Here is a 55864-nt window from a genome sequence, read left to right as displayed (position 1 = left end):
GCCGGCCATTGGCTGCGGCGCGGCGCGCCACTGGCTCACGCCGCAGTACATCAGGTACAGCGCGCCGACCGTCTTGACCACGCCGAAGGCCAGCGCGGACGCCACCAGCAGCGAGCCGACGCCGGCGCCGGCGATGGCGAACACCAGCAGCAGGCCGATTTGCAGGCCAAGCACGGTGGCGCTGGCCTTGCGCAGGCCGTAGGCCAGGCCGTGCGACATCGCCATCACGGCGCCGGAGCCGGGAGAAATCGCGATCAGCGTGCCGGCGAAGACGAACGTAATCCAGGTGGCAAAAGTCATGCGGGGAACAGGGAATGGGGAACTTCAGGGGGGCGGGGGACGCCGCGCGGCGCGGCAGGGCGGGCGCGCGCCGGCATGAAGCCAGCCGCGTCCGCCCGGGTGACGCTTACTTCTTCTTTGGGTTGACAGCGGCCTTCAGGGTCGCGCCAGCCGAGAATTTTGGCGACTTCGAAGCGGCGATCTTGATCGCTTCGCCGGTCGATGGATTGCGGCCCTTGCGTGCGGCGCGCTTGGCGACCGAGAACGTGCCGAAGCCGGTGATACCAACCGTGTCGCCTTTTTTCAGACGCTCGGTGATGATATCGATGACCGTGTTGATCGCGCTGTTGGCTGCGGCGCCGGACATCTCGGTGCGCTTCGCAAATTCTGCAATCAGTTCGCCTTTTTTCATAACTAACCTCCAAGTTGAAAGAGCGGGAAGATTAGCATAAATATTGCTCTGTGCAATAATTTCTCGAAGGGGCGCGCGAAAGTAAGCCCGGCTGTGACTGGATCGCCACGATTTCGACGACCTGCTCACAACACGGTTTCGACCTTTCGACGGCCTGCGACAAGCCCGGGGACTAGGCGTCCCCGTCGTTCCGGCGGACCTGACCCATTACCTCATTGCGCCTGCGCCGGGTTCGCCAGACGGGTGCGCAGCGCCGCGTTGATCAGGGTCTGATAGCCCTTGCCGCTCTGCTCGGACAGCGAACGGAACTGCGACAGCACCTCGTCGTCGAGATATATCGTGATGCGCGTCTTGCGCTTGACCTGGCGCGCAGGACGGGCGGCGGCGGTCGATGTCTGGTAGTCGGTATTCATCATGATTCCCCTGGTGGATGGGCCGCTGCCGTAACGCAGCGAGCCAGTAAGGCAACTATACGTATGTCGGCGCGCCAATTGCGCGGAAAGCGACGAGTTGCATTTTTCGGGGAATGAACGGCGGATTTCGCGGCTGGCCGGTGCACGCGGCGGCGTCGGGTAAGATGATATTTTTTTAATGGATGAGGAGCAGGGCCGATGGCTTCAGGCAGTTTGCTGGCATTGATCGACGACATCGCGGCGATCCTCGACGACGTCGCGCTGATGAGCAAGGTCGCGGCCAAGAAGACCGCCGGCGTGCTGGGCGACGACCTGGCGCTCAATGCGCAGCAGGTGTCCGGCGTCGATGCCGACCGCGAGCTGCCGGTGGTGTTCGCCGTGGCGGTCGGCTCGCTCAAGAACAAGGCGATCCTGGTGCCGGCCGCGCTGGCGATCAGCGCCTTTGCGCCGTGGGCGATCACGCCGCTGCTGATGCTGGGCGGGACCTTCCTGTGCTACGAAGGCTTCGAGAAGCTGGCCCACAAGTTCCTGCACAGCGCCGAAGAGGACCAGCAGCACCACGCCGAACTGGTGCAGGCGGTGTGCGACGACGCGGTCGACCTGGTGGCGCTGGAGAAGGACAAAATCAAGGGCGCGGTGCGCACCGATTTCATTTTGTCGGCCGAGATCATCGTGATCTCGCTCGGCACCGTGGCTGGCGCGCCGTTCGGCCAGCAGGTCGCCGTGCTGGCGGCGATCGCGGTGGTGATGACGGTCGGCGTGTACGGCCTGGTGGGCGGCATCGTCAAGCTCGACGACGCCGGACTGTACCTGGCCGGGCGTGGCAATGGCGCGCTGCGCCGCATCGGCCAGGCGCTGCTGACCGGCGCGCCGCTGCTGATGAAGGCGCTGTCGGTGCTCGGCACGGCCGCCATGTTCATGGTCGGCGGCGGCATCCTGATGCACGGGGTCCCGGCGCTGCACCACTTTGTCGACGGCGCGGCGGCCGGGGCCGGCAGCGTGGCCGGCGTGGGGCCGGTGCTCAAGTTCGTCACTCCGTCGGCGATCGACGCGGTTGCCGGGATGCTCGCCGGCGCCGCCGCGCTGGTGGTGGTGACGATCGCGACGCGGCTGTTCAAGCGCAAGGGATAGTCGCCGGCGGGGTGATTGTTATTTGCGCCGGGTTCAACGGTCGGCAAGCACGTTTGGTCTGCAGGGACGCGTGAAGGGCCGCGTCGTCGGATCCACCGATCTCGGCGGCGCGACGGCACCGAACTTTGCCGCACCTTTAGCGTTGCGCGGCCGCTTCGATGCGGCAACTGCAATCTGCCGGCATTTTGCTGCCGGACGTGCTAATCCTGGATCACCTGCGCACGGTTGATCGTGGTCAAACCGATTTTGAGCGTGCAATCCCACACTGATTGCGGCGATTCGAGGCGATTGAACGGCGCTGGCATGCATGGGCGTGAGTCCAACACCATGCTGACGTGGATCAGCACGGAATTCCTGAGCCGCCCGATGCAGGGCCAGCCCATCCTGAAAGTTGACGTTGGCGTGCGCCACGGCGTTTTCAGCTACGCCTTCGAATGAAAGGATTACGCCATGCGAGTACTCGACACGGCGGGCGAGGGCGACGATCCCGACGAGATCAGCGACATGGGCGTCGACGACGCGGTGCAGGTGGCGCTGCAGCTGCATCGGCTGGGCCAGCATGACGTGGCCGAGCAGCTGTACCGGCGCATCCTCGACGCCGAGCCAGCGCACGCCGATGCGCTGCACTTCCTCGGCGTTCTGCTGCACCAGCGCGGCCGCAGCGACCAGGCCCTGGAACTGGTGCTGCAATCGATCGCGCTCGATGCGGCACCGGCCGGTCGCTACAACAACTTGGGCAACGTGCTGCTCGAACTGGGCCAGCTGGAGCAGGCCGCGACCGCCTACCGGGAGGCGATCGAGCGCGATGCGCGCCACGCCGACGCCTGCAACAACCTGGGCGCCGTGCTGCGCGCGCTGGGCCATCTTGAGGAGGCGCGCAGTTCTTATGAGCAGGCAATCGCCATCGATCCGAGCCACGTCGAAGCCTACACGAACTTGGGCAACCTGCTGACGGCCCTCGGCCAGGGCAGCCAGGCGGTCGCCTGTTACTGCAAGGCGATCACCCTGATGCCGCACCATCCGCAAGCGAGAAAACTATTGGGCCTGGCGTACGCCACCCTGGGCCAGCCGGAGCGAGCGATCCAGGTGTACCGCGACTGGCTGCGCGAGGAGCCTGACGATCCGATCGCGCTCCACCTGCATGCCGCTTGCTCGCGCCGCGACGTTCCGGCGCGCGCGGCGGACGCCTATGTTGAACGTACCTTCGACGGCTTCGCCGCTAGCTTCGACGCCAAGCTCGGCAAGCTTCGCTACCGCGCCCCCAAACTGATAGCGGACGCACTCGAGCATGCTGCGGGAGCACCGGCGCACCGGTTCGATATCCTCGACGCCGGCTGCGGTACCGGCTGGTGCGGCCCGCTGGTAGCGCCGTACGCCGCGCGCCTGACGGGGGTCGACCTGTCGCAAGGCATGCTCGAGCGCGCCGCTCAGCGCGGCAGTTACGATGCGCTTGAGAAGGCCGAACTGCAGGCCTGGCTCGCGCGTCACGACAGGCAATTCGACGTCATCATCTCGGCCGACACCCTGTGCTATTTCGGCGCGCTCGATGGCGTGTTCGCCGCCGCGCGCCATGCGCTGCGTCCGCACGGCTTGCTGCTGTTCACGCTCGAAGCGGGCGCCGACCACGGGCCGCGTTACCGGCTCGAGCCGCATGGACGCTACTCTCATGCGCGCGGCTACGTACGGCGCGCGCTGCACCTGGCCGGCTTCGCCGTCGCCGCGCTCGAGGCGGGCGAGCTGCGGATGGAGTCCGGAAAGCCCGTAGCAGGCTGGGTCGTCACGGCGCGCGCGCGAAGCGCCGGCAAGCCGGCGGCTCTGCGACAGATCGTTCCACCCGCGCATCGGGGACTATGATTTTTTGAGGCGCATCACCAAGGCTGGCGCCGAAGTTCAGCAGCCGCTGTTGCATCGCATGCGAGCGCGCGAAGACTGTCGCCACTGAGCGAATTCGAGCTCGACCTGGTCAGCGAAAAAGCGGCCGCGCGCCGCACGACCTCCTCGGCACCGGCCTCACGATCGACGGCCATGTGACGGGCCTGGAGCAAGCCGGCACACACGGCCGCCACCACGACCTCGAGGGCGACCGCGAACCGATGAATCGCGCTAACCCGATCGCGCCGGAAAACCGCCGGGTCACCATCGTCAACCTGTCCCAGTAGCGCCGCCGGGGCGCGCAAGCTTACGCGGAACTGACGGGCCTGTTGTAAATTTTGTTATTGAACCCCTGAAATGTTGTCATGAATTGACTTTAGTAAACACGTGTAACAGCATTAATTGAACGTGTTTTCGCTATAAGAGGCCCGCTGTCCATAGAGGGCTCGTTCATTCATTTTCAACAAGGGAAAGATAACCAATGCAGAACAAGCTCGTGCCCCGGAAACAAGTACTCGCCCTCGCCATTGCATCGCTGCTCGCCAGCGGCGCCTTCGCCCAGACTGCACCAAGCGCCGACAACAGCGCCACCGTCGTCGTCACCGGCACCCGCGTGGCCAACCGTACCGCGCTCGACACCGCGGCGCCGGTTGACGTCATCTCCGCCGAATCGCTGAAGAACGCCGGCACCACCGAAATCAACCAGGCGCTGTCGGTCGCGCTGCCTTCGCTGAACTTCCCGCGCCCCGGCCTGACCGACGGCACCGATACCGTGCGCCCGGCCACCCTGCGCGGCCTCGCGCCCGACCAGACGCTGGTGCTGGTCAATTCGAAGCGGCGCCATTCGTCGGCGCTGGTCAACGTCAACGGCACCATCGGCCGCGGCTCGGCGTCGGTGGACATGAACACGATCCCGACGGCGATCGTGCGCAACATCGAGGTGCTGCGCGACGGCGCCTCGGCCCAGTACGGCTCCGACGCGATTGCCGGCGTGGTCAACGTGCGCCTGCGCACCGACCGCGACGGCGGCGCGGCGACCGTGACCTATGGCGCCCGCGTCACCGACTACGATGTGCGCGCCGATGCGCCGCCGGCCGGCGCCAACTGGGGCGCGGCGCCTGCCTCGCGCAAGCTGACCGACGGCCAGACCGCCACCGTCAGCATGTGGAAGGGCCTGCCGTGGGGCGAGAGCGGTTTCGTCACCATCGCCGCCGAATACAAGGACCAGCAGCACACCGAGCGCAGCGGCTACGACATGCGCGCCGCCTACTCCAAGGTCAATGGCGCCTTCGACCCGCGCGAGGCCACCTTCAACCGCTTCGACACCTGGTACGGCGAGCCGCAAATGAAGCAGGCCACGCTGTTCGCCAACGCCGCCAATCCGCTCGGCGGCGGCGTCACGCTGTACGGCTGGGCCAGCTATCAGGACCGCGACGCCAAGTCGGCCGCCAACATCCGGCGCGCGGTGCAGGACCAGAACATCGCCTCGATCTACCCGGACGGCTTCATCCCGTTCATCGTGCCGAACGTGCAGGACTTCGCCGCGACCGGCGGCGTGACGACCCCGATCGGCGGCTGGGACGTCGACGCCTCGGTCGGCTACGGCAAGAACAAGATGCACTTCGACCTGGAAAATACCCTGAACCGCTCGCTCGGCGCGTCCAGCCGGACCGCGTTCGACGCCGGCGGCTTCTCGTACGACCAGGTGGTGATCAACTTGTCGGCGGTGCGCTCGGTGCCGATGGACAGCCTGGCCTCGCCGGTGAACGTGGCGCTGGGCGCTGAAGTGCGGCGCGAAGGCTACCAGCTGGTGGCCGGCGAGCCCGACTCCTACCGCAACGGCGGCGTGCTGTCGGCGGCCGGCGCCCAGCTGCCCGGCGCGCAAGGCTTCCCCGGCTACCGTCCGAGCGACGAGGGCTCGTCGCACCGCACCGCGTCGGGCGTGTTTGCCGACTTCGAGGCGAACCTGACCAAGCAGCTGCTGGCCTCGTTCGCGGTGCGCGGCGAGCACTACTCCGACTACGGCAACAGCCTGGCGGGCAAGCTGGGCGGGCGTTTCGACATCAACCCGATGTTCGCGTTGCGCGGCTCGGTGCAGAACGGCTTCCGCGCGCCGTCGCCGCAGCAGCAGAACTTCTCGGCCACGTCGACCAACTTCATCAACGGCATCCCGTTCGACATCACCACCTTCCGTCCTACCGATCCGGTGGCGGCGGTGCTGGGCGCCAAGCCGCTGCACGCGGAAAAGTCGCTCAACCTGTCGCTCGGCGGCGTGATGCGCTTCGGTAAGTCCAGCCTGACGGTGGACGCCTATCGCATCAAGATCCGCGACCGCATTGTGCTGTCGGAAAACCTGATCGAATCGACCCTGCCAGGCATCAACGCCTTCCTCAAGGCGCGCGGCTTCCCGGGCTCGGGCGGCGGCCGCTTCTTCATCAACGGCGTGGACACCACCACCGACGGCGTCGACGTGGTGTTCAACGTGCCGTTCAACGCCGACACCGCGGGCAAGTTCGACCTGACCCTGGCGGCCAACGTCAACAGCACCGAAGTGACCAAGCTGCCAAGCGTCGCCGAACTGTCCGCGTTCAATCCGGCGCCGGTGCTGTTCGGCCGCGTCAACACCTTGACGTTCGAGAAGGGCACGCCGAAGAACAAGCTGTCGGCCAACCTGAACTGGAAGCTGGGCGCTTGGGGCGGCACCGCGCGCGCCACCCGCTACGGCGAGTCGCTCAGCCCCGGCACCACCGCGGCGCTCGACTTCTGGCTGTCGGCCAAGACCCTGGTCGACCTCGAGGCGCGCTATGCGTTCACGCCGAAGACCTCGCTGGCGATCGGCGCCGACAACGTGTTCGACGTCTATCCGGACGCCCTGCCGCCGAATCTCAACACGACCGGCGCGGCGATGTTCTCGAACTACTCGCCGTTCGGGCGTTCGGGACGCTTCGTGTATGCGCGACTGAATTACAACTTCTGACGCGGCCAGCCCGAGAAACAGCAAAGCCACCCTCGGGTGGCTTTTTTCATGGTTTGCCGCAGCTGCCTGAGCGGGCAGACGAAGGTGGGCTAACGTCCCGGCGGCGGCTCCCACAATTCCACGCGTGTCCCCTCGGGATCGGTCACCCAGCCGAACTTGCCCAGTTCCGATTCGTCCGTCTTCTCATCGACCTGGCAGCCCTCCGCGCGCAGCAGGGCCAGCAACGCATGCAGATCGGCGACGCGGTAATTGATCATGAAGGGCGACGGACTCTTGAAGTAATCGCTGTCCGGTTCGAAAATGCTCCACACGGTCGTGCCGGCTCCGTCCGGATTGGCGGGCGACTGCCACCGAAACACGGCGCCGCCCCATTCCTCCAGCTTCAGGCCCAGATGGCGCCGATACCATTCGCGCAGCGCTTCGGGATCCTTCGCCTTGAAAAAGATCCCGCCGATGCCGGTAACGCGCACTTGTTCATTTGTGGACATGGATTTTCCTTGTTGAGTTGACACGTAATCATATCCTCGGATCAACACAAACCCAAGCACTGTGTTATGCCGCCGATAAGGTGTCTGCAAAGCACCTCTTTTGTCTGCGCAAAATCAAAACCGGCCGCGCCAATCCTAACCACAATGCAACTGTCGTTTCCGCATGGAAACCCCTAACCGACGAGGCAAACCGACATGGACTCCCCAAAACTGCAACGCCGCTCCTTCCACGCCGCCGCGCTCGGCATGCTGCTGGGCGCGATGGCGCCTGCCGGCGCCTCGGCCATCATCTCGACGGCGCCGGCCCGGCCGAAGACTTTCGTGCTGGTGCATGGCGCGTGGTACGGCGGCTGGTGCTGGGACAAGGTGGCGCAGGCGCTGCGCGCGCAGGGTCATGTCGTCACCACGCCGACCTGCCCGGGCCTCGGCGAGCAGTCGCATTTGCTGTCGAAGGACATCTCCCTGACCACCTTCATCACCAGCATCACCAACCACATCCTGTTCGAAAACGTCCGCGACGTGATCCTGGTCGGCAGCGGCTTCGGCGGCGTGGTGATCAGCGGCGTGGCCGACCGGATTCCGCAGCTGATCAGGCAAATGGTGTTTGTCGATGCGATGGTGCTGGCGAGCGGCCTGTCGGTGTTCGAGGCGCAGCCGGCGGCGGTGACGCGCAAGCGGCTCGAGCAGGTGGCCAGCGCTGGCAAAGGCGTGGCGATCCCGGTGCCGCCGCCCTCGACCTACGGCATCAAGGACAAGGCCACGTTGGACTGGGTCAGCGCGCGCCTGACGCCGCATCCGGTCGGCACGTACGAGGAAAAGCTGGTGCTGGCCAACCCGCTGGGCAACGGGCGGCCGCTGACCTATGTGGACTGCGTTGCTTCGCCGTTCGAGCCGCTGGTGGAGGTGAAAAAAAACCTGCGCGCGCAGTCGGGGTGGAACTGGGTGGAGTTGAATACCCACCACGATCCGATGATTACGGATCCGAAAGTGCTGTCGGATTACCTGGCGACCGTCTGAGCCGCCCACGGCTCCCCGCCCCGGCACACGAGAAACACCGTACACTGGCACAACTGGCCACGACAGCCCCGTACCGGCCCATCGCCGCGTCCGGGACAGTCAGTTGATCGCCGCACCTCAAATTTTTTGCAGAACGCGCGCCCATCCGGCATCTACCGAACGGATGCGCGCGCGCAGTTGTGCTATTGAGTAGTGGGAACCTGAAATGCTACCGACTTTGGAAATTTGAAATGAGTGTTCAACGATGTGAAGTGTCACCGTGTCTGTCCGGGGGCGGCCAGGCAGGCGAAATCCTGCGCGCGCTTGACTGGTCGGCGTCGCCGCTCGGGGAGCCGGCCAGCTGGCCGCAGCCATTGTGCACGGTGGTGGCGCTCATGTTGAGCTCGAAATTTCCGATGTTCGTCGCCTGGGGACCGGAACTGGTGTTCCTCTACAACGACGCCTACGGCGAGATCCTCGGCGCCAAGCATCCGGCCGCTGCCGGCGGACGTTTCGAGGAGATCTGGCATGAGATCTGGAGCGATATTTACCCGATCGTCGCCGATGCGATGGCCGGGAAAGCGAGCTTTTTCGAGAACCTGCCGCTGACCATCCGCCGCCACGGCCAGTTCGAGGAGGCGTGGTTCACCTTCTCCTATTCGCCGGTGCTCGACCAAACGGGTTCGGTCGGCGGCATGTTCTGCGCGGTGGCGGAGACGACCGACCAGGTGCTGGGCGAGCGCCATCGCGCCGAAGAAAACCGGCGCCTGCGCCATCTGTTCCAGAAGGCGCCCGGCATCATCGCCTCGCTGGTCGGCCCCGAGCATACCTTCGAGCTGGCCAATGACGCCTACCTTGCGCTGCTGGGAAAAACCGACGTCATCGGAATGACCGTGCGGCAGGCGATCCCGGAGCTGGAAGGCCAGGGCTTCTACGAACTGCTCGACAAGGTGTATTCCAGCGGCGAGGCCTTCCTGGGCCGCGAGGTGCCGGTGATGCTGCAACGCAGCCGCGACGATGAACTGGAAGAGCGGTTCGTCAATTTCATCTACCAGCCCACCTTCGACCATCGCGGCAAGGTCACCGGCATCTTTGTCGAAGGCAGCGACGTGACCGAAGCGGTCAGGGCGCAGAACGCGGTGCGCGAAAGCGAGCAGCGCTTGCGCCAGCTGGCCAACACCATCCCGCAGCTGGCGTGGATGGCCGAGTCCGATGGCATCGTCCACTGGTACAACGACCGCTGGCTGGAATTCGCCGGCACCTCGCACGAAGAAATGATGGAGCGCGGCTGGATGTCGATCGTCCATCCCGACGACGTCGAGGCGCTGACCAGTCAATGGCGCCATTCGGCCGAAACCGGCGCGCTGTACGAGGCGACCGGCCGCCTGCGCAGCGTGAGCGGCGCGTATCACACGTTCTTCATCCGCGCCGCAGCGCTGCGCGACGAGGCCGGCGCCATCGTGCGCTGGTTCGGCACCAACACCGATGTCACGCCCCTGCATACGGCGCAAGACAAGCTGCGCGCGGCCGACCGCCGCAAGGACGAATTCCTGGCCATGCTCGCGCATGAGTTGCGCAATCCGCTGGCGCCGATCGCCACCGGCGCCGAGTTGCTCAAGCACGCTGCCGGCAACGAGGCGCTGGTGCAGAAAACCAGCCGGGTGATCGCGCGCCAGGTCGATCACATGTCCAAGCTGGTGGAAGACCTGGTGGACGTATCGCGCGTCACGCGCGGGCACATCGCGCTGCGCCACGAAAACCTGCGCATCACCGACATCCTGCGGGAAGCGATCGAACAGACCCGTCCGCTGGTGGAAACCAGGCGCCAGGTGTTCTCGGCCGACCTGCCGGGCGCCGACTACTTCGTCAACGGCGACAAGACCAGGCTGATCCAGATTTTCGCCAACATCCTGAACAACGCCGCGAAGTACACGCCCGATGGCGGAAACATCGCGCTTCGCCTGGGGGCGAACGCGGATCGCCTGGTCGTGACGGTGGAAGACAGCGGCGCGGGGATTACCGCCACGCTGCTGCCGCACATCTTCGAATTGTTCACCCAGGGAGAGCGGCTGCCGGACCGCGCGCAGGGCGGACTCGGTCTTGGCCTGTCGCTGGTCAAGCGGCTGGTCGAGCTGCACGGCGGAACGGTGGCGGCCGAGAGCGCCGGCAGGGGGCAGGGCAGCACGTTCACGGTTTCCCTGCCGCGCGCGCTGCTGGCGCCGGCGGCCGACATTGCGGAGCCGGGCGCGGTTCGCGCTTCGAAGGATCACTCGCTGCTGGTGGTGGACGACAATGTCGATGCGGCGCAGACGTTAGCGATGCTGCTGGAGTCCGAGGGCTTCAAGGTGGCGGTGGCGCACACGGCCAAGGAGGCGCTGGAAGCGGGACGGCGCCTGTCGCCGACGGTGCTGTTCCTCGATATCGGCCTGCCCGACATGGACGGGCACATGCTCGCGCGCGAAATGCGGGGGATGGCAGCAACTCGGAATTCCCGGCTGGTCGCCCTCACCGGCTACGGCCAGCCCGAGGATAGGCAGAAGGCAAAAGACGCTGGCTTCGACGAATTCATGGTGAAGCCGGCGAGCCTGTCTGGAATGCTAAGCGTGATCGCCGAGGCGACGGAAGCGGCAAATCGGTAGGCCACGGCGAGGGACTGCCCCACACCGGTCTGAGAAAGCTCTTATCGATTGGGTTTTGTAAGATGTTGTCGTCCGGTCATTGCTGATGACTGCGCGGATGCGTCCCTCGATGTAGCCGCTCCTTGGGGCACTCGTTGCTTCCAGCTTGGCCAAGCTTTTACTGTTTCGCTCGAACGATTAAGATGATCGAGAAATGCGGATTTACTTTCCATTGATTTTCTCCAATTTTTGGTTGAATTCATCAGCAACATCGGTTTCGCGCTCTATATACGAAGTGGGTAGCATCTGCATTCTTAACTTGCTGCCGTGTTCATTCCACTTGACAATTTTACCGTCGGCGCTTTTGCGAACGACCTCGTAACCACTGCCCAAACCAGTAGAAAACAAATTGAAAAAGCTTCGGGGCCCCACTCCAACAAATGGCTCAAATACAACCTTATTGTGCGGTAGGGATGCGTCGAGGGTTATCGCATCACCATGAAACTCAAGCGCCTTGCTCTTGGGATAGGGTTCCACATACACCACTCTCTTCACCCGCTGAGTGAACAGGCAAGCGAGAGGGAAGCCTGATGATGTCCATCCTAATACAGGCTTTACTGATGACCTACAGCACCTAGTATGTCACGAGTTACGAGCACGATGCTCTAAAAGCGAAGCTCGGCAAGTGGCCCCTGCCGAACTTCCTCGCGCGCTAATCCATTGTGGAGTTTGAGCGTGCATGCAAAATCCTATCGTTCTAAATAAACGCCAAGCGCTGCCCGGAGCCCTGTCAGGTACTGAAACCTGCAGCACCCAAGTCCTCATCCAGCTTGGCATCGATTACGTCGTCATGAAGCGGCGTCCTGTTTAACACCTTATCCTTCCCATATGAAGCAGCCGCCAACGATGAAAGCGGCAGGTTTTCCTGCTCGACGTAGCGGAATGCGTGCAGCACTTTCTGACCGAACTTCGCACTGTCCTCGTCTTTGACAAAACCGTAATGTCCCTGCAACACTTGTGCATGACCCAAAGCTTCATGATCGGAGATAGTCCTCTCCGCACGTTCTTGTTTGCGGAGAATCGCACGGCCGAGTGACAGGTAGACTGCATCAGCAAATGGCCCAGTAAGCGGCATTCTAACCTCCATTATATGTTGTGGATTCCACAACATATGGGCGAAGGTACCGGATTCAAGAGGCTACGATAGCCCTTCAAAGTTAGATTTTTCTCACCGTTAGGGGCAAAGATCACAGCTATATGAGCGATACCTCGAAGGTTAGGTTATCGCGGTCGAGTAATGACACTTTTCTTGCAGAATTTCCCTCAGCGGTTACGAAAGCTTGCCCATGAATTAGCTCGTCCAAGTGAACGAACACCAGCTGAGTAGCGGTATGCCTGTGCGGGAAGACCATGAATACAATGTCCCTCTCACCAGAGTCTCCCTCTTTGATAAGCCATTCCCGCAACTTCACATACTGAGCAATTTCTTTTTCTTCGAGGTAGAACTCATCGTTCGCGCATTTGTGATACTTCGCATCGAGATATACGAGCTCACCCTTGATTTCGGCACAAAAGTCAGGCCGCTTGCCGCCTAACGCAGCGAGTGAAGCCGGCTTGTCATCAATCTTTGTGTTAAGAGCGACGTAGTTCCAACCATTCTTGTCGAGCCAGATGGTGGCAGCGGACTCACCCACTTCCCTCTTCCAATCGTTGCTTGCGCTTGTAGCGGCAAACGCGGCACGTACGACCCGCCACTTTTCGGCATTCTTACTCATCATTGTTCTCTCATGGTTCACAAAATTTAGCGAAATCGTACTACGGGCCGCAAGATTCGTTATGGACGGGCTGAGGCCACAGGTGTGGTGCAGCCCGGAGCGTCATGGTGCGATCACTGCGGTCATGAAGAACCAGATCGACTGGATACCGCTTGAAATGGGCGCGATCCGGCCGAGCCAGGGACGCACACTGGCGGTGATGCAGGTCTGCGGCGGCTCGCAGTCCTTCAACGTGGTGAATACCTTGCGCCTGCTGGGCCGCTGGATGCGCATGTTCACGATCCCGAACCAGTCTTCGGTGCCGATGGCCTACAAGGAATTCGACGATGCTGGGCGCATGCGTCCGTCCGCCTACTACGACTGCGTGGTCGACGTTATGGAGGAGCTCTACAAGATGACGCTACTGATGCGCGGCCTTACCGATTACCTGACAGATCGCTACAGCGAGCGCAACTAGCGAGCTCGGAAGGCGATCGACCGACAGATCGAAAAGCTATGAAGTGACTACGGACGAAAGGATAGGCTTTACGTCCGGCCAGTGGACTACTCGTCGTGAGAGGAACCCAAGATGGCGCGATCAAGATTAAGAGTATCCACTGCGAATCCTCTTTTACAAGGCTCTACACCAATCGCTCTCGCTTCTTGATATTTTGCCTTACCCCGATACACTCTCTTGCCTGCGACGACAATTTCAATAACTAAGTCCTTGCCGTCGTCGAGGTCAAAGTACGCAACCCTTTCATTAAGTTCGATGCCTCCTGAGGGGGTTGCGGCTCCGACGAGGGCGTGCATTACGAAGGGCGTAACGTCAGAGTCATCATAAGCCGCTGACTCGGGTAGAAATGCCACGGTCACGGGAATTTTCGGTCCTTCTGGTAGCTGTCGTCGCAAGCGGAGAATTTGCTGTCCGATCAGCTGTGGGCCATGCATAGTCCACCCATGTTCGCGAACATCGAATCCCATCACCATCCAGAACTCCTTGGATGTTTCGTGCGCGCATTCGATCTCGAGCAAGGGCTCGCCCTGTTCGCGCGACATGGCCATCAGATGTTCGACAAATGCTCGGCCGATGCCCTTACCGCGGTAAGCCGGATGTATTTCGAGTACGCTGTCGTGAGTGTGAAGAGATCCCCAAAAATAGGCGATGGGCCTTTCTGTCATGGAGTCTTCCCAGACGAGCATGCCCCTCTCTTGATAAACCTTCTTGGTGAGCTTCCAATTTACCGCCAACGAGGGAACGCTCTCGTCCTTCGGTAGCCAAGCTTCTATGATCGGAATATCACTATCGCGTGCCGCACGCACATGTCCAGTATGGGAATCCACTATTCTCGATGAGTTATAGAAAATGATTTATGAGCCGGAGGTCCACTCAGCGTGGCTCTTCTTTCGTCCAGTGTTCGTCCACTGTGGTTCGGTTCTTCTAATATAAGGATCATGTAGGCAGAGCAGGCAGATCGCTTAAAACCTGCGACCCCTAGCATTCCTTTCAAATTCAGCTTCCATCATGTCAGCCTCCAAATAGAGGAGTACGAGTACCTCACCATCTTTTCCCGGAAAGCAATCTTCATAGACCTCGAAATCATCCGCATTAGAGTTTTCGAACCATACGTCGGCAGGCTGCTTACGAAGTCCGCCTGGCATTTTCCCTAACTTAAGCAGGTCATATGCAAAGCTTTCTTCATCGAGCTTACTTTCGAGCCGCCAGCGCCTCGGAATATCGCTAGAAAACTTATACCAACGCCGGCCAGAAGCCGAGTAGCAAGCCAGAGCTACAGGCAGCTGATTAACGTCTGTCAACCGCACTGAGGTTGCCAGCAAACTCGTCTCGAATTCACGTGCCACTTCGTCAAGGGCGCTAAATCCTGGCTTGATGAGTGCGTTGACACGTGGATTGAACAGCGTTGCCGGCATCAAGAGGTGCGCTGCGAAGCTATCAGCCTCTTTCTCCTCCACACGGTTGGATGCAAGGTTCTCGTCAGGACTGTCGGTCCTGCAACGAAAGGATCGTCCACGGTGCATCTCCCAATGGCCCAGCTCATGGCCAATGGAGAAGCGTTCACGCCCGCGTACGCTTGAGGGTCGCACGGTTGCGATCGCCCGGTCATCCACCCCAACTAATGTTGCATCGCAACCCTTAAGACTATCGTATTGAATTTCAACACCAGAGGCGAAAGCAATCGCTTCAATGTCAATCTCGCTTGGAGAAGAGATTCCAAAACTTGCGATAAGAGACTCTGCGCGCTGACCAGGGGTCATTCTCTTTCCCCATCAGGCTGAGTTTTTTCTCTGGTTAACTGAATATATCGTTGATAGAGGCGGCGAATATCATCATCAGACATCTCATCAAGTCCGCGAGCGGCTAACGTAAATCTCGGATCGTTACTTGCCGTGCGTAGGAATGCTCTTGCCTCTTCAATTGATCCCGAGAAAAGAAGACCTTCTTTTGGACTTTTTCTATGAGTCACCATACGATCGCGAGCCGCTGCAAGCCTTAGCTTGCCCGCTTTAGCCGTCGCTGCTTCGAGCATTTTCATACCCGCAGCCCTAACCGCAGCCGGATCATCACCATCCAGGATTTCGTCGTCCGGCGTTGCCATTAATTCGTCGAGATAAGTGTTAAGAAGCACGTCGAACGGCTCCAGTTTTTCGATAGGCAAGCTCATGTGGTTTTCCTTAGCGCCGCTAAAGGCTCAAGCTTTTTGGTCACGCGCTTGCGTGCAGCCTCGTATCGGTTCATCTCGAGCCCGGTTTCCCGCGCGGCCTCCTCGCCACGCATCCCTAAACCCCAAGCCGTCACAACCAGACTAGCATCGGCGTCATCCGCCACCAAGCTTTCGATATATTTGAGTTGGCTGCGACCATCAACAATTTCCTGAGGGGAACGGTTATCAGGCTCCAGCGCGCCCGGACAGGAGGTATCCCGGGTCTTCGTTCCGTCATCGATCATGGCGAGCCAATCGATCGCGCCTTTTGCCTTCTTTCGGGCGTCGAACGCGATGCTGAGCATTACCATTTTCAGCGTCACCAAGGGGTGTACCCCGCGGCGCCAAACACGTTCGCCCAGCAGCAGCTTGACCATCGCTTCTTGCAAAAGGTCGCCGGCATCCATCCCAGGAATGCCAGCGGCGCACATCTTCGCCAAAGAACCGGCACGTTTGAAGTCCGCCGCAGAGAGGCTGCGCAGCTGCGCACTAACCTCCTGGGGAGTCAAGTCGTCTTCGGGTGTTTCGGATAGGGGCATCAATGGATCTCCATTTCACATCATAGGACTCTCGAACTTCAGCTTGCGGATTCATACCTGAGGAAAATATTTTTTTCGGCCAGCTTCCGTGGCGGCTTGCTCAGGAGCCATACAGCTCATGCAACCGGATTTCCCGGTGCCCTTTATAAGGACCATAACCATGAGTGTCGAAAAACTCGCAACTACGACCAACGACATGGCTGACGCAGGCAGCGATCTGAATCTTGAAGGAACAATGATGACCAATGGAATTGTAGCTCAAGAAAAGGGCAAAGAGCAGCCGGGAAAAACTTACTATATCGACATTGAAGGCAGCATGCATGAGTGGCACGCCCCAACCATTACGGTGGCACAGATCATTGTGTTGGGCGGCTGGGATGCCTCGGCCGGCGTAATCGAGGTCGACCAGGACAATAACGAGCGCACGCTTGCACCCGATGAGGTGGTTGAGCTGAAGCCTGGCCACGGCTTTGCCAAGAAAATCCAGTGGAAACGTGGCGATTCGCTGTTCGAATCCCGTCTGGACGAAGAACTGGCACTCCTGCAAACGCGTTATCCAGGCAGCTCCCGCGTAGGGAACTGGTTCCACCTCCCCGCTGTGCCGCTGCCGGATATTGGCTGGGACAGGCAATCTACCGATGTCGTGCTGCGCGTGCAGCCCAGCTATCCGGGCACAGAGCCGTACGCTTTCATGGTGCCGGAAGGCATCCGCTTTAAAGGCCAGATTCCGGACAACTACTCCGAGCCGGTCGGCGAAATCGTACCGTTTCCGGGCAAGTGGGGGCAGTTCTCTTGGTTGGCCGACAATGGTCAATGGCGGCCGGCTAAGACTGTGGCGAGCGGTTCGAACTTGCTCAACTTCGCCATCGGGGTCAATGTTCGCTTCATGCAAGGCAAATAATGTCGAGCGCAACGATAACGATCCCGACGGCGATGCTCCTTGCAATGCAGGCGCACCTGTTCCCTGGGAATTCCAACATGGAACAAGGCGGCTTCTTACTCTGTAAATCCTGCGCCCAAGAATTACCCTACTCACTTGTGGTAGAGGAGTGGCTTCCGCTTATGCGCGACGATTATGTCACGCAGGCGAGCGACTACCTGGAGCTGTCAGATGCGGCGCGCGCGCGCATCATCAAGCTTGCACATGAGCGCAATGCGATCCTGTTAGAAGTGCACTGCCACCCAAGCAAGCAACCTGCGTGCTTTTCCCCGGCAGATATCCTCGGCCTTGTTGAATTTGTGCCCCATATTCGCTGGCGACTGCGAGGGAAGCCGTATGCGGCCCTTGTCGTCGGCCACAACAGTATCGATGGACTCGCATGGTTCGGTGATTCCAAAACTCCGATACCAATCGGTCACATCTATTCCGGCTCACAAATCCAGAAAACGACGTTGTTGAGCAGTAAAATCTATGGGGACGTACGCTATGGGTAAGCACGACAGGAACGAACGTTTTTTCGGCGCAGAAGGGCAGCGACTAATCGCACGAGAGCTCGTTGCGGTTGTGGGCTGCGGTGGCCTTGGCGAACATCTAATTCCGCAGCTGGCCTGTCTCGGTGTTGCTGGCATCATTGGCATCGATGACGAGGACCTAAGCGACACTAACCGCAACCGCTACATCCTAGCGCGACACGATGATGCGGTACCTGGTACGCACAAGGTAGACATCGCAGAACGCAGCGTGAAGGCTATCGATCCGACGGTGCAGTTCATTCCAGTGAAGGCATCGCTGCGCAGCCATGAGGCCCTCTCAAGCCTCAGTAAGGCCACTACCATATTCGGCTGTGTGGACAATGAAGGTAGTCGTCTCGTCTTGATGGAATTTGCGCTGACTAACCGCATTCGCTACTTCGACTTAGCCACAGACATTCCTCCAGGCGACGCACTAGATTTTGGCGGACGCGTTGTGCTAATGGACGAGCAACCGGGTTGCCTTGTCTGCCTGGACGTCTTGGACATGGACGAGGCCCGCCGGGACCTCGAAAGCCCAGCGGCGCGCGAGGATCGAGAGCGAATTTACGGTGTGGATAAGGCCAACCTCGACCAAGCAGGACCGTCAGTGGTCTCTCTGAACGGGGTAGTAGCCGCTCTCGCAGTCACTGAATTCATCATGCAGGTCACCGGCCTTCGGCCGGCGCATCGCAAATTATCCTACCGAGGGCGAACTGGCATCGTGACAAAGAGCCTACCTGCAAACACCGTTTGTGATTGCTATTACTGTACGGTAGTGAAAGGTGCCGGGGAAAAAGCTGACATAGGGCGCTACATCTAAATTTTCGTTGCCGATGTCAGAGCGAGCGAGCAGGGTACGGGGGCTGTATCTGCCTTGGTAGGGTCGTCCAAGGCAGATACAGCGCGGTGTCAAACTCTATTGTTTAGTGTCAGACTTTATTGTTCGTCCACAGGGCCGTGAAGACCCGATCGCTGACTACTCCACCGTCACCGACTTCGCCAAATTCCGCGGCTTGTCCACATCCGTCCCCCGCGCCAGCGCCGTGTGATACGCCAACAGCTGCAGCGCCGCCACGTGCAGGATCGGCGACAGCAGGCCGTAGTGCTCCGGCAGGCGAATCACGTGCAGCCCGTCGCCCGAGGTGATGCGCGAGTCGACGTCGGCGAACACATACAGCTGACCGCCGCGCGCCCGCACCTCCTGCATGTTCGACTTCAGCTTCTCCAGCAGCGCGTCGTTCGGCGCGATCGTCACCACCGGCATTTCCTCGGTCACCAGCGCCAGCGGGCCGTGCTTCAGCTCGCCGGCCGGATAGGCTTCGGCGTGGATGTAGGAGATTTCCTTAAGCTTGAGCGCGCCTTCGAGGGCGATCGGGTAGTGGATGCCGCGGCCCAGGAACAGCGCGTTTTCCTTGCGCGCGAAGTCGTCGGCCCAGGCCATGATCTGCGGCTCGAGCGCCAGCACCGCCGACAGCGCAACCGGCAAATGGCGCATCTGCTTCAGGTAAGTCGCTTCCTCGTCGTCCGTCAGGCGCCCGTTCACTTGCGCCAGCGTTAGCGTCAGCAGGAACAGCGCGGCCAGCTGGGTGGTGAAGGCCTTGGTCGACGCGACGCCCACTTCGATGCCCGCGCGGGTGATGTAAGCGAGCGCACACTCTCGCACCATGGCGCTGGTGGCAACGTTGCAGATGGTCAGGGTGTGCACCATGCCGAGGCTGCGCGCGTGCTTGAGCGCGGCCAGCGTGTCGGCCGTTTCGCCCGATTGCGTGATCGTCACGACCAGCGTATTCGGATTCGGCACGCTGTCGCGGTAGCGGTATTCGCTGGCGATCTCGACGGCAACCGGCACCTTGGCCACCGACTCGATCCAGTATTTGGCGGTCAGGCCGGCGTAGTAGCTGGTGCCGCACGCCAGGATCAGCACGCGGTCGATCTGCTTGAACACCTTGTAGGCGTTGTCGCCGAACAGCTCGGGCATGATGCCGGTGACGCCTTCGAGCGTGTCGCCGATCACGCGCGGTTGCTCGAAGATTTCTTTCTGCATGTAGTGGCGGTACGGGCCCAGCTCGGCGGCGCCGGTGTGCGCGTGCACGGTCTTGACTTCGCGCGTGACGGGACGGCCGTCGACGTCATTGATCCAGTAGCGGCCCAGCTGCAGGTCGACCACGTCGCCTTCTTCCAGGTAGATGATCTGGTCGGTCGTGCCGGCCAGCGCCATCGCGTCCGAGGCGACGAAGTTCTCGCCCTGGCCGACGCCGACGATCAGCGGCGAACCCTGGCGCGCGGCCACCACGCGGTGCGGCTCCTCGCGGCAGAATACGGCGATCGCGTAGGCGCCGTGCAGGCGCTTGACCGCCTGCTGCACGGTGTCGAACAGGTCGCCGTTGTACATCTGGTCGACCAGGTGGGCGATCACTTCGGTGTCGGTCTGGCTGGTGAAGTTGTAGCCGGCCGCGGTCAGCTCGGCGCGCAGCTCGTCGTGGTTTTCGATGATGCCGTTGTGGACGAGCGCGATGCGGGCCGATTCTTCGGCCGGCGAAAAGTGCGGGTGCGCATTGTGCGAAGCCGGCGCGCCGTGCGTGGCCCAGCGGGTGTGGGCGATGCCGGTGAAGCCTTCCAGGTGCGCGCTGGCCATCTGCGCTTCGAGCTCGGCCACGCGCGCCGTGCTGCGCGAACGCTTGAGCCGGCCGTCGACGTGCAGGGCGACGCCGCAGGAGTCGTAGCCCCGGTACTCGAGGCGCTTGAGGCCTTCGATCAGGATAGGGGTGATATTACGCTGCGCTACCGCGCCGACGATGCCGCACATGTGAGCCTCATTTGAATAATTTGCAATGGAAACATCCTAGATGAACCATCGTGAAATAAGCTTTCTAAATCAGCGAACTTTCGTTATATTATTTCACTAGACATTCTTGGTGAAATATTATTTCACCAAATAGAAAAAAACGAATGAAAACGAAATAATCGCCATGGAAAACCTTACCGCGGAGCTGGACGATGTCGATCGTCGCATCCTCAATGCGCTCCAGCTTGATGCATCGCACACCAACGCCGAGCTGGCGGAACTCGTGCACGTCTCGGCGCCCACCTGCTTGCGCCGCGTCAAGCATCTGACCGAGGCGGGGGTGATCGAACGCCAGGTCGCCATCGTGGCGCCGGCCAAGGTCGGCGCCGGCTTGTGCGCCATCGTCGAGATCTCGCTCGACATCCAGGCGGCCGAGCGGATGGAGCAATTCGAGGCGCTGGTCGCCGCCGAGTCCGCCGTGTTGCAGTGCTACCGGGTCGCGCCCGGCCCCGATTTCGTGCTGGTGATTCAGGTCGCCGACATGCCGGCCTACCATGCGCTGGCGCACCGCCTGTTCGCCGCCCACGCCAATGTGCGCAATGTGAAGACTTACTTCTCTACCTTCCGCAGCAAGTTCGAGACGCGCATCGCCGTCTGAATTCGATACCGGACGTGTCCCGCCGGCGCTGTCGATTTCTTGCTTGCGGCGCATCAATCGATTCCATGAAGAAATAGTATCTACTGGCAACTCATGCAACGAGAGGGGCCGGTGATGGAATCGACAGCGACAGGCGGCGCAGCACCAGGCGGGATCCGGCCAACGGGCGAACTGGTGCGGCTGACGGACGTGCAAAAGCGCTACGGCCGCGGCCTGGCCGGGGTGCAGGCGCTGGCCGACATCAACCTGCATGTGGCGCAGGGCGAAATGATCTCGGTGTGCGGTCCTTCCGGCCACGGCAAGACCTGCCTGCTGAACCTGATCGGCATGCTCGAGCCGGCCAGCGAAGGCAGCGTGGTGATCGCCAACCTGCAGGTGTCCAGGCTGACCGAGCCGGCCCGGGCCGACCTGCGCAGTGCGCTGGTCGGCTACGTATTCCAGGCGACCGGGCTGGTGCCCGCCCTCACGGTGCTGGAAAATGTGCTGCTGCCGCTGCACTTTCGCGGTTCCCTGCACGGCGCGGCGCTCGATGCGGCGCGCGAACGGGGCGCCGAACTGCTGGCGCGCATCGGCCTCAAGACCCAGACCCACCACCTGCCGGCGCGACTCGACGCCAGCCAGTGCCAGCGCGTTGCGATCGCGCGCGCACTGATGACCCGGCCGCGGCTGGTGGTGGCCGACGAGGCCACGTCCCGGCTCGACAGCGGCGCGATGCGCATGGTCATGGACCTGTTCGCGCTGCACCAGCACGAGGACGGCGCCGCCATCGTCATCTCGACGCGCGACCAGCGCCAGCTAAGCCGCGCGTCGCGCACGCTGCAGCTGCACGAAGGCCGCCTGCTGACCGGCGCGAACGACGGCGCGCGCCGCACCTTGCGGGTGCAGGGATGAGTCCGCAACTGCTGGCGCTGCGCACCTTGCTGCTTGGCCGGACGCGCAGCGTGGTGGCGATCATCCTGGTCGCCGCCAGCCTGTGCGCGCTGAATATTTTTGCAGGCAACATCGCCAGCGCGCACGCCCGGCTCGAATACCAGGCCGTCGTCGGCGAGCGGCTCGGCCACCTGGCGATCACGCGCGCCGGCGCCGCGTTTGAAGCCGCCGAGGCGCAACGGATCGCGCTGATGGTCGAAGGCGCGCCGGGCGTGGCGTCGGTGGCGCCGCAGATGCGCGTGGCCGGCATCGCGTCGGCCGGCCAGCGCTCGGCGCTGTTCGACGGGGAGGGCATCGGCGGCAAGCCGGGCCCCAAGGGCGTGGCCCTCAGCGGCGACAGCGCACGCGCGCTCGGGCTGCGCCAGGGCGGCAGCGTCACGCTGAGCGGCGTCGGCGGCGACGCGCCGGAGACCGCGCTGCAAACGCAGGTGGCGGAAATCTACAGCACGGTGGAATTCAACGCCAGCGCGCGCTCGCTGCTGATGCCGTTCGAGATGGCGCAGGCGGTGCGCGGCACCGGGCGCACCGAGCGCCTGGTGGTGACGCTGGCGGACCCGAAGCAGCTCGAGGCGCAGCGGACCGCGATGCGCGGGCTGCTGCGCGGCGCCGGGATCGAGGCCGAGGTGCACACCTGGCAGGAACTGTCGCCCAGCTATGTGAAGGCGCGCAGCGCCGCCGAACTGACCCAGGGCAGCGTGGCCGGCGTGGTCATTGCGGTGATCGCCGCGACCATCGCCGCCACGCTGTCGATGAACGCCTTCGAGCGGCGCAGGGAAGTGGCGACGCTGCGCGCGCTGGGCATGCGCGGCAGGGCGGTGTTCGTGATGTTCGCGGCCGAAGCGCTGTGGATGGCCGGGGGAGCGGCGGTAATCGGCGTGGTCGGCAGCGGCCTGATTGCGTGGATCGCCAACCGCGCCGGCTTGTCGTGGACCGCGCAGGCGGTGCAGAAAGAAGCGCCGATGCTGATCGAACTCGAGTTCGACCGGATGCTGATGGCGGTGGGGATGGTGCTGGTGGTGGCGCTGCTGGCGGCGCTGGCGCCGGCGATCAGGGCCGCGCGCGCCGATGTGGCGGAAGGGCTGGCGGGGTAGGGGTCGCACGCGGCGGCGACAAACCCGGGGACTCGGCGTCCCCGTCGCTCCGGCGGACCTGACCCCAGACCTTGGGCCCCGGCCGCAAAAGCACCGCATCGTCACTAATCAAATGAAAATGGGGTCAGGTCCGCAGGACCAGACCCCGATGCTGCGGATGCCGGCGGTCGATATGCCGGGTCTGGTCCTGCGGGGCGACGGGGACGCCGAGTCCCCATCTTGAACTTACTTCTTGACCTTCACCGGCCGCTGCCAGCTCTCGATCGTCATTTGCTTGGCGCGCGAGATGGTCAGCTTGCCGGCCGGCGCATCCTTGGTCAGCGTGGTGCCGGCGCCCAGCGTCGCGCCTTTCCCCACCGTCACCGGCGCCACCAGCTGCGAATCGCTGCCGATGAACGCGTCGTCCTCGATCACGGTGCGGTGCTTGTTGACCCCATCGTAATTGCAGGTGATCGTGCCCGCGCCGATATTCACGCGCGAACCCACCGTCGAATCGCCCACATACGCCAGGTGGTTGGCCTTGCTGTGCGCGGCGATGGTGCTGTTCTTCACTTCGACGAAGTTACCGATGTGGACGTCCTCGCCCAGCTCGGCGCCCGGACGCAGCCGCGCATACGGCCCGATCTGCGACTTCGGCCCCACCTGCGCGCTCTCGATGTGGCAGAACGGCTTGATCTGCGCGCCCGCCGCAATCGTCGCATTGACGATGACGCTGTGCGCGCCTACCGACACGCCGTCGGCCAGTTCCACTTTGCCTTCGAACACGCAACCGACGTCGATCGTCACGTCGCGCCCGCACACCAGGGTGCCGCGGATGTCGATGCGCGCCGGGTCCATCAGCGTCACCCCCTGTTCGAGCAGCTTCTTTGCCAGGTTCAGCTGGTGCTGGCGTTCCAGTTCGGCCAGCTGCACCTTGCTGTTCACGCCCGCCACTTCCCACTCGGCCGAGGGCTGCGCCGACACCACCGGCACGCCGTCGGCGACCGCGCGCGCGACGATGTCGGTCAGGTAGTACTCGCCCTGCGCGTTCTTGTTCTCCAGCGTGGCCAGCCACGCTTTCAGCTTGACCGTCGGCGCGACGATGATGCCGCTGTTGATCTCGCGGATCGCGCGCTCGGCTTCAGTCGCGTCTTTCTCCTCGACGATGCGCACGATCGCGCCGTTCTCACGCACGATGCGGCCCAGCCCGAACGGGTTGGCCTGTTCGACGGTGAGGATGCCCAGCTTGTCGTTGCCGGCCACCTCGACCAGCGCGCGCAGCGAGCTTGCTGAGGTGAGCGGCACGTCGCCGTACAGGATCAGGGTCGGCGCGTCGTCGTCCAGCTGCGGCGCGGCCTGCATCACGGCGTGGCCGGTGCCCAGCTGCGGTTCCTGCAGCGCGGTGTCGATCTCGGCGTGCTCGCCGCGGTTCTGCAATTTGACGTGCTCAGGCACGGCTGCGCCGCCGTGACCATAAATCACGCATAATTTGCTTGGTGAAAGTTCACGCGCGGTATCGATCACGTGTTGCAGCAGCGGCTTGCCTGCCAGGGGGTGCAAGACTTTTGGCAGGGCGGACTGCATCCGCTTGCCCATGCCGGCGGCGAGGATGACAACGTTCATGGGATAGTGTGGGAGAGTTGTATAGATGAAAAATTTTAACACGACCGACACCTTGGCACGCCGCCTGCGCCAGCTGTTTCTGATCGCGCTCATGGCGCTGGCCGCCGGTTGCAGCACGATCCGATTCACTTACAACCACGGCGACGACCTGTTGTACTGGTGGCTCAACACCTATCTCGACCTCGATTCCGACCAGTCCAGCTGGGTCAAGAAGGACATCGACAGCCTGTTCGTCTGGCACCGCAAGACCCAACTGCACGATTACGCGCAGCTGCTGGCGAACGGCCAGCGCCAGCTCGCCGGGAACATGACCGCGGCCGACCTGATGGGCGATTACAAGGACATCAAGGCGCGCTCCGAGCTGCTGGCCTACAAGGCGCTGCCCGAACTGGCCGACCTGGCGCGCTCAATCAAGCCGGAGCAGATCGCGCAGCTGGAGAGGAAGTTCGCCAAGAATAACGAGGATTTCCGCCGCAAGTTCATGCGCGGCGACCAGGAAGACCAGCAGAAGGCGCGCTTCAAGAAGTCGATGGACCAGTTCGAGCTGTGGTTCGGCCGCTTCAGCTCCGAACAGGAGGCGGCGCTGCGCAAGGCGTCCGACGCGCGCGTCCTCGATAACAATATCTGGCTCGACGAGCGGGTGCGGCGCCAGAAGCGCATCGTCGCGCTGCTGCGCAAGGTGCAGCAGGAAAAATTAAGCAAGGACGCCACCGTCAGCGAACTGCACAAGCTGGTCAAGGAACTGTTCGACCGCTTCGAGGCGCCCGAGCGCAAGGCCTTCTTCGACGCCTACACCGACCAGACCATCCAGATGATCCTGACCGCGGTGAAAATCGCCACGCCGGCGCAGAAGGCGCATGCGCAGAAACGCATGCAGGGCTGGATCGAGGACTTCGGCCACCTGGCCAACGACCCGCAAAAGTAGCGCGAATGCTATAGTGCCGCCCATGCAAAAGAAGCCCGCCAAAGTCCCGGTCCACCGGCCCCCTCCGCCCAAGCATGTCCGCATCATCGGCGGCGACTGGAAACGCACGCAGCTGCCGGTGCTCGACGCGCTCGGCCTGCGCCCGACGCCGGACCGCGTGCGCGAGACCGTCTTCAACTGGATCAGCCACCTTCGCGACAACGACTGGAGCGGCGCCAATGTGCTCGACCTGTTCGCCGGCAGCGGCGCGCTTGGCTTCGAAGCGGCCAGCCGCGGCGCGCAGTCGGTCGTCATGGTCGACACGCATTCGCCGGTGATCCGGCAGCTGGAAACGATCAAGGACAAGCTGCACGCCGACGCCGTGACCCTGCTGCGCGCCGACGCATTGGCTGCGGCGCAGTCGATGGCGCTGCGCGGCCAGCGTTTCGACCTGTTGTTCCTCGACCCGCCGTATCAGCAGTCGCTGCTGGAAAAGTCGCTGCCGCTGGTGACGAAGCTAGTGTCGCAGGACGGGCTGGTGTACGCCGAATCGGGCACGCCGCTGCCGTTTGGCGACGAGGCGCCCGAGTGGCTGGCGCCGTGGGAGCCCGTCCGCGAGGACAAGGCCGGTATCGTGTTCTTCTACCTTCTGCGCCTGCGCGCTGCCACTTAGTATGTCGTTCCTGCGAAGGCAGGAACCTATACTGAGCATGAAGCCCAGGGCGACTCGGATTCAGCATGGGTTCCTGCCTTCGCAGGAACGACACGTCTGTGGTGTCAGCGTAAAATGGAGTCAGGTCCGAAGAACAAGACCTCAAAACGGCGCCAAAACCGCCCATTGCTGGGGCTTTTGACCATTTTTCAGGCATAATGCGCGTTCTATATTGGTGCATCACGAGGGAGCCGCAATGGTTGTAGCCGTTTATCCAGGAACCTTTGACCCGCTCACGCGCGGTCATGAAGATCTGGTGCGCCGCGCGTCCGGGCTGTTCGACGGCCTGATCGTCGGTGTCGCCGACAGCAAGAACAAGCGTCCCTTCTTCTCGCTCGACGAACGCCTCGAGATCGCCAACGAAGTCCTGGGCCATTACCCGAACGTGAAGGTCGAGAGTTTCTCCGGCCTGCTCAAGGATTTCGTGCGCAAGCACGACGCCCGCGTGATCGTGCGCGGCCTGCGCGCCGTGTCCGACTTCGAATACGAGTTCCAGATGGCCGGCATGAACCGCTACCTGCTGCCGGACGTCGAAACCCTGTTCCTGACGCCGTCCGACCAGTACCAGTTCATCTCCGGCACCATCGTGCGCGAGATCGCGATCCTCGGCGGCGACGTCTCGAAGTTCGTGTTCCCGTCCGTCGAGCGCTGGCTGATGAAGAAAATCGCCGAGAACAACGCCGCGCCGGCCGCATAACAGAGCAACTGAAATGGCTTTACTGATTACCGACGACTGCATCAACTGCGACGTGTGCGAGCCCGAGTGCCCGAACGAAGCCATCTACATGGGCGCGGAGATCTACGAGATCGATCCCAACAAGTGCACCGAATGCGTCGGCCATTTCGATGAGCCGCAATGCCAGCAGGTGTGCCCGGTCAGCTGCATCCCCTTCAATCCGGACTGGCGCGAGACCAAGGAAGAACTGCTCGCCAAGTACCAGCGCCTCACCGCCGCCAAAGCCTGATCCTCCATTCGTCGTCTTTTCGACGAGCAAGTGATATATTCACCACACGGTGAATTTCACTTGATAACAACATGGAGACAAGCACGATGGCAAAGACAACATTCGGTTTCAAGGGCCTGCTCGCGGGCTTGCTGATGGCCTGCGCGTTCAGCGCATCCGCGGCGGAAGTGAGCGGCGTGAAGTTCGACGAGTCCGCCAGGGTCGCCGGCAAGGATCTGGTCCTGAACGGCGCCGGCCTGCGCACCAAGTTCATCATCAAGGTCTACGCGGCCGGCCTGTACCTGACCGAAAAGAAGAACGCCGTGCCGGAAGTACTCAAGCTCGACGGTCCGCGCCGCATGCAGCTGGTGATGATGCGCGACATCAGCTCGGACGATTTCGGCCAGGCCTTCATGACCGGGCTGGACCACAACATCGACGCGGCTGAAAAGAGCAAGTACGTCAGCCAGATCAGCAAGTTCGGCGAGCTGTTCGGCAGCATTCCCGGCGTGAAGAAGGGCGACGTGCTGCACATCGACTGGATTCCCGCTAGCGGCACCGTGATCGAACTGAACGGCAAGAAGCTGGGCGAGCCGATTCCGGATGTGGGCTTCTACAACGCGGTGCTGCGCATCTGGCTGGGCGATCGTCCGGCCGACAGCAGCCTGAAGCCGCAACTGCTTGGCGCGCGCTGATTGGGAAGTTGTAATACGCAATAAACAAAAAAGCGGCGCCCGGTTTCCCGGCGCCGCTTTTTTATTCAGGCGGGGCTGGCTTAGCCGCGCGCCATCATCGCGCGCAGTTCGGCCGCGTGGCTCGGTCCCTGCGACGAGTTGATCATCCGCTGCATCAATTTTGCATCGCGCAACTGGCGGCGGGCGATTTGTTCTTCCTTGGTCAGGCGGGGCCGCACAACCAGCACCAGCGCGCGGGCGATACCCGTCAGCAGTGGCTTGAAGAACATGGCCAGGCCGGCGAACGCCGACAGGCCGATAACGCCGCGGATCACTGGCATGACCGGGACGTTGGCGGAAGTTTGAAACAGGCTTGCGGTGAAAGACACGATATTCCAGTAAGAATTAGTTGTTGACCAGAATTATCGTGCAGCGCAACATATAAATCTAATTCCGTTTTCTGATACCGATTATATTGATCGTGAATGGATTTCAGGTATATTTGAACCTCCGAACCCATCCGCCCTACATGCCATGAGCTTCCTGACGCTAGACCTCAATCTGCTGCGCGTGTTCGACGCCGTCATGACCGAACAGAACCTGACCCGCGCCGCCGGCCACCTGGCGATGACGCAGCCGGCTGTGTCGAACGCGATCAAGCGCCTGCGCGAGAGCCTGGGCGACGACCTCTTGATCCGCACCGCCTACGGCGTCAAGCCGACGCCGCGCGCCGAACAGCTGTGGCCGGCCGTGCGCTCGGCGCTGTCCGGCCTGGAGGCGGCGGTCACGCCCGAAACCTTCGACGTCTCCAAGACCCACGCCACCTTCCGCATGGCGATGGCCGACGCCACCGCCGCATTCTGGCTGCCGTCGCTGATGCGCGCGATCGAGACCGAGGCGCCGGGCGTCAACGTGCGCATGGTGCCGCTGACCACGCGCGAACCGCGCCCGATGCTGCTGCGCGGCGACGTCGACCTCGCGGTCGGCTTCTTCCCCGGCGTGGCGGCGCAGCTGTCGTCCGATACCAGTTCGCCGATCCGCCACGAGCGGCTGTATTCCGGCCGCTACGTGTGCGTGATGCGCAAGGACCATCCGCTCGCGAAGGAAGAACTGACGCTCGACCGCTACTGCGCGGCGAACCACCTGCTGGTGAGTTTTTCGGGCAGGGCGCATGGCCTGTCCGACGAAGCGCTGGCGCAGCTGGGCCGCGAGCGGCGCATCCTGCTGACCGTGAACCAGTTCTTCACGGCCGGCCGCGTGGTAGCCAACTCGGACCTGATCACGGTGCTGCCGAAGCACCTGATCGCCTCGACCGGCAATGCCGACGCGCTCGTGTGGCGCGAGCTGCCCTACGACCTGCCGCCGGTGAACATCGACATGCTGTGGCATGAACGCGACGCGCGCAGCCCGGCCCATATCTGGCTGCGCAAGCACTTCCAGGAAATGGACCTGACCACGTCGGACGCGCACAAAGCGTGATGAGCGAACTTCTTACCGCCGCCGAACAGGTCATTGCGAAGGCGCTCGACCAAGCGCTGCTGGCCTCATGATCGTACGCGGCAAGCCATCGATCGGGTGCTGCCTGGCGCTGGTTACCCCGGTGCTGCTTGCTGCCGACATGGTATGGGAGAACACCGCGCTGAGCTGGGCCAGCGGGCCTCAGATGATCGGGTTTTCGCTCCTTCATACTGTTGGCATCATCTTATTTCCGGCCATACTCGCCTCGCTCGCCTGGATCGTCGTCAGTGTCAGCCTGCCACTCTTCAAGACAAGAACCTGGCGACTGTCGAACCTCCTCGGCGCTCTGGCGATTGTCGTGTCGCTTGGAATTGCATTTCTGCCCTACGGTTTCTGGGTAAGCACGTTTGCAGGGCGCATCGCCAAAGGTCCTCACGCAACTGAATTCCTCGTGGACATGGCTGCCAGTGGCCAGACTTCGGCGGTGCTGGCCTTGCTCGATCAGGGCGTGGACATCAATAGTCAGGGCAGGTCTGGAACTGCGCTGCATGGCGCTGCCGTGCGCGGTGAACTGGACGTGATCAGACTATTGATCGCCAGGGGCGCCGACGTCAATGCGATCAATGCCTACGGCGATTCTCCCCTGGCGAGTGCGATACACGGATGGCGTCCGGCAAGCGGGGCAAAAGAACTGCTGGAGCGGAACGGCGCAAAGCTGGTGCGCGGAAGTGAGGAACAGCGTAATCGCGTGATCGGCGAGCAGATGGAGAACGACGCGAAAAGCAGGGAAGCTAAGAACGGACGTTAAGGCGCCGCGAGAACCGGATCCGGCGCCGCCATGACAAAAGAGGGGATCGATTTGTTCAAGAAGATACTGGCGTTCTGCGACCTAGGCGCGATGTGCGCTGCTCACGCCCAAATCGTCACCGAGTTCAATACGATGAAAGTGGCGGTCGCCAGGGTCCTCGACAAAGACGCGCATTAGGGATATAAATTTGCAATATTGCTTTTTTATTCCTTTTGAGGAGAGGTGTATGCACATCGGTCGCAACTTCATGTTGGCTGGACTTGTATTTTTCATGCAGGCCATCCCGACAGCCGCGCTGGCCGAAGGCACTCCTGCCACCCCAGTTGAGAAAGCGAAGGTCGTATCCAGGCTTTACCAAGCGACTTATGGAGCGCAACTGCGCTGCGGCGCTTCGCCCGAGTGGGCGACCCATGGAAAAACCTTGGAACGATTCCGCTCCACCTATCCCGAATTGATCCAGTTAGTGGATAGCTCGCCCTATCTCCCAGCGGCGAAAGAGAGTTTCCAGGGTTTTCTGCTCGCGAATCCGCCATCGAAGGTCAGCGAGAAAAACCTGACGCTGGAATGCGAATCGCTGGAATCGATTCTCCGTTCGCTGATCGATGGACCGGGCGCGCGGGAAGCGGTGGCCGGATACGTCCAGCTGCTCAAGAGCTAACGAACGTACCGGCACTTCATGAAAAGCAGATTCACGAACCGGTCGCCTTGGCTGGGATTCGTTGCAGGGTTGCTGACGGGGATACTGCTCGCCTACGTTATCCTGATCTACGCGGCGAATCTTGACGTCCTGTTGACGGCCAATCCGCTGATCGATCATCGTCCTTCCGACGACGCCGATACCTGGGTGTGGAAGTCGATACAGGCGCTACGGTTTTTTGCCGGTATGGCCAGTGGCGCTGTCGCAGCGAAATGGTCGCCACCCCGTTCGTGGGGTGCGACCATCGCCTTGTTTTGCCTGGTCCTGGTAGTCAATATTTTTGCGCTATTTCCGGAGCACCACTCGCCTCTGCGTCTCGCCATCTGGATGCTTGCAGCGCCGCTTGGACTGATCGCGGGCAAGCTGCTTCACACCCGAATTAGTCGTGTGCTCCCCGAAGCCGTGGATCCCGCGGAACAACTCGATTGAACGCGCCACCACTCTTAACTTAGCGAATCGGCAGCTTGGTCGTGTTCTTGACCTCTTCCATCACCGCGTAGGTGTGCGTCTCGCGCACGCCTTTTTGCAGCAGCGTCTTGCCGAGGAATTCGCGGTACGCCGCCATGTCCTTCACGCGCGCCTTGACCAGGTAGTCGAAGCCGCCCGCGACCATGTGGCATTCCAGGACTTCGGGGATCAGTTGCACGCTGTTCTTGAACGCGTCGAACACTTCCGGCGTGGTGCGGTCTAACACGACTTCGATGAAGACCAGCAGCGACACGTCGAGCAGTTGGGGATTGAGCTGGGCCGTGTAGCCCATGATGTAGCCTGACTCGTGCAGCTTGCGCACCCGCTCCAGGCATGCGGCCGGCGACAGGTTGACGCGGGCGGCCAGTTCGACATTGCTGATGCGGCCGTCATTTTGCAGTTCCGCGAGGATTTTCTTGCTAATCTTGTCCAGCATGTCAGGCTATCTCCCAAGATAAATATTATTTGGTGAAATTGTCTCACCAAAAACTATCTATTGCTAGTATTCCTTATTACCAGAATTAATCCAGAAGAAATCCCACTACAATCGAATCAATTTTTCGCGCAGCCGATCGCGCCGCCCCCTGGTCCTCCAGGGGCGGCGTTTCGTGCTGCGCGGCTGTGTTTGTTAGCCATTTTCCATCAAAGAGTCATTTATGCAAACTGCCGCGTTTCCGGCCACCTCCTCCGCCCCGTTTTCCGCCCTGCTCGCCGAAGTCAAACCACAACAAACCGCGCTGCGCTCGGCCATCACCGCGGCCTACCGGCGCGACGAGACCGAGGCCGTGGAGTGGCTGCTGGCGCAGGGCGCGCGCGCCAACGCCGACGCGGCGCCGCTGGCGCACAAGCTGGTCGAGCAGGTGCGCGCGAAACGCACCCGCGCCTCGGGCGTGGACGCGCTGATGCATGAATTTTCGCTGTCGTCGGAAGAGGGCGTGGCGCTGATGTGCCTGGCCGAAGCGCTGTTGCGCATCCCCGACAGCCAGACCGCGGACCGCCTCATCGCCGACAAGATCAGCAAGGGCGACTGGCGCAAGCACCTGGGCGAGTCGCCTTCGCTGTTCGTCAACGCCGCCACCTGGGGACTGCTCATCACCGGCAAGCTGGTCGGCACCAGCAGCGAAGCGGGCCTGGCCTCGGCGATGACGCGCTTGATCGGCAAGGGCGGCGAGCCGCTGATCCGCAAGGGCGTGGACCTGGCGATGCGCATGCTGGGCAACCAGTTCGTCACCGGCCAGACCATCGACGAGGCGCTGAAAAACAGCCGCGCCAACGAAGCGCGCGGCTACCGCTATTCGTACGACATGCTGGGCGAAGCGGCGCTGACCGAGCACGATGCGCAGGCCTATTACAAGTCGTATGAGACGGCGATCCACGCGATCGGCAAGGCATCGAACGGCCGCGGCATCAACGGCGGCCCGGGCATCTCGATCAAGCTGTCGGCGCTGCACCCGCGCTACAGCCGCGCGCAGCACAAGCGCGTAATGGAAGAACTGCTGCCGCGCGTGCGCACCCTGGTGCTGCTGGCGAAGCAGTACAACATCGGCATCAACATCGACGCGGAAGAAGCCGACCGCCTCGAGATTTCGCTCGACATGATGGAGGCGATGGCCTTCGATCCCGCGCTGGCCGGCTTCGACGGCATCGGCTTCGTGGTGCAGGCCTACCAGAAGCGCTGCCCGTTCGTGATCGACTTCCTGGTCGACCTGGCCAAGCGCAGCGGCCGCAAGTTCATGGTGCGCCTGGTGAAGGGCGCGTATTGGGACGCCGAGATCAAGCGCGCGCAAGTGGACGGCATGCCCGGCTTCCCGGTCTATACCCGCAAGGTCTACACCGACGTGTCCTACCTGACCTGCGCGCGCAAGCTGCTATCGGCCGCCGACACGTTGTATCCGCAGTTCGCCACGCACAACGCGCATTCGCTGTCCGTCATCTACACCTGGGCGAAGGCCGACGGCATCACCAACTACGAGTTCCAGTGCCTGCACGGCATGGGCGAGACGCTGTACGACCAGGTGGTCGGCAAGGAAAACCTCGACAAGGCCTGCCGCATCTACGCGCCGGTGGGCTCGCACGAAACGCTGCTCGCGTATCTCGTGCGCCGCCTGCTGGAGAACGGCGCCAACTCGTCGTTCGTCAACCAGATCGTCGACCAGGACGTGTCGATCGCGTCGCTGATCGCCGATCCGTTCGACGCGGCGCGCGCGCAGGGCGCCCAGCCGCATCCGGGCATCGCGCTGCCGGTGAAATTATTCGGCGACGAGCGCAAGAATTCGTCGGGCATCGACCTGACCAATGAAGACGTGCTGGTCAAGCTGTCGGCCGTGCTGGCGCAGCCGCGCGCGTACGAAGCCGCGCCGCTGATCGACGGCGCCAGCAGCCCGTCGGCGACGCAGCCGGTGAAAAATCCCGCCAATCATCTGGATGTTGTCGGCCAGGTGCGCGAAGCCACCAGCGCCGATGTCGAAACCGCGCTGGCCGCCGCCGCCGCGTATGCGATGGACTGGCAAACGACGGCGCCGTCGCTGCGCGCCGATGCGATCGCGCGCGTCGCCGACCTGTTCGAGGAAAACTGCCAGGAGCTGATGGCGCTGGCCGTGCGCGAAGCGGGCAAGTCGCTGCCGAACGCGATCGCCGAAGTGCGCGAAGCTGTCGACTTCCTGCGCTACTACGCGCAGCAGGTGCACAGCACGCAGAACGTGCTGGCGCTCGGCCCGGTCACTTGCATCAGCCCGTGGAACTTCCCGCTGGCGATCTTCACAGGCCAGGTCGCCGCCGCGCTGGCCGCGGGTAACGTGGTGCTGGCCAAGCCGGCCGAACAAACCCCGTTGATCGCGAACCGCGCCGTCGAACTGTTCCACCAGGCTGGCATTCCGAAAGGCGCGCTGCAGTTCCTGCCGGGCCGCGGCGAAGTGGTCGGCGCCGCGCTGACCGGCGACGCCCGCGTGCGCGGCGTGATCTTCACCGGTTCGACCGAAGTGGCGCAGCTGATCAACAAGACGCTGGCGAAGCGCTCGCTGGAAGAGCACAACGAACTTCCGCTGATCGCCGAAACCGGCGGCCAGAACGCGCTGATCGTCGATTCGTCGGCGCTGCCGGAGCAGGTGGTGCAGGATGCCCTGAGCTCCGCCTTCGACAGCGCCGGCCAGCGCTGCTCGGCGCTGCGCGTGCTGTTCCTGCAGGAGGAAATCGCCGACAAGACGATCCGCATGCTCAAGGGCGCGATGCAGGAACTGCGCGTCGGCGTGCCGGACCGCCTGTCGACCGACATCGGCCCGGTGATCGACGTCGAGGCGCGCGACAACCTGCTCGCGCACATCGAGCGCACGAAGAAGAACGCCAAGTCGCACTTCGCGCTCGACCTGCCGGCCAGCCTGACCGCGCACGGCACCTTCGTGCCACCGACCGTGATGGAAATCGGCTCGCTGTCCGAACTGACGCACGAAGTGTTCGGCCCTGTGCTGCACGTCATCCGCTACAAGCGCACCGACCTGCCGGAGCTGATCGACTCGATCAACGAGAGCGGCTTCGGCCTGACGCTGGGCATCCACTCGCGCATCGACGAGACCATCGATTACATCTCGTCGCGCGCGCACGTCGGCAATATCTATGTCAACCGGAACATCGTCGGCGCGGTGGTCGGTGTGCAGCCTTTCGGCGGCGAAGGCAAGTCCGGCACTGGCCCGAAAGCGGGCGGCCCGCTGTACCTCAAGCGCCTGCAGCGCGCGGCGCCGCCGCTGCTGCGCCACGAACGCCAGGCCACCCCGGGCCTCGATTCTCTGCTGGCGTGGGCCAACACCCATGGCCAGGAGCGCGTGATGACGCTGGCCGACCAGTACATGCGCACCACGCTGACCGGCACCACGCTGGCGCTGCCGGGTCCGACCGGCGAGCGCAATACGCTGGCGTTCGCGTCGCGCGGCGTCGTGCTGTGCGCGGCCTCGTCGATCGGCGTGCTGCTTAATCAGCTGGCCGCGGTACTGGCCACCGGCAATCGCGCGGTGGTGCTGGACCGCTCGGGCAAGCTGGTTCCCGAAGGCTTGCCGGCGCCGGTGCGCGACCGCATCCAGGTGATCGGCAGCATCGACGAATGCAAGTATCCTTTCCAGGTGGCGCTCGTCGACGCGTCCACCTCGAACAGCCTGCGCCCTGTGCTGGCGGCGCGGGATGGAGCAATCATCAGCATGATCGACACCACCGAAGAGGGTGCGATCCCGTTGTGGCGTCTGGTGGCTGAACGCGCGCTGTGTGTCAACACGACCGCGGCTGGCGGTAACGCAAGCCTGATGACGCTGGGTTTGTAATGATGGAGATGTCCGTTGTACAACTTGGAGGAAGACATGATTGTAGGAGTTCCGAAAGAGATTAAAAACAACGAGTTCCGCGTGGGCCTCACGCCGCCGAGTGTCAGGGAACTGACCTCGCGCGGCCACCAGGTGCTCGTGCAGAAGGGCGCCGGCCTTGAAATCGGCCTGCCCGACGAACAGTACGTGGCGGCCGGCGCGGCCATCGTGGACAGCGCGAAGGAAGTCTTTGCGCGCGCCGAGATGGTCGTGAAGGTCAAGGAACCGCAGCCGGAGGAATGCGCCATGCTGCGGCCGGGCCAGATTCTCTACACCTACCTGCACCTGGCGCCGGACCCTGAACAGACCGCGGCGCTGGTGCGTTCGGGCGCCGTCTGCATCGCCTACGAAACCATCACCGGAGCCGGCGGCGGGCTGCCGCTGCTCGCGCCGATGAGCGAAGTGGCCGGGCGCATGGCGATCCAGGCAGGCGCCGCGCACCTCGAGAAATCGAAGGGCGGCATGGGATTGCTGCTGGGCGGCGTGCCTGGCGTTGCGGCCGGCCATGTCGTCATCATCGGCGCCGGCGTGGTCGGCACCAACGCGCTGCAGATGGCGGTGGGAACCGGCGCGCGCGTGACTGTGCTCGACAAGAGCATGGAGCGCCTGCGCCAGCTCGACCTCATTTTCGGCAATCGCATCTCGACGCAGTATTCCAACGCGCATTCGATCGAGGAAGCGGTGCTGTCGGCCGACCTGGTGATCGGCGGCGTGCTGGTGCCGGGCGCCGCGGCGCCGAAGCTGGTCACGCGCGACATGATTTCGAAGATGAAGCCGGGCGCGGTGGTGGTCGACGTCGCGATCGACCAGGGCGGCTGTTTCGAAACCTCGCATGCGACGACGCACGCCGACCCGACCTTCGTTCTCGATGGCGTGGTGCACTACTGCGTCGCGAACATGCCGGGCGCGGTGGCGCGCACGTCGACCTTCGCGCTGAACAACGCCACCATCGGTCACGCCGTTGCGTTGGCAAGCAAAGGCTGGCGCCAGGCGATGCGCGACGATCCGCACCTGAAGAACGGTCTGAATGTGTGCGAAGGAAAAGTCACTTACCAAGCGGTGGCAGAGGCACTGAAGTACGACTACGTGCCAGCGGAGTCGATGCTGGGCTGATTCTGTTGGCAAAATGGTGAAGCGGCGACCGGTTTCATGAAACCCATGAAGTCGTGTCGCCGCTCCTCGCAAGAGTGCGCCCATGCTGGGCGCACGCAACAAAAAAGGCACCCTCGGGTGCCTTTTATTTGGAATGCGCAGGGTCAGCGCAGGAGCGCAGCGACGAGCAGAATAGTAGAAACAATGCCGGCACCGACGACGCTGAAGAGGCCCAAGTCCTTCATCATTTGGTCCCGGCCTGCAGGTTGCGATACGTATTTGATAATCTTTGCCATGATACTGCTCCTCTTCAATCAGTATAGCACTTTAGCCAGCCCAGACATGCGTCGCGGTGAACGATACTGCAGTAGCTAGTGACATCCATATGGAGACCACCATGATGCGCGGCGCCTGCGCCGTACCGCTCGCCGCGATGACGCTTGCCTCATGCACTTCTTCATCGGCTGCATCCATTGTACCCAACAAGACTAGTACCGAAGAAATCACAACGATTACCATGTGCCAAAGGATCGCTGTCCAGGCAACGGTAGTTCCGAGCGATATTTCGCTGAAAGTACCTTTCAATTCGCCCAAGTGCACAGCTGCCTCGTAAGAGGCTGCGGCACACATAGCAATGACGGTCCAGAACAGCTGCCCTTCCTGAAGCGAGCGCATTATGAGTTCTCGAACTCTCCCTCTGTGCTTCTTACCTAATCCCAGCAGCGGCAAAAGTGCAATCGGGGCCAGCAAAGGTACAGCGACGTTCAAGAGCAGCCAGCCTACAAGTCTACTTGCATCCATACGGTACACCCACCTGTCACCTTGTTGTTAGGGAGCAGCAATAGTAATAAGTTTCACCATCCCCCAGTAGTTAATTCCATCGAACAAGGATAAGTCATGCGAGAAAAGCCCCCTTGCTTTCCATTGAACGGCTGCCAAACGGGTTAGTTCATGGGTGACCCACTATCGGGTCATAATGCTTTAACGGCAAGGTTTGGGTGAGGTTGCTGGCAAAACCGTCTGACGATGTGAAACGCATACCGAGCCGCGACTGATTTCACGAAACGCATGAAGTCATGGGCCGCGTCTTCGTTGGCGTTATCTGAAATCGTGCGGATCACGGCAAACGGCACGCCCAGCTCGAAACATACCTGGGCCACCGCCGCCCCCTCCATCTCCACGGCCAGCAACCCTGGATGGTTTGTGCCCAAACGTCCGATATGGTCACGGCAGCTGACAAACTGATCGCCGCTGGCAATCAGGCCGCGGTGCACGCTTGGCTGCTGCAAGCGGAAAACCCGCCGTTCATCCGCTTCGATCACATCCAGGAAGTCGCCGGCAACGAAATCGTGCGCAGCGCCGGCCAGGTGCGTCGACAAGCTCGCATCGGATGTAAAGTGCGCCAGACCGGTCAATGGCACTTCAAATCGCGGGAACAGGGGGCTGGCGTCCATATCGTGCTGAACCAGGGACTCGGCCACCACAATGTCTCCAACGGCCACAGAAGGGCCTCCAGAGCCCGCTACGCCGGTAAACAGGATGTGGGTAACTCCGAACTTCTCCACAAGCATGGTGGCGGTCATCGCTGCCGCGACCTTGCCAATACGCGACAGGACGCACACAGCGTCGATTCCCCAGAGTCTGCCGACGGCGTAGTCACGCATGCCGTGCGTGACCGTGGCGAGCCCTTCCATGGCCTGTACGAGCCCTTCCTGTTCCTCATGAAGGGCGCTGATGATGCCTAAGCGCTTAATTTTGTGGTGATTCATGCTTCCTGGAAGACGGTTTTTCGGGTTGTCCCCGCTGTTCGCGCCGGTTTACTGTTTTATATAAAGGTATGTATACAAATATAGTAGTAGATAGTAAACGTCGATTTTTTTGTGGATAAGTCGGATTTTATCAACAGGCTCAACGGTTTACAGCGTTTACAACTGGCCTGAAAACGATTGTATCCAGTTGGGATCGTTGTGGGATAAAAATTTGGCTGTGGAGAAACAGATCGGTTCTGCACAAACGATGCTGTGGATATCCAACAGCTTATCCACAAGTGATGCATTTTGCTTGCACACCAGGCTGACATTTCTGCAACGTTTTTTGCATGTTGGCGTAAACCAATTTTTTTGAAAAACCAACAAGCTTGCAAAAATTTGGGTTTTCGACGCCTTCTATTTTTTTCAACCGACGTCGGTTTTCGGGGTTCTTCGGCGCGCGAATTTTCGTTTGCTTGTTTACTTAAAAAGTATGTATACAAGGTTAGTAGTAGTTGTTAACAGGTCCTGTTTTCTGTGGATAAACCACAAAAATTCAACGTAAACAGCAACTTGCGGGCTGTACAAGCTTGTTAACGGTTCTGTATGCGGCTGGTAGCAATTCTGGACAAAAAACAGGGTGTGAATAAAACAGCGTTTATCCACAAATGGTACCTGTGGATATTCATAGACTTATCCACACCTGGTCGTCGTTCGCTGCGCTCAAGGTTGGCTTGGATACGCTTTTCTGGACGATCTTGCAGACGAGCGACTGTTTGGAGGTTGGTCACGACCCAGCGGGCCGATCCGCGACAGGATGTTCGGCACCGTGAAAAAGCTTGCCGGCAGCGGACTGGGGGTCAGGATGAGCCGAAGCCGGATGCCCACCATCGATCGATCGGTCGCTGCCGGTCGGCAGTTCAGCAAGTCGCGTTGTTTGCCCAGGCGGTGAAAATTTTCAATCGAGGTCAGGAAAGCACGCGGCGTTAGCGCCAGGTCGTCGATATTTCGAAAATGTCAGGTAACGCAGTCCGGGAATTCGCCGAATTTGTTTACTTAACAAAGGTATGTATACAAGGTTAGTAGTAGTTGTTGACAGTCCCTATTTTCTGTGGACAACCCACAAAATCCGCGTGTAAACAGACACTTGCGCGCTGTACAAAGTTGTTAACGATCCTGTATGCGGCTGGTAGCAATTCTGGACAAAAATTGACGTGTGAATAAAATGGCTTTTATCCACAAATGGTACCTGTGGATATTCATAGACTTATCCACAGGAGGCTGTATGGATGTGTTGTCGCTGATGGAATTTCCGATCATCCAGGGCCCGATGGCAGGTGGCGCATGCACGCCGGCGCTGGTGGCGGGCGTCTCGAATGCCGGCGGATTGGGCAGTTTTCCCGGCTCCCTGCTGGCGCCCGCCGCCATCCGCGAGCAGGTCGGCCAGATCCGCGGCCTCACCGACCGTCCGTTCCAGATGAATTTCTTCGTCCAGCCGACGCCGCATCCCTCCGAGGCCGAGGTCCAGCGTGGAATCGAACTGCTGCGCCCGGTCTGGCAAAGCCTGGGCTGGTCCGAGCTGGCGCTGCCCAAGCAGTGGTGCCAGGATTTCGACGCCCAGTTCGACGAATTGGTGGCGCTCAAGCCCGCCGCCGCCAGTTTTACCTTCGGCATCCTCACCGAAACCCAGGTCGAGCGCCTCCACTCCGCAGGCATCGCCGTCATCGGCACCGTCACCACCGTCGACGAAGCGCTGGCCTGGGAAGCGGTGGGCGCCGATGCGGTGGTGGCGTCGGGCGTGGAGGCGGGCGGCCATCGCGGAACTTTCCTCGGCCCGCAGGAAGATGCAACGCTTTCGGCCCGCGAGTTGTGGTCGTGGGTCTCGGATGCAGTGCAGATTCCCGTCATCGCCGCCGGCGGCATCATGACCGGCGTCGATATCCGCGATGCACTCGCGCTGGGCGCCAGCGCGGTTCAGATGGGCACCGCCTTTCTTGTCACGGACGAATCCGGCATCCATCCGGCCTACAAACAGCATCTGTTGTCGGGAACCCACTTGCGCACGCGGCTGACCCGCGCCTTCTCCGGCCGCCTGGCCCGCGGCGTCGAAAATCGTTTCATGGAACAAATGAGGAGTGTAGAAACGCAAGTTCCGGCGTATCCTGTTCAAAATGCATTAACCGGCGGCATCCGTGCAGCAGCCGCCGAACGCGGCGACATCGAGCTGATGTCGATGTGGGCCGGCGCCGAAGTGGGCCGGTCGCGCGCTCTGTCGGTGGCGCAACTGATGCAGACGCTGGTGGCGGAGATGCGTCCAACCTGAAAGGAGCCTTGATTGGAATCGGCAGGAGAATACGACTACATCATCGTGGGGGCGGGCACATCCGGCTGCCTGCTGGCGAACCGCCTCACCCGCAACAAGAATGTCAACGTCCTGCTGATCGAGGCGTGCGGCAAGGACGATTACCTGTGGATTCACATTCCGGTCGGCTATCTGCATTGCATCGGCAATCCGCGCACCGATTGGCTGTTCAAGACCGAACCTGACGCCGGCCTGGGCGGGCGCTCCTTGATTTACCCGCGCGGCAAAGTGCTGGGCGGCAGCTCTTCGATCAACGGCATGATCTACATGCGCGGCCAGTCGGGCGACTACGACCGCTGGGCCGAACTGACCGGCGATCCATCCTGGGCATGGGACCAGGTACTGCCGCTGTTCATGAAAAGCGAGGACCATCACGGCGGCGCCAGCGCGACGCACGGCAGCGGCGGCGAATGGCGGGTCGAAAAACAGCGCCTTTCCTGGCAGATCCTCGACGCCTTCCGCGACGCGGCCGACCAGGTCGGCATCCGCAAGGTCGACGATTTCAACGGCGGCGACAATGCCGGCTGCGCCTATTTCGAAGTCAACCAGAAGCGCGGCATCCGCTGGAACACGGCAAAGGCCTTCCTGCGGCCGATCGCGGCGCGGTCGAACCTGACGATCATGACCGGCTGCCACGTCGAGCGCCTGATTATTGAGCAGTCGGAACAGGGTCCGGCCTGCCGCGGCGTCGAATTCACCGGGGGCGGCAAGTCCTGGCGCGCCGACGCGAAGCGCGAAACCCTGCTGGCAGCCGGTTCGATCGGCTCGCCGCAGATTTTGCAGCTGTCCGGCATCGGCCCGGCCGCGGCGCTGCACAGCCTGGGCATTACGCCGCAGGCCGACCGGCCCGGCGTCGGCGAAAACCTGCAGGATCACCTGCAACTGCGCATGATCTACAAGGTCAACAACGCGAAAACCCTCAACACCAGCGCCGCCGGCTGGTTCGGCAAGATGAAAATCGGCATCGAGTACACCCTGATGCAGAGCGGGCCGATGTCGATGGCGCCGTCGCAGCTGGGCGCGTTTGCCAAATCCGACCCGTCGCAGCCGTCCGCCAACCTGCAGTACCACGTCCAGCCGCTGTCGCTGGAAAAGTTCGGCGATCCGCTCCATGCGTTTTCGGCGTTCACCGCCAGCGTGTGCAACCTGCGCCCGACCTCGCGCGGGCACGTCCGGATCGCCAGCAAGGATAGCTACGCCGCGCCGAAAATTTCCCCCAATTACCTGAGCACGCCGGAAGACCGCAAGACGGCGGCCGACGCGCTGAACCTGACGCGCAGGATCGTCGCGGCGCCGGCCATGGCCAAGTACGCGCCGGAGGAGTTCAAGCCCGGCGTGCATTTCCGCACCGACGAGGAACTGGCCGAAGCGGCGGGGCAGATCGGCACGACCATTTTCCATCCGGTCGGCACCTGCAAGATGGGCAAGAAGGACGACCCGATGGCCGTGGTCGACAGCGAGCTGCGGGTCATCGGCGTGGCCGGACTGCGCGTGATCGATGCGTCCGTGATGCCAAACATCACCTCCGGCAACACGAATTCGCCGACCCTGATGATCGCCGAAAAGGCCGCCGCGCTGATTTCTGCCGCCCGCACCGAATAAGTGCATAGCCAGTGGTAGTTATACCGTATTGTGACGAAATTTTATTGTGTGTATTATCGTAAGAAAATTACATGCAGTAATTATAAAAACATTTCGGAGACTCAATGACGGATGTCATCTTAGAGACCAGGAACCTCAACAAGGAGTTCAAGGGTTTCACTGCAGTCAATGATGTGAACCTGAGCGTCCAGCGTGGCCATATCCATGCGTTGATCGGCCCGAACGGCGCCGGCAAGACGACATGCTTCAATCTGCTGACCAAGTTCCTGGTGCCGACCTCGGGCCAGATCCTGTTTAACGGCAAGGACATCACCGCGGCCCAGCCGGCCCAGATCGCGCGTATGGGAATCATCCGCTCGTTCCAGATTTCGGCCGTGTTTCCGCACCTGACCGTGTTGCAGAACGTGCGCATCGGCCTGCAGCGCCAGCTCGGCACCTCCTACCATTTCTGGAAGAGCGAGCGCTCACTGTCGCAGCTTGACGCGCGCGCCATGGAGCTGCTGGCCGAAGTGGACCTGACCGAATTTGCCGACACCATCACCGTCGACATGCCCTACGGCCGCAAGCGAGCTCTCGAGATCGCCACCACCCTGGCGATGGATCCGGAGCTGATGCTGCTTGACGAGCCGACCCAGGGCATGGGCCACGAGGACGTGCACCGCGTCACCGAGCTGATCAAAAAGGTCTCGGCCGGGCGCACCATCCTGATGGTCGAACACAATATGAACGTGGTGTCCGGCATCTGCGACAAAATTTCGGTGCTGCAGCGCGGCGCCATGCTGGCCGAAGGCAGCTATGCCGAGGTGTCGCGCAACCCGCAGGTCATGGAAGCCTACATGGGCACCGTCAACGCCGACCTGGAAGGAGCGCACTGATGGCCGCCGCACTCGAAATATCCAACCTGCAAGCCTGGTACGGCGAGTCGCACATCCTGCACAACGTCAACCTGACGGTGAACCAGGGCGAAGTGGTCACTCTGCTGGGCCGTAACGGTGCCGGCCGCACCACCACCCTGCGCGCGATCATGGGCCTGACCGGCCGCCGCACCGGCTCGATCAAGGTGAACGGGGTCGAGTCGATCGGCATGCCCACCCACAAGATCGCCCACCTGGGCATCGGCTATTGCCCGGAAGAGCGCGGCATTTTCTCGTCGCTGTCGACCGAGGAAAACCTGATGCTGCCGCCACAGCTGGCCGGCGCGGAAAAGGGCATGTCGGTGCAGGAGATCTACCAGATGTTCCCGAACCTGTACGAGCGCCGCAACAGCCAGGGCACCCGGCTGTCGGGCGGCGAGCAGCAGATGCTGGCGGTGGCGCGAATCCTGCGCACCGGGGCGCGCCTGCTGCTGCTGGACGAGATTTCCGAAGGCCTGGCTCCGGTCATCGTGCAGGGCCTGGCCCGGATGATCACGACGCTCAAGGCCAAGGGCTACACCATCGTCATGGTGGAACAGAATTTCCGCTTCGCCGCACCGCTGGCGGATCGGTTTTACGTGGTGGAGCACGGTCAGATCGTCGAGACCTTCGCTTCGTCTGAATTAAGCGCCAAGATGCCGGTCCTGACCGAGCTCCTCGGCGTGTAACTGTGCATTCGTTGACCAACAAATAACTATCCTTCACGGAGACAAAATGAAACGTAAAGCAATTGCCATCGCAGCGGGCGCCCTGTGCGCACTCGGATTCTCCTTCGCCGCCCAGGCACAAGTATCGGGCGACGTCATCAAGATCGGCCTGATCACCGACCTGTCCGGCACCTATTCGGACATCGACGGCAACGGCGGCGCCGAAGCGGTCAAGATGGCGATCGCCGACATGGGCGGCATGGTCAACGGCAAGAAAGTCGAATTCGTCGTGGCCGACCACCAGAACAAGGCCGACATCGCCGCCAGCAAGGCGCGCGAATGGTTCGACCGCGAAGGCGTCGACATGCTGATCGGCGGCACCAACTCGGGCACCAACCTGGCCATGGCCAAGATCGCCGCGGAAAAGAAAAAGGTCTTCATCTCGATCGGCGCCGGCTCGGCCCGCCTGACCAATGAGGAATGCACCCCGTACACGATTCACTACGCCTACGACACCATCGCGCTGGCGCGCGGCACCGGCTCGACCATCGTCAAGCAGGGCGGCAAGTCGTGGTACTTCCTGACCGCCGACTACGCGTTCGGCCAGTCGCTCGAGAAGGACACCACCGACGTCATCAAGCCGGCAGGCGGCACCGTGCTGGGCAGCTCGAAGCACCCGCTGGCCGCGTCGGACTTCTCGTCCTTCCTGCTGCAGGCGCAAAACTCGAAGGCGCAGATCCTGGGCCTGGCCAACGCCGGCGGCGACACCATCAACACCATCAAGGCGGCCAACGAGTTCGGCATCACCAAGAACATGAAGCTGGCCGGCCTGCTGATGTTCATCAACGACGTGCACTCGCTGGGCCTGAAGATGACCCACGGCATGTACCTGACCGACGGCTGGTACTGGGACATGAACGCGGACACCCGCGCCTGGTCGAAGCGCTACTTCTCGAAGATGAAGAAGGAGCCGTCGATGCTGCAGGCGGCCGACTACTCGGCCACGATGAACTACCTGGCGGCAGTCAAGGCCGTGGGCAGCGATGATGCCGACAAGGTCATGGCGCACATGAAGAAGACCCCGATCAACGACATGTTCGCCAAGGGCGGCGTGATCCGTCCGGACGGCCGCATGGTGCACGACATGTACCTGATGCAGGTGAAGGAACAGTCGGAGTCGAAGTACCCATGGGACTACTACAAGGTCGTCGCCACCATCCCTGGCGCCCAGGCTTACGCCACCAAGGCCGAGAGCAAGTGCTCGCTCTGGAAGTAATCTAGTTGGGATACCCGCAGCATCGGGGTCTGGTCCTGCGGACCTGACCCCATTGTGCGGTATGCCAAAAATATGGGGTCAGGTCCGCAGGACCAGACCCCGATTCTGCCGAAGCGGGTTGCATGCCCGCTTCTTTTCTTTGTTCCCCGCCGGCGCGAACCGGTATTTTTTACTGTGATGCCATGGAAATTTTCGGCGTTCCTCTTCCTGCCCTGATGAGCCAGTTGCTGCTGGGACTGGTCAACGGCTCGTTCTACGCGATGCTCTCGCTCGGCCTGGCCGTCATTTTCGGCCTGCTCAATGTCATCAATTTCTCGCACGGCGCCCTGTACATGGTGGGCGCCTTCATCGCGTTCATCGGCGTCACCACCTTCGGCCTGCCGTACTGGGCGATGCTGGTGATCGCCCCGCTCGTCGTCGGTGTGTTCGGCGTGGTCGTCGAAAAGACCATGCTGCGCTGGCTCTACAAGCTCGACCATCTGTACGGCTTGCTGCTGACCTTCGGCATCACCCTGCTGCTCGAAGGCGTGTTCCGCTCCTTCTTCGGCGTGTCGGGCCAGTCGATCGATGTGCCCGAACTCCTGTCCGGCGCCACCAACCTCGGCTTCATGATGCTGCCGAACTACCGCGCCTGGGTGGTGCTGGCCTCGCTCAGCGTGTGCCTGGCGACCTGGTTCGTCATCGAAAAAACCAAGCTCGGCTCCTACCTGCGCGCCGGCACCGAGAATCCGAAACTGGTCGAGGCGTTCGGCATCAACGTGCCGCTGATGGTCACGCTGACCTACGGCTTCGGCGTCGCGCTGGCCGGCTTCGCGGGCGTGCTGGCCGCGCCGATCATCAACGTCACTCCGCTGATGGGCTCGCACCTGATCATCGTCGTGTTCGCCGTCGTCGTGATCGGCGGCATGGGCTCGATTATGGGCTCGATCCTGACCGGCCTGGGCCTGGGCATCATCGAAGGCTTCACCCGGGTGTTCTACCCGGAAGGCTCGGAAGTGGTGGTGTTCGTCGTGATGGTGATCGTGCTGATGATCCGTCCTGCCGGCCTGTTCGGCAAAGAGAAATAATATTTCATAACGGAGCATATTTTGAACAAAAAAATCGGCTACCTGATCGCCTTCGCCATTGCGCTGGCCGCCCCGTTTATCGGCTATCCCGTCTTCCTGATGAAGCTGCTGTGTTTCGGCCTGTTCGCCTGCGCCTTCAACCTGCTGATCGGCTACACCGGCCTGCTGTCGTTCGGCCACGCAGCCTTCTTCGGCAGCGCCGGCTACGTGACCGGTTACGCCTTGTCGGCGCTCGGCCTGCCAGTCGAGCTGGGCATCCTGCTCGGTGTTGCTGCCGCGGCGGCCATCGGCCTGGTGATGGGCCTGCTGGCGATCCGCCGCCAGGGCATCTACTTCTCGATGATCACGCTGGCGCTGGCCCAGATGGTGTATTTCGCCATGCTGCGGTCGCCGTTCACGCACGGCGAGGACGGCCTGCAGGGCGTACCGCGCGGCAAGCTGTTCGGCGTCATCGACCTGGCCAACGACACCACGCTGTATTTCGTCGTGCTGGCCATCGCCATTGCCGGCTTCGCCCTGATCATGCGTACCGTGCATTCGCCGTTCGGCCAGGTGCTCAAGGCGATCAAGGAAAACGAGCCGCGCGCCATCTCCCTCGGTTACGACGTCGACCGCTACAAGTTGACCGCCTTCGTGCTGTCGGCCGCGCTGGCGGGCCTGGCGGGCGCGACCAAGACGCTGGTGCTGGGCTTCGAGACGCTGACCGACGTGCACTGGAGCATGTCCGGCCTGGTCATCCTGATGACGCTGGTAGGGGGCATGGGCACGCTGGTCGGCCCGATCCTGGGCGCCTTTATCATCATCGCGCTGGAAAACAAGCTGGGCGACCTGGGAACCTTCCTGGCGGCCAAGACGCACATCGAGTGGTTTTCGACGCTGGGCGAATCGGTCGGCATGGTGACCGGCCTGATTTTCATTGCCTGCGTGCTGCTGTTCCGACGCGGGATCGTCGGAGAGATCGGCGCGGCAATCGCTGCCGCCAGCCGAAGAAGGAAAGTCGCCTGACTTCAAACACGCCCCAGGACGCATTAAAACGCTCCTGGGGCGTTTTTCTATGGTAATCCCTGTCCGGGGCTCAACTGCCTCCCTGCCCCCCCCTGATACCCTCGCAGGTAGCTCGACGTTGATCGGGCTGTAGCAAGATCATTTCAAAGACGATTGAGTTCGTGCGGGCGCACGTTATTCCCAAATGGGTATAATTTATGGCCAAACCGTTGATTTTCATCGGTAGCTCAAGAAGCGACCTCAGCAGGATGCCCGAGGCGGTAAAGGAAACGTTTGGCTTTGCCTTGTACACGGCGCAGCAGGGAGGTAGAGCGGGCGAAGTGAAGCAGCTCACCGGGTTTGGCGGTGGCGTGATGCAGATATCGGAGGACGATGACGGCAACACCTATCGCGCAGTGTACAGCGTGCATTTTGCTGACGTGGTGTATGTCCTGCACTGCTTTCAAAAGAAATCGAAACAGGGCAGGAAGACGCCCAGCGAAGAGATCAACGTCATCGAGGCACGTCTCAAGCGTGTGAAGGAGCTTGAGGATGAGAAGGCAAAAGCACGAAAGGCGGCTGCCAGGTCCGCTCCAAAGAACGAAAAATGACTCCATTCGTCGAGGCGATCATGAGCACTACAGAAAACGCTAGTATCACCCACAGTAGCGGCAATGTCTTCGCGGACCTCGGGCTTCCCGACCCGACCGACCTGTTGGTCAAGGCCGATCTTGCATATCAAATCGGTTCTATCATCAAAGCGCGCCATTGGACGCAGGCGAAGGCCGCCGAGAAGCTTGGAATGACCCAGCCGAAGCTGTCTGAAATGCTGCGAGGAAGATTCCGAGGTATCAGCCAGCAGAAAATGGTGGAATACCTGAACCTGCTCGGACAGGATGTCGAGATCGTGGTGCGGAAGATTGCGAATCCGCGCGCGAACGGCCGTACAAGGGTTGTCGTGGTGGAGCCCGATGCCGACGCTACGCAACCGTTGGAATCCCATGCTTGAACTGCGCCCTGGCTGCGAAAACTGTAATAAGCCTTTGCCACCGGATTCGCCCGACGCGCGGATCTGCAGCTACGAATGTACCTTCTGTGCTGACTGTGTGGACAACGTTGTGCATAACGTGTGTCCAAACTGTGGAGGAAATTTCGTTCCGCGCCCAATCCGGCCGGCGCGAGATTGGAAGGGGGGTAATTTCCTTGGAAACGATCCAGCGACCACCAAAGTCACCTACAAACCGGTGGATAAGTCGCTGTTTGCGCCGTTGCTGGCGGCATTGCGAGACATGCCGCCCGAACAGCGCTGAATAACTTTGTGGATAACGCTGTGCACAGCAGGTGTACAGGATGTGCTTAAGCTGTGGATGAATTACGGGGTCGGGACTGCCGGACCAAACCGCCGTCGTTTTACAGCGCCGCTGCGTAAATTGCGCGCGCATGCTCCCGCGTCATCTCGCGCGGATTGTTGCCGAGCAGGCGAGTCTGCTTCATGGCGTCGTCGGCCATCCGGTCCAGGTCGGCCTCGGTAATCCCCACCTGCCGCAGGCTGGTTTCGATCCCCGTCATTGCCGCGATCTGCTGCATTGCAACAATCAACGCCTCCGCGCGGGCCTCGGCGCTCCCCGCCACTTTCGGGGCGACGATGCCTGCCAGCTCGGCGTAATGGTGCATGGCTTCCGGCATATTGAATCGCAGCACATGCGGCAGCACCAGCGAATTCGACAAGCCGTGCGGCACATGGAAAATCCCGCCGATCGGATAGGCCAGCGCATGCACCGCCGCTACCGGTGAATTCGAAAACGCCTGTCCGGCAAAATAGGCGCCCAGCAGCATCGCCTGACGTGCTTCCAGGTCGGCGCCGTTTTCGCATGCCTTGACGAGATTGCCCGACAGCAGCGACAGCGCCTGGCGCGCCAGCATGTCCGACATCGGGTTCTTCTTGTGCTTGCTGGTGAACGATTCGATCGCGTGCACCATCGCATCAATGCCCGTTGCCGCCGTCACCATCGGCGGCAGGCCCAGCGTCAGTTCGGCGTCGAGCACCGCCAGGTCCGCATACAACTGCGGCGCCACCACGCCCATCTTGGTGGTCTCGCCGGTGGTGACGATCGCGATATTGGTCACTTCCGATCCGGTGCCGGCGGTGGTCGGCACCTGTACCAGCGGCAGGCGCTTGCCGGTCACATTGCCGATGCCATAGATCTGGGCCAGTCCTTGTTCGCTGCCCGCCAGCACGGCGATCAGCTTGGCCACATCCATCGAGCTGCCGCCGCCGATGCCGATAATGAGATCGACCGCATGCTGGCGCGCGAATTCGACCGCCTTCAACACAACGTGCTCGGGCGGATCGGCGACGACGTCCGAATACACCAGCGCCTGCAGGTTGTGCTGTTCGAGGTCGCGGGCGGGCGCATCGACCAGGCCGGTGCGCAGGAAGCCCGGGTCGGTGACGATCATCGCGCGGCGGGCGAGAGGGAAGTGGGTGCGCACGTGCTCACCAAGCCGGGTGGCGGAACCTGGCGCCGAAATCACGTGCGGCACGGTGCTGAAGGTAAATGGATTCATGGCAGGGATGTCCGGTGGTCGATCCGTCAAGCTTACACCAAGGTCCCCGGCAGTTGCTGTGTTTCTTCCGTACAATATCGCGTGTTGAATTCTGGTGGGGATAAGCAGAGCGATGGTCGATTTTATGTTGCTGGGCGCTGCCGCATTTTTGGCTGGCCTTGTCGATGCGGTGGTAGGTGGGGGCGGGCTGATCCAGATCCCTGTGCTGTTCTCGGTCTTTCCGAAAGAGGTCCCGGCCACGCTGCTCGGTACCAGCAAGCTGGCCGGCGTGTTCGGCACCAGCGCCGCCGCGGTGAACTACGCGCGCAGGGTGAAGGTCGCGTGGAGCGCCGCCGCGCCCGCCGCACTGGCAGCTTTCGCACTGTCGTTCGCCGGCGCCTGGACCGTGACCCGCGTGCCGGGCGACTTCGTCCGGTCCTTGCTGCCGCTGGTGCTGCTGGCCGTCGCGATCTACACATTCCGCAAGAAAGACTTCGGCTCCGTTCACGCTCCGGTCCACAGCGGCGCGACCGAGAAACTGGTCGCGGTAGGGATGGGCGCCTGCATCGGATTCTACGACGGCTTCTTTGGCCCGGGCACCGGCAGCTTCCTGATGTTCCTGTTCGTGCGCTTCTTCGGCTTCGATTTCCTCAGCGCCTCAGCCGCGGCCAAGGTCGCCAACGTCGCATGCAACATCTCCGCGTTGATGTGGTTCGGCTACAGCGGCCACCTGTTATGGCAGCTCGGCCTGCTGATGGCCGTCTGCCAGGTGGCCGGTTCGCTGGGCGGAACCTGGTTGGCGATCCGCCACGGCAGCGTGTTCGTGCGCAAATTATTCCTGGTTGTCGTCAGTCTATTGATCCTGAAAACGGGCTGGGACGCCGTCAAACGCTGGTCATTCTGACCGTTTTGTTCCACGTGAAACAATCGCCGCACCCGGTTTTTTGATTGTTCCACGTGGAACATCGTTGTTCCGCAAGTCGCTAATCTGGCGGCAAAAGAGTCGTCGAGGCAAAAAGACTCTATAATCTGGCCTCACACTCCCTCGCTTTACGCTTCCAAACATGCTATTTCCTACTGAATTCGACGTCATCGTGGTCGGTGGCGGTCACGCCGGCACCGAGGCCGCCCTCGCTTCCGCCCGTATGGGGCAGAAGACTTTGTTGCTTACGCATAACATCGAGACGCTGGGCCAGATGTCCTGCAACCCCTCGATTGGCGGCATCGGCAAGGGCCACCTGGTCAAGGAAGTCGATGCGATGGGTGGTGCGATGGCCATCGCCACGGACGAGGCGGGAATCCAGTTCCGCATACTGAACTCGTCCAAGGGCCCTGCCGTCCGCGCCACACGGGCACAAGCCGACCGCATCCTGTACAAGGCGGCGATCCGCGCGCGACTGGAAAACCAGCCGAACCTGTGGCTGTTCCAGCAGGCCGTGGACGACCTGATGATCGAAGGCGACCGCGTCGTCGGCGCGGTCACCCAGATCGGCCTGCGCTTCCGCGCCCGCGCGGTGGTGCTGACGGCCGGTACTTTCCTGGACGGGAAGATCCACGTCGGCCTGCAATCGCACTCGGCCGGCCGCGCTGGCGACCCGCCGGCGATCTCGCTGTCGGCGCGCCTGAAGGAATTGAAGCTGGGGCAGGGCCGCCTGAAGACGGGCACGCCGCCGCGCATCGACGGCCGCTCGATCGATTTCTCGGTGATGACCGAGCAGCCGGGCGACCTCGATCCGGTTCCGGTGTTCTCGGTGATGGGCAACGCCGCGATGCATCCGAAGCAGATTCCGTGCTGGATGACCCACACCAATGCGCGCACCCACGACATCATCCGCGCCGGCCTGGACCGCAGCCCGATGTACACCGGCGTCATTGAAGGGGTGGGGCCGCGCTACTGCCCGTCGATCGAAGACAAGATCCACCGCTTCGCCAGCAAGGATTCGCACCAGATTTTCCTCGAGCCGGAAGGCCTGACGACCAACGAGTTCTACCCGAACGGGATCTCGACCAGCCTGCCGTTCGACGTGCAGATCGACCTGGTGCGCTCGATGAAGGGCATGGAGAACGCCTTCATCCTGCGTCCCGGTTACGCCATCGAATACGATTATTTCGACCCGCGCGGCCTGAAAACCTCGCTGGAAACCAAGGCCATCGGCGGCCTGTTCTTCGCCGGCCAGATCAACGGCACCACCGGCTACGAAGAAGCGGCGGCGCAGGGCATGCTCGCAGGCATCAACGCGGCGCGCCTAACCCAAGGCAAGGACGCCTGGGTTCCGGGGCGTTCGGAAGCCTACCTGGGCGTGCTGGTCGATGACCTGACCACCCAGGGCGTGGCCGAGCCGTACCGCATGTTCACCAGCCGCGCCGAGTTCCGCCTGAGCCTGCGCGAGGACAATGCCGACATGCGACTGACCGAAATCGGCCGCGAGCTGGGCGTGGTCGGCGACGCCCAGTGGGCCGCCTTCGACGCCAAGCGCGAAGCCGTGGCGCGCGAACTGGAGCGCCTGCGTTCGACCTGGGTGAACCCGCGCATCCTCGCCGCGGCGGAGTCCGAGCGCGTGATCGGCCAGGCCATCGAGCGCGAATATTCGCTGGCCGACCTGCTGCGCCGGCCGGGCGTGGAGTACGACAAGCTAATGGGCATGACCGGCGTCGACGGCCAGCAACTGGCCGGCCCTGGCGTCGAGGACGGCGCCGTGCGCGAGCAGATCGAGATCCAGCTGAAGTACGCCGGCTACATCGACCGCCAGGCGAAAGAAGTCGAGCGCCACGACCACTACGAAAACCTGAAGCTGCCGGAGGGGTTCAACTACCTCGACATCAGCGCATTGTCGATCGAAGTGCGGCAAAAGCTCGACAAGCAGCGCCCTGAAACCCTGGGTCAGGCATCAAGAATTTCCGGGGTGACACCTGCCGCCATCTCGCTTTTGCTGGTACATTTGAAAAAACGCGGTGCGAAAGGATTTACCACCCTCAACGAGGAGCTGGCTCAATGAAGTTTTTCGACCGCGCAGTCCTTTCAAAAGCATTAGCAGACGGCATCAAAGCATTATCGCTGGACCTGGATGAGAAACAGCACGAACAGCTGCTCGATTACCTGGCGCTGCTGTTCAAGTGGAATTCAGTCTATAACCTGACCTCGGTGCGCGACCCGATGCAGATGGTCACGCACCACCTGCTCGATTCGCTGGCCGCGGTGCCGGCCTTCGACGGCGCGCAGAACGTGCTCGACGTCGGGGCAGGGGGCGGCCTGCCGGGTATCGTGCTGGCCATCGCCAAACCGGGCATGAAAGTATCGCTGATCGACACGGTGCACAAGAAAACAGCATTCCTCAAGCAAGTGAAGGCCGAACTGGGCCTGGCCAACGTCACGGTGTACACGGCCAAGGTGCAGGAAGTGCAGGTGCCGCAGCAATTCGACGTCATTACCTCGCGCGCCTTTGCCGACCTGTCGGACTTCGTCAACTGGTCGGGACACCATCTGGCCGAGGGCGGAAAATTCATCGCTTTGAAAGGGGTGGCCCCGCCGGACGAACAGGAGCGGCTGCCGGGCGAGTGGAAAGTGAGCGAATTGAGGCCTTTGGAGGTGCCGGGGCTGAATGCGGAGCGGCACCTGGTATTCATCGAACGATCCGGGCAAACCGGGTAAATCATATAAACCGTATAAATGGTTTATACCAGATATACCGAATAAATCGTTTATACGATTTAGATAGTATGAATGGTATAAATCGAATTCCTTGCGTCGACTATAAGAACATACATGGCCAAAATATTTTGCGTAGCAAACCAGAAGGGCGGAGTAGGCAAGACCACTACCAGCGTCAACCTGGCGGCGGGGCTGGCGAAGCTGGATCAGCGGGTGTTGCTGGTGGACCTGGACCCGCAGGGCAATGCGACGATGGGCGCCGGCATCAACAAGGCCGGCCTGGAAGCGTCGACGTATGAAGTGCTGCTGGGCGAGGCCGACGTCAACGCGGCGCGCCAGCGTTCCGAGTCGGGCCGCTTCGACGTGCTGCCGTCGAACCGCGAGCTGGCCGGCGCCGAAGTCGAGATGGTGGAACTCGAGCAGCGCGAGCGGCGCCTGAAGGATGCGCTGGCCGTGGTCGACGCGGAGTACGACTTCATCCTGGTCGACTGCCCGCCCGCGCTGTCGATGCTCACGCTCAACGGCCTGTGCGCCGCGCACGGCGTGATCATCCCGATGCAGTGCGAGTACTACGCCCTCGAAGGCCTGTCCGACCTGGTCAACACGATCAAGAAGGTGCACGCGAACCTGAACCACGACCTGAAGATCATCGGCCTGCTGCGGGTGATGTTCGATCCGCGCATGACGCTGTCGCAGCAGGTGTCGGCCCAGCTCGAGCAGCATTTCGGCGACAAGGTATTCAAGACCATCATCCCGCGCAACGTGCGACTGGCGGAAGCGCCGTCGTACGGCGTGCCTGGCGTTGTGTTCGATCCGTCCTCGAAAGGCGCGCAGGCGTATGTCGCCTTCGGCGCCGAGATGGTCCAGCGCATCAAGACAATGTAATCAATAGAGAGAAACACGAAACATGGCAACCAAAAAACTCAAGGGCCTCGGCCGCGGCCTCGAAGCGCTGCTCGGCGGCGACGGCGATTTCACCCAGCAGCCGGCCGACGCCGGCGCGCCGTCCTCGCTGCCGGTGACGCAGCTGCAGGCCGGTAAATACCAGCCGCGCACCCGCATGGACGAAGGCGCGCTGAACGAACTGGCCGCGTCGATCAAGAGCCAGGGCATCATGCAGCCGGTGCTGGTGCGCCCGGTCGGCAACGACGGCAGCGTGATGCGCTACGAAATCATCGCCGGCGAACGCCGTTTCCGCGCGGCGCAGCTGGCGGGCCTTGAGCAGATCCCGGTGCTGGTGCGCGACGTGGACGACCAGGCCGCCGCGGCGATGGCGCTGATCGAGAATATCCAGCGCGAAGACCTCAATCCGCTGGAAGAGGCGCAGGGCATCCACCGCCTGATCGACGATTTCCATTTCACCCACGAGCAGGCCGCGCACGCGGTGGGCCGTTCGCGTTCGGCGGTGTCGAACCTGCTGCGCCTGATGAACCTTGCGCAGCCGGTGCAGACCATGCTGATGGCCGGCGACATCGACATGGGCCACGCGCGCGCGCTGCTGGCGGTCGATGCGGCGACGCAGATCAGCCTGGCCAGCCAGGTGGTGGCGAAACGCCTGTCGGTACGCGAGACGGAAAAGCTGGTAACGCGCACGATGGAAGAGGCCGCCAACCCGGCCGTGCCGCGCAGCAAGGAAAAATCGGGCGACATCGTGCGCCTGGAGGAAGAGCTGTCGGACAAGCTGGCCACGCCGGTGCTGTTCAAGATGGGCGCCAAGGGACGTGGCCAGATGATCATCGATTTTGCCGACCTCGACATCCTGGACGGCGTGCTGGCCCGCCTGCGCGCGTAAATCAAAACGCGGCCGAGCCGGCGCCGCATTGAGCATCGGGGTCTGGTCCTGCGGACCCGACCCCATTTTTCATCTTTAAGTCATTGACCCCAGGCAAGTTTCCGCCTTTCCGCCAGATTACACAATCTTGCTCGCACCGCAACGGAACAAGCGTGGTTTTCGAGGTCTTTTACGCATCTTTTAAGTGCGTCAACGTTTGACGCGTATCTGCATAAACCTTATAATCCCGCTGATTCACGCAATTCCACCACACGCGACACAGCTTTTTTACGCTGAAAAAAGAACAAAAAATGTTGCGCATAGTTTCCCTGCAATTGATGGCAACAGTAGTCGCTGGCGTAATCGCCTGGCTGCTGGCGGGCTGGCCTGCGATGTTTTCCGCAATGCTGGGTGGGTTTTGCTGTGTCGTTCCTAACGGTCTGTTCGCGTTGCGCCTGTTCGCCAACGCCCAGAAAC

General features: G+C 61.9%; 58 protein-coding genes and 1 pseudogene (2 of these 59 only partly in view). 40 read left to right on the top strand and 19 right to left on the bottom strand.

What is annotated here, in order from left to right; genetic code table 11:
• The 3 genes from Q4S45_RS20700 to Q4S45_RS20690 all read right to left on the bottom strand — a co-directional run.
• Positions 1–300, bottom strand: the beginning of a protein-coding gene (locus Q4S45_RS20700) for a LysE family transporter (protein WP_305507290.1). The gene continues 330 nt to the left of window position 1, outside the view; 300 of the gene's 630 nt are visible here — the first part of the coding sequence; the start codon lies at positions 298–300; its stop codon lies beyond the left edge, outside the window.
• A gap of 106 nt (positions 301–406) precedes the next feature.
• Positions 407–691: an HU family DNA-binding protein gene (locus Q4S45_RS20695; protein ID WP_305507289.1), complete on the bottom strand. Its 285-nt coding sequence runs from the start codon at positions 689–691 to the stop codon at positions 407–409.
• A 212-nt stretch (positions 692–903) separates the two neighbouring features.
• Entirely contained in the window at positions 904–1107 is a 204-nt protein-coding gene (locus tag Q4S45_RS20690; protein WP_305507288.1) for a BrnA antitoxin family protein, read from the bottom strand.
• Between the two features lie 195 nt (positions 1108–1302).
• On the opposite strand from Q4S45_RS20690, the gene Q4S45_RS20685 reads away from it, so the two are divergent.
• The 4 genes from Q4S45_RS20685 (at position 1303) to Q4S45_RS20670 (ending at position 7084) form a co-directional block, all read left to right on the top strand.
• Positions 1303–2235: a DUF808 domain-containing protein gene (locus Q4S45_RS20685; RefSeq protein ID WP_305507287.1), complete on the top strand. Its 933-nt coding sequence runs from the start codon at positions 1303–1305 to the stop codon at positions 2233–2235.
• Positions 2236–2538: 303 nt separating this feature from the next.
• Entirely contained in the window at positions 2539–2673 is a 135-nt protein-coding gene (locus Q4S45_RS20680) for a hypothetical protein (RefSeq protein WP_305507286.1), read from the top strand.
• Positions 2674–2685: 12 nt separating this feature from the next.
• Positions 2686–4089 carry a tetratricopeptide repeat protein gene (locus Q4S45_RS20675; RefSeq protein ID WP_305507285.1) on the top strand — a complete coding sequence of 468 codons (1404 nt, stop codon included), beginning with the start codon at positions 2686–2688 and terminating at the stop codon, positions 4087–4089.
• Positions 4090–4588: 499 nt separating this feature from the next.
• Positions 4589–7084 (top strand): TonB-dependent siderophore receptor, encoded by a 2496-nt coding sequence (locus Q4S45_RS20670; protein ID WP_305507284.1) that lies wholly within the window; start codon positions 4589–4591, stop codon positions 7082–7084.
• 89 nt (positions 7085–7173) lie between these two features.
• On the opposite strand, the gene Q4S45_RS20665 is transcribed toward Q4S45_RS20670, so the two are convergent.
• Positions 7174–7572: a VOC family protein gene (locus tag Q4S45_RS20665; RefSeq protein ID WP_305507283.1), complete on the bottom strand. Its 399-nt coding sequence runs from the start codon at positions 7570–7572 to the stop codon at positions 7174–7176.
• Positions 7573–7767: 195 nt separating this feature from the next.
• Here Q4S45_RS20665 and Q4S45_RS20660 point away from each other — a divergent pair, with 195 nt between their 5' ends.
• Both Q4S45_RS20660 and Q4S45_RS20655 read left to right on the top strand, forming a co-directional pair.
• Positions 7768–8589, top strand: a complete 822-nt coding sequence (locus Q4S45_RS20660; RefSeq protein ID WP_305507282.1) for an alpha/beta fold hydrolase — start codon at positions 7768–7770, stop codon at positions 8587–8589.
• A gap of 251 nt (positions 8590–8840) precedes the next feature.
• Positions 8841–11207, top strand: a complete 2367-nt coding sequence (locus tag Q4S45_RS20655; protein WP_305507281.1) for a PAS domain-containing protein — start codon at positions 8841–8843, stop codon at positions 11205–11207.
• 201 nt (positions 11208–11408) lie between these two features.
• On the opposite strand, the gene Q4S45_RS20650 is transcribed toward Q4S45_RS20655, so the two are convergent.
• The 3 genes from Q4S45_RS20650 to Q4S45_RS20640 form a co-directional block, all read right to left on the bottom strand.
• Positions 11409–11723 (bottom strand): hypothetical protein, encoded by a 315-nt coding sequence (locus Q4S45_RS20650; RefSeq protein ID WP_305507280.1) that lies wholly within the window; start codon positions 11721–11723, stop codon positions 11409–11411.
• Positions 11724–11976: 253 nt separating this feature from the next.
• On the bottom strand, positions 11977–12321 hold the full coding sequence (locus Q4S45_RS20645) for a hypothetical protein (protein WP_305507279.1): 345 nt from the start codon (positions 12319–12321) through the stop codon (positions 11977–11979).
• A 118-nt stretch (positions 12322–12439) separates the two neighbouring features.
• Positions 12440–12964, bottom strand: a complete 525-nt coding sequence (locus Q4S45_RS20640; protein WP_305507278.1) for a hypothetical protein — start codon at positions 12962–12964, stop codon at positions 12440–12442.
• A 76-nt stretch (positions 12965–13040) separates the two neighbouring features.
• Between Q4S45_RS20640 and Q4S45_RS20635 the strand changes: the two are divergent.
• Positions 13041–13418: pseudogene (locus Q4S45_RS20635) on the top strand (NAD(P)H-dependent oxidoreductase); the annotation flags it as partial.
• Positions 13419–13504: 86 nt separating this feature from the next.
• On the opposite strand, the gene Q4S45_RS20630 reads toward Q4S45_RS20635, so the two are convergent.
• The 4 genes from Q4S45_RS20630 to Q4S45_RS20615 all read right to left on the bottom strand — a co-directional run bounded on the left by Q4S45_RS20630 (position 13505) and on the right by Q4S45_RS20615 (position 16202).
• Positions 13505–14284 (bottom strand): GNAT family N-acetyltransferase, encoded by a 780-nt coding sequence (locus tag Q4S45_RS20630; protein ID WP_305507277.1) that lies wholly within the window; start codon positions 14282–14284, stop codon positions 13505–13507.
• A gap of 135 nt (positions 14285–14419) precedes the next feature.
• The gene (locus Q4S45_RS20625; protein ID WP_305507276.1) at positions 14420–15217 is read right to left on the bottom strand and encodes an ImmA/IrrE family metallo-endopeptidase; all 798 of its coding nucleotides are present in this window, start codon (positions 15215–15217) and stop codon (positions 14420–14422) included.
• A complete protein-coding gene (locus Q4S45_RS20620) occupies positions 15214–15624 on the bottom strand; it encodes a hypothetical protein (RefSeq protein WP_305507275.1) in 411 nt (136 codons plus the stop codon). Before Q4S45_RS20620 ends, Q4S45_RS20625 begins: the two co-directional genes overlap by 4 nt.
• On the bottom strand, positions 15621–16202 hold the full coding sequence (locus tag Q4S45_RS20615; protein ID WP_305507274.1) for a hypothetical protein: 582 nt from the start codon (positions 16200–16202) through the stop codon (positions 15621–15623). The genes Q4S45_RS20620 and Q4S45_RS20615 overlap by 4 nt, the downstream gene beginning before the upstream one ends.
• A gap of 160 nt (positions 16203–16362) precedes the next feature.
• Between Q4S45_RS20615 and Q4S45_RS20610 the strand changes: the two genes are divergently transcribed.
• From Q4S45_RS20610 to Q4S45_RS20600, 3 genes are read left to right on the top strand one after another with little or no spacing between them, the layout of a single operon-like run.
• Entirely contained in the window at positions 16363–17103 is a 741-nt protein-coding gene (locus Q4S45_RS20610; RefSeq protein ID WP_305507273.1) for a multiubiquitin domain-containing protein, read from the top strand.
• Positions 17103–17636, top strand: a complete 534-nt coding sequence (locus Q4S45_RS20605) for a hypothetical protein (RefSeq protein ID WP_305507272.1) — start codon at positions 17103–17105, stop codon at positions 17634–17636. Before Q4S45_RS20610 ends, Q4S45_RS20605 begins: the two co-directional genes overlap by 1 nt.
• Complete coding sequence (locus Q4S45_RS20600; protein ID WP_305507271.1) at positions 17629–18474, top strand: ThiF family adenylyltransferase; 846 nt, start codon at positions 17629–17631, stop codon at positions 18472–18474. The genes Q4S45_RS20605 and Q4S45_RS20600 overlap by 8 nt, the downstream gene beginning before the upstream one ends.
• A 156-nt stretch (positions 18475–18630) precedes the next feature.
• Here the strand turns inward: Q4S45_RS20600 and glmS are convergent, their stop codons facing one another.
• Positions 18631–20460: a glutamine--fructose-6-phosphate transaminase (isomerizing) gene (gene glmS / locus Q4S45_RS20595; RefSeq protein WP_305507270.1), complete on the bottom strand. Its 1830-nt coding sequence runs from the start codon at positions 20458–20460 to the stop codon at positions 18631–18633.
• A gap of 163 nt (positions 20461–20623) precedes the next feature.
• Here glmS and Q4S45_RS20590 point away from each other — a divergent pair, with 163 nt between their 5' ends.
• The 3 genes from Q4S45_RS20590 (at position 20624) to Q4S45_RS20580 (ending at position 23118) form a co-directional block, all read left to right on the top strand.
• Positions 20624–21097: an Lrp/AsnC family transcriptional regulator gene (locus Q4S45_RS20590; protein WP_305507269.1), complete on the top strand. Its 474-nt coding sequence runs from the start codon at positions 20624–20626 to the stop codon at positions 21095–21097.
• A gap of 114 nt (positions 21098–21211) precedes the next feature.
• On the top strand, positions 21212–21988 hold the full coding sequence (locus Q4S45_RS20585) for an ABC transporter ATP-binding protein (protein ID WP_305512162.1): 777 nt from the start codon (positions 21212–21214) through the stop codon (positions 21986–21988).
• Positions 21985–23118, top strand: coding sequence for an ABC transporter permease (locus tag Q4S45_RS20580; RefSeq protein WP_305507268.1), 1134 nt, complete (start codon positions 21985–21987; stop codon positions 23116–23118). Before Q4S45_RS20585 ends, Q4S45_RS20580 begins: the two co-directional genes overlap by 4 nt.
• 225 nt (positions 23119–23343) lie before the next feature.
• On the opposite strand, the gene glmU is transcribed toward Q4S45_RS20580, so the two are convergent.
• Entirely contained in the window at positions 23344–24720 is a 1377-nt protein-coding gene (gene glmU, locus Q4S45_RS20575; protein ID WP_305507267.1) for a bifunctional UDP-N-acetylglucosamine diphosphorylase/glucosamine-1-phosphate N-acetyltransferase GlmU, read from the bottom strand.
• A 25-nt stretch (positions 24721–24745) separates the two neighbouring features.
• On the opposite strand from glmU, the gene Q4S45_RS20570 reads away from it, so the two are divergent.
• The 5 genes from Q4S45_RS20570 to Q4S45_RS20550 all read left to right on the top strand — a co-directional run bounded on the left by Q4S45_RS20570 (position 24746) and on the right by Q4S45_RS20550 (position 27975).
• Entirely contained in the window at positions 24746–25645 is a 900-nt protein-coding gene (locus Q4S45_RS20570) for a DUF6279 family lipoprotein (RefSeq protein ID WP_305507266.1), read from the top strand.
• A gap of 22 nt (positions 25646–25667) precedes the next feature.
• Complete coding sequence (gene rsmD / locus Q4S45_RS20565) at positions 25668–26297, top strand: 16S rRNA (guanine(966)-N(2))-methyltransferase RsmD (protein WP_305507265.1); 630 nt, start codon at positions 25668–25670, stop codon at positions 26295–26297.
• Positions 26298–26532: 235 nt separating this feature from the next.
• Entirely contained in the window at positions 26533–27033 is a 501-nt protein-coding gene (gene coaD, locus Q4S45_RS20560) for a pantetheine-phosphate adenylyltransferase (RefSeq protein ID WP_305507264.1), read from the top strand.
• Between the two features lie 13 nt (positions 27034–27046).
• Positions 27047–27301 carry a YfhL family 4Fe-4S dicluster ferredoxin gene (locus Q4S45_RS20555; RefSeq protein ID WP_305507263.1) on the top strand — a complete coding sequence of 85 codons (255 nt, stop codon included), beginning with the start codon at positions 27047–27049 and terminating at the stop codon, positions 27299–27301.
• 86 nt (positions 27302–27387) lie between these two features.
• Complete coding sequence (locus Q4S45_RS20550) at positions 27388–27975, top strand: chalcone isomerase family protein (RefSeq protein ID WP_305507262.1); 588 nt, start codon at positions 27388–27390, stop codon at positions 27973–27975.
• A gap of 80 nt (positions 27976–28055) precedes the next feature.
• Here Q4S45_RS20550 and Q4S45_RS20545 read toward each other — a convergent pair whose 3' ends face one another.
• Entirely contained in the window at positions 28056–28343 is a 288-nt protein-coding gene (locus Q4S45_RS20545; RefSeq protein WP_305507261.1) for a hypothetical protein, read from the bottom strand.
• 145 nt (positions 28344–28488) lie between these two features.
• On the opposite strand from Q4S45_RS20545, the gene Q4S45_RS20540 reads away from it, so the two are divergent.
• From Q4S45_RS20540 to Q4S45_RS20525, 4 genes are all read left to right on the top strand, one after another.
• Positions 28489–29433 (top strand): LysR family transcriptional regulator, encoded by a 945-nt coding sequence (locus Q4S45_RS20540; RefSeq protein ID WP_305507260.1) that lies wholly within the window; start codon positions 28489–28491, stop codon positions 29431–29433.
• Positions 29434–29500: 67 nt separating this feature from the next.
• A complete protein-coding gene (locus Q4S45_RS20535) occupies positions 29501–30220 on the top strand; it encodes an ankyrin repeat domain-containing protein (protein ID WP_305507259.1) in 720 nt (239 codons plus the stop codon).
• A gap of 226 nt (positions 30221–30446) precedes the next feature.
• Positions 30447–30878, top strand: a complete 432-nt coding sequence (locus tag Q4S45_RS20530; RefSeq protein WP_305507258.1) for a hypothetical protein — start codon at positions 30447–30449, stop codon at positions 30876–30878.
• A gap of 18 nt (positions 30879–30896) precedes the next feature.
• Entirely contained in the window at positions 30897–31346 is a 450-nt protein-coding gene (locus Q4S45_RS20525) for a hypothetical protein (RefSeq protein WP_305507257.1), read from the top strand.
• A gap of 19 nt (positions 31347–31365) precedes the next feature.
• On the opposite strand, the gene Q4S45_RS20520 is transcribed toward Q4S45_RS20525, so the two are convergent.
• Positions 31366–31821, bottom strand: a complete 456-nt coding sequence (locus Q4S45_RS20520) for an Lrp/AsnC ligand binding domain-containing protein (RefSeq protein ID WP_305507256.1) — start codon at positions 31819–31821, stop codon at positions 31366–31368.
• Positions 31822–32041: 220 nt separating this feature from the next.
• Here Q4S45_RS20520 and putA point away from each other — a divergent pair, with 220 nt between their 5' ends.
• Both putA and ald read left to right on the top strand, forming a co-directional pair.
• Positions 32042–35689 (top strand): trifunctional transcriptional regulator/proline dehydrogenase/L-glutamate gamma-semialdehyde dehydrogenase, encoded by a 3648-nt coding sequence (gene putA, locus Q4S45_RS20515; protein WP_305507255.1) that lies wholly within the window; start codon positions 32042–32044, stop codon positions 35687–35689.
• A 36-nt stretch (positions 35690–35725) separates the two neighbouring features.
• Positions 35726–36841 carry an alanine dehydrogenase gene (gene ald, locus Q4S45_RS20510; RefSeq protein ID WP_305507254.1) on the top strand — a complete coding sequence of 372 codons (1116 nt, stop codon included), beginning with the start codon at positions 35726–35728 and terminating at the stop codon, positions 36839–36841.
• A gap of 143 nt (positions 36842–36984) precedes the next feature.
• Here the strand turns inward: ald and Q4S45_RS20505 are convergent, their stop codons facing one another.
• From Q4S45_RS20505 to Q4S45_RS20495, 3 genes are all read right to left on the bottom strand, one after another.
• Complete coding sequence (locus Q4S45_RS20505; RefSeq protein WP_305507253.1) at positions 36985–37116, bottom strand: hypothetical protein; 132 nt, start codon at positions 37114–37116, stop codon at positions 36985–36987.
• Positions 37117–37147: 31 nt separating this feature from the next.
• Positions 37148–37588, bottom strand: a complete 441-nt coding sequence (locus tag Q4S45_RS20500) for a hypothetical protein (RefSeq protein WP_305507252.1) — start codon at positions 37586–37588, stop codon at positions 37148–37150.
• A gap of 203 nt (positions 37589–37791) precedes the next feature.
• Entirely contained in the window at positions 37792–38589 is a 798-nt protein-coding gene (locus Q4S45_RS20495; protein ID WP_305507251.1) for a 5'-methylthioadenosine/adenosylhomocysteine nucleosidase, read from the bottom strand.
• A 1264-nt stretch (positions 38590–39853) separates the two neighbouring features.
• On the opposite strand from Q4S45_RS20495, the gene Q4S45_RS20490 reads away from it, so the two are divergent.
• From Q4S45_RS20490 to Q4S45_RS20445, 10 genes are all read left to right on the top strand, one after another.
• Complete coding sequence (locus Q4S45_RS20490) at positions 39854–40891, top strand: nitronate monooxygenase family protein (protein ID WP_305507250.1); 1038 nt, start codon at positions 39854–39856, stop codon at positions 40889–40891.
• A 12-nt stretch (positions 40892–40903) separates the two neighbouring features.
• On the top strand, positions 40904–42532 hold the full coding sequence (locus tag Q4S45_RS20485; protein WP_305507249.1) for a GMC family oxidoreductase: 1629 nt from the start codon (positions 40904–40906) through the stop codon (positions 42530–42532).
• A gap of 104 nt (positions 42533–42636) precedes the next feature.
• On the top strand, positions 42637–43407 hold the full coding sequence (locus Q4S45_RS20480) for an ABC transporter ATP-binding protein (RefSeq protein ID WP_305507248.1): 771 nt from the start codon (positions 42637–42639) through the stop codon (positions 43405–43407).
• Entirely contained in the window at positions 43407–44114 is a 708-nt protein-coding gene (locus Q4S45_RS20475; protein WP_305507247.1) for an ABC transporter ATP-binding protein, read from the top strand. The genes Q4S45_RS20480 and Q4S45_RS20475 overlap by 1 nt, the downstream gene beginning before the upstream one ends.
• 46 nt (positions 44115–44160) lie before the next feature.
• Positions 44161–45369, top strand: coding sequence for an ABC transporter substrate-binding protein (locus tag Q4S45_RS20470; protein WP_305507246.1), 1209 nt, complete (start codon positions 44161–44163; stop codon positions 45367–45369).
• Positions 45370–45551: 182 nt separating this feature from the next.
• The gene (locus Q4S45_RS20465; RefSeq protein ID WP_305507245.1) at positions 45552–46436 is read left to right on the top strand and encodes a branched-chain amino acid ABC transporter permease; all 885 of its coding nucleotides are present in this window, start codon (positions 45552–45554) and stop codon (positions 46434–46436) included.
• A gap of 21 nt (positions 46437–46457) precedes the next feature.
• Complete coding sequence (locus tag Q4S45_RS20460) at positions 46458–47441, top strand: branched-chain amino acid ABC transporter permease (RefSeq protein ID WP_305507244.1); 984 nt, start codon at positions 46458–46460, stop codon at positions 47439–47441.
• Positions 47442–47638: 197 nt separating this feature from the next.
• Positions 47639–48031, top strand: coding sequence for a type II toxin-antitoxin system RelE/ParE family toxin (locus Q4S45_RS20455; protein WP_305507243.1), 393 nt, complete (start codon positions 47639–47641; stop codon positions 48029–48031).
• On the top strand, positions 48028–48429 hold the full coding sequence (locus Q4S45_RS20450; RefSeq protein WP_305507242.1) for a helix-turn-helix domain-containing protein: 402 nt from the start codon (positions 48028–48030) through the stop codon (positions 48427–48429). Before Q4S45_RS20455 ends, Q4S45_RS20450 begins: the two co-directional genes overlap by 4 nt.
• Positions 48422–48730, top strand: a complete 309-nt coding sequence (locus tag Q4S45_RS20445) for a DUF1272 domain-containing protein (RefSeq protein WP_305507241.1) — start codon at positions 48422–48424, stop codon at positions 48728–48730. The genes Q4S45_RS20450 and Q4S45_RS20445 overlap by 8 nt, the downstream gene beginning before the upstream one ends.
• A 100-nt stretch (positions 48731–48830) precedes the next feature.
• Here the strand turns inward: Q4S45_RS20445 and Q4S45_RS20440 are convergent, their stop codons facing one another.
• Positions 48831–49988 carry an iron-containing alcohol dehydrogenase gene (locus Q4S45_RS20440; protein WP_305507240.1) on the bottom strand — a complete coding sequence of 386 codons (1158 nt, stop codon included), beginning with the start codon at positions 49986–49988 and terminating at the stop codon, positions 48831–48833.
• A 112-nt stretch (positions 49989–50100) separates the two neighbouring features.
• Between Q4S45_RS20440 and Q4S45_RS20435 the strand changes: the two genes are divergently transcribed.
• From Q4S45_RS20435 to Q4S45_RS20410, 6 genes are all read left to right on the top strand, one after another.
• Positions 50101–50871, top strand: a complete 771-nt coding sequence (locus Q4S45_RS20435) for a TSUP family transporter (protein WP_305507239.1) — start codon at positions 50101–50103, stop codon at positions 50869–50871.
• Positions 50872–51031: 160 nt separating this feature from the next.
• A complete protein-coding gene (mnmG, locus tag Q4S45_RS20430) occupies positions 51032–52963 on the top strand; it encodes a tRNA uridine-5-carboxymethylaminomethyl(34) synthesis enzyme MnmG (RefSeq protein ID WP_305507238.1) in 1932 nt (643 codons plus the stop codon).
• Positions 52960–53616, top strand: a complete 657-nt coding sequence (gene rsmG, locus Q4S45_RS20425) for a 16S rRNA (guanine(527)-N(7))-methyltransferase RsmG (RefSeq protein ID WP_305507237.1) — start codon at positions 52960–52962, stop codon at positions 53614–53616. The genes mnmG and rsmG overlap by 4 nt, the downstream gene beginning before the upstream one ends.
• 114 nt (positions 53617–53730) lie before the next feature.
• On the top strand, positions 53731–54501 hold the full coding sequence (locus Q4S45_RS20420) for a ParA family protein (protein WP_305507236.1): 771 nt from the start codon (positions 53731–53733) through the stop codon (positions 54499–54501).
• A 22-nt stretch (positions 54502–54523) separates the two neighbouring features.
• Positions 54524–55408: a ParB/RepB/Spo0J family partition protein gene (locus Q4S45_RS20415; RefSeq protein ID WP_305507235.1), complete on the top strand. Its 885-nt coding sequence runs from the start codon at positions 54524–54526 to the stop codon at positions 55406–55408.
• A gap of 290 nt (positions 55409–55698) precedes the next feature.
• On the top strand, positions 55699–55864 hold the start of the coding sequence (locus tag Q4S45_RS20410) for an ATP synthase subunit I (RefSeq protein ID WP_305507234.1). The gene runs 173 nt beyond the window's last position; the window shows 166 of its 339 coding nt (coding positions 1–166); it begins with the start codon at positions 55699–55701; its stop codon lies off the right edge, out of view.

This window comes from Massilia sp. R2A-15 (assembly GCF_030704305.1).
Taxonomy (GTDB): Bacteria; Pseudomonadota; Gammaproteobacteria; order Burkholderiales; family Burkholderiaceae_D; genus JAFCUW01.
Note: the sequence above shows the minus strand (reverse complement) of the source record. Positions and strands in the feature narration are given on the sequence as shown.

Coding starts and splice junctions, on each gene's coding strand:
- Q4S45_RS20585 (WP_305512162.1), top strand. CDS start 21,212: ATGGAATCGACAGCGACAGGCGGCGCAGCACCAGGCGGGATCCGGCCA.
- Q4S45_RS20570 (WP_305507266.1), top strand. CDS start 24,746: ATGAAAAATTTTAACACGACCGACACCTTGGCACGCCGCCTGCGCCAG.
- Q4S45_RS20525 (WP_305507257.1), top strand. CDS start 30,897: ATGAAAAGCAGATTCACGAACCGGTCGCCTTGGCTGGGATTCGTTGCA.
- Q4S45_RS20670 (WP_305507284.1), top strand. CDS start 4,589: ATGCAGAACAAGCTCGTGCCCCGGAAACAAGTACTCGCCCTCGCCATT.
- glmS (WP_305507270.1), bottom strand. CDS start 20,460: ATGTGCGGCATCGTCGGCGCGGTAGCGCAGCGTAATATCACCCCTATC.
- Q4S45_RS20620 (WP_305507275.1), bottom strand. CDS start 15,624: ATGAGCTTGCCTATCGAAAAACTGGAGCCGTTCGACGTGCTTCTTAAC.
- rsmD (WP_305507265.1), top strand. CDS start 25,668: ATGCAAAAGAAGCCCGCCAAAGTCCCGGTCCACCGGCCCCCTCCGCCC.
- Q4S45_RS20475 (WP_305507247.1), top strand. CDS start 43,407: ATGGCCGCCGCACTCGAAATATCCAACCTGCAAGCCTGGTACGGCGAG.
- Q4S45_RS20660 (WP_305507282.1), top strand. CDS start 7,768: ATGGACTCCCCAAAACTGCAACGCCGCTCCTTCCACGCCGCCGCGCTC.
- Q4S45_RS20505 (WP_305507253.1), bottom strand. CDS start 37,116: ATGGCAAAGATTATCAAATACGTATCGCAACCTGCAGGCCGGGACCAA.
- glmU (WP_305507267.1), bottom strand. CDS start 24,720: ATGAACGTTGTCATCCTCGCCGCCGGCATGGGCAAGCGGATGCAGTCC.
- Q4S45_RS20580 (WP_305507268.1), top strand. CDS start 21,985: ATGAGTCCGCAACTGCTGGCGCTGCGCACCTTGCTGCTTGGCCGGACG.
- rsmG (WP_305507237.1), top strand. CDS start 52,960: ATGAAGTTTTTCGACCGCGCAGTCCTTTCAAAAGCATTAGCAGACGGC.
- Q4S45_RS20415 (WP_305507235.1), top strand. CDS start 54,524: ATGGCAACCAAAAAACTCAAGGGCCTCGGCCGCGGCCTCGAAGCGCTG.
- Q4S45_RS20695 (WP_305507289.1), bottom strand. CDS start 691: ATGAAAAAAGGCGAACTGATTGCAGAATTTGCGAAGCGCACCGAGATG.
- Q4S45_RS20600 (WP_305507271.1), top strand. CDS start 17,629: ATGGGTAAGCACGACAGGAACGAACGTTTTTTCGGCGCAGAAGGGCAG.
- Q4S45_RS20480 (WP_305507248.1), top strand. CDS start 42,637: ATGACGGATGTCATCTTAGAGACCAGGAACCTCAACAAGGAGTTCAAG.
- coaD (WP_305507264.1), top strand. CDS start 26,533: ATGGTTGTAGCCGTTTATCCAGGAACCTTTGACCCGCTCACGCGCGGT.
- mnmG (WP_305507238.1), top strand. CDS start 51,032: ATGCTATTTCCTACTGAATTCGACGTCATCGTGGTCGGTGGCGGTCAC.
- Q4S45_RS20675 (WP_305507285.1), top strand. CDS start 2,686: ATGCGAGTACTCGACACGGCGGGCGAGGGCGACGATCCCGACGAGATC.
- Q4S45_RS20550 (WP_305507262.1), top strand. CDS start 27,388: ATGGCAAAGACAACATTCGGTTTCAAGGGCCTGCTCGCGGGCTTGCTG.
- Q4S45_RS20685 (WP_305507287.1), top strand. CDS start 1,303: ATGGCTTCAGGCAGTTTGCTGGCATTGATCGACGACATCGCGGCGATC.
- Q4S45_RS20615 (WP_305507274.1), bottom strand. CDS start 16,202: ATGCCCCTATCCGAAACACCCGAAGACGACTTGACTCCCCAGGAGGTT.
- Q4S45_RS20680 (WP_305507286.1), top strand. CDS start 2,539: ATGCATGGGCGTGAGTCCAACACCATGCTGACGTGGATCAGCACGGAA.
- Q4S45_RS20465 (WP_305507245.1), top strand. CDS start 45,552: ATGGAAATTTTCGGCGTTCCTCTTCCTGCCCTGATGAGCCAGTTGCTG.
- Q4S45_RS20445 (WP_305507241.1), top strand. CDS start 48,422: ATGCTTGAACTGCGCCCTGGCTGCGAAAACTGTAATAAGCCTTTGCCA.
- Q4S45_RS20530 (WP_305507258.1), top strand. CDS start 30,447: ATGCACATCGGTCGCAACTTCATGTTGGCTGGACTTGTATTTTTCATG.
- Q4S45_RS20540 (WP_305507260.1), top strand. CDS start 28,489: ATGAGCTTCCTGACGCTAGACCTCAATCTGCTGCGCGTGTTCGACGCC.
- Q4S45_RS20665 (WP_305507283.1), bottom strand. CDS start 7,572: ATGTCCACAAATGAACAAGTGCGCGTTACCGGCATCGGCGGGATCTTT.
- Q4S45_RS20490 (WP_305507250.1), top strand. CDS start 39,854: ATGGATGTGTTGTCGCTGATGGAATTTCCGATCATCCAGGGCCCGATG.
- Q4S45_RS20645 (WP_305507279.1), bottom strand. CDS start 12,321: ATGCCGCTTACTGGGCCATTTGCTGATGCAGTCTACCTGTCACTCGGC.
- Q4S45_RS20625 (WP_305507276.1), bottom strand. CDS start 15,217: ATGACCCCTGGTCAGCGCGCAGAGTCTCTTATCGCAAGTTTTGGAATC.
- Q4S45_RS20535 (WP_305507259.1), top strand. CDS start 29,501: ATGATCGTACGCGGCAAGCCATCGATCGGGTGCTGCCTGGCGCTGGTT.
- Q4S45_RS20520 (WP_305507256.1), bottom strand. CDS start 31,821: ATGCTGGACAAGATTAGCAAGAAAATCCTCGCGGAACTGCAAAATGAC.
- Q4S45_RS20690 (WP_305507288.1), bottom strand. CDS start 1,107: ATGATGAATACCGACTACCAGACATCGACCGCCGCCGCCCGTCCTGCG.
- Q4S45_RS20455 (WP_305507243.1), top strand. CDS start 47,639: ATGGCCAAACCGTTGATTTTCATCGGTAGCTCAAGAAGCGACCTCAGC.
- Q4S45_RS20605 (WP_305507272.1), top strand. CDS start 17,103: ATGTCGAGCGCAACGATAACGATCCCGACGGCGATGCTCCTTGCAATG.
- Q4S45_RS20610 (WP_305507273.1), top strand. CDS start 16,363: ATGAGTGTCGAAAAACTCGCAACTACGACCAACGACATGGCTGACGCA.
- Q4S45_RS20420 (WP_305507236.1), top strand. CDS start 53,731: ATGGCCAAAATATTTTGCGTAGCAAACCAGAAGGGCGGAGTAGGCAAG.
- putA (WP_305507255.1), top strand. CDS start 32,042: ATGCAAACTGCCGCGTTTCCGGCCACCTCCTCCGCCCCGTTTTCCGCC.
- Q4S45_RS20450 (WP_305507242.1), top strand. CDS start 48,028: ATGACTCCATTCGTCGAGGCGATCATGAGCACTACAGAAAACGCTAGT.
- Q4S45_RS20590 (WP_305507269.1), top strand. CDS start 20,624: ATGGAAAACCTTACCGCGGAGCTGGACGATGTCGATCGTCGCATCCTC.
- Q4S45_RS20555 (WP_305507263.1), top strand. CDS start 27,047: ATGGCTTTACTGATTACCGACGACTGCATCAACTGCGACGTGTGCGAG.
- Q4S45_RS20440 (WP_305507240.1), bottom strand. CDS start 49,988: ATGAATCCATTTACCTTCAGCACCGTGCCGCACGTGATTTCGGCGCCA.
- Q4S45_RS20470 (WP_305507246.1), top strand. CDS start 44,161: ATGAAACGTAAAGCAATTGCCATCGCAGCGGGCGCCCTGTGCGCACTC.
- Q4S45_RS20640 (WP_305507278.1), bottom strand. CDS start 12,964: ATGATGAGTAAGAATGCCGAAAAGTGGCGGGTCGTACGTGCCGCGTTT.
- Q4S45_RS20495 (WP_305507251.1), bottom strand. CDS start 38,589: ATGAATCACCACAAAATTAAGCGCTTAGGCATCATCAGCGCCCTTCAT.
- Q4S45_RS20435 (WP_305507239.1), top strand. CDS start 50,101: ATGGTCGATTTTATGTTGCTGGGCGCTGCCGCATTTTTGGCTGGCCTT.
- ald (WP_305507254.1), top strand. CDS start 35,726: ATGATTGTAGGAGTTCCGAAAGAGATTAAAAACAACGAGTTCCGCGTG.